The sequence below is a fragment of the Mycolicibacterium aichiense genome, assembly GCF_010726245.1.
GTDB lineage: Bacteria > Actinomycetota > Actinomycetes > Mycobacteriales > Mycobacteriaceae > Mycobacterium > Mycobacterium aichiense.
Genome location: NZ_AP022561.1, coordinates 3,756,576 through 3,813,288, shown reverse-complemented (window position 1 = coordinate 3,813,288; position 56,713 = coordinate 3,756,576). Strand labels below are relative to the sequence as shown.

Annotated in this window: 55 protein-coding genes and 1 tRNA gene (2 of these 56 only partly in view); 37 read left to right on the top strand and 19 right to left on the bottom strand. The window is 66.7% G+C overall.

The window, feature by feature from the left end; genetic code table 11:
* Positions 1 to 246 carry the beginning of an MmpS family transport accessory protein gene (locus tag G6N32_RS18485; protein WP_115320829.1) on the bottom strand. Its footprint begins 516 nt before the window's first position, so only the first 246 of its 762 coding nucleotides appear in the window; its start codon is at positions 244 to 246; the stop codon falls past the left edge of the window.
* A gap of 135 nt (positions 247 to 381) precedes the next feature.
* On the opposite strand from G6N32_RS18485, the gene G6N32_RS18480 reads away from it, so the two are divergent.
* The 3 genes from G6N32_RS18480 (at position 382) to G6N32_RS28475 (ending at position 2,733) form a co-directional block, all read left to right on the top strand.
* Positions 382 to 2,265: an alpha/beta hydrolase family protein gene (locus tag G6N32_RS18480; protein ID WP_115320828.1), complete on the top strand. Its 1,884-nt coding sequence runs from the start codon at positions 382 to 384 to the stop codon at positions 2,263 to 2,265.
* Positions 2,266 to 2,327: 62 nt separating this feature from the next.
* Entirely contained in the window at positions 2,328 to 2,537 is a 210-nt protein-coding gene (locus tag G6N32_RS28875; RefSeq protein ID WP_115320827.1) for a hypothetical protein, read from the top strand.
* Positions 2,538 to 2,577: 40 nt separating this feature from the next.
* A complete protein-coding gene (locus tag G6N32_RS28475) occupies positions 2,578 to 2,733 on the top strand; it encodes a DUF6131 family protein (protein WP_168214823.1) in 156 nt (51 codons plus the stop codon).
* On the opposite strand, the gene G6N32_RS18470 is transcribed toward G6N32_RS28475, so the two are convergent.
* Positions 2,730 to 3,353 carry an SACE_7040 family transcriptional regulator gene (locus G6N32_RS18470; protein ID WP_115321389.1) on the bottom strand — a complete coding sequence of 208 codons (624 nt, stop codon included), beginning with the start codon at positions 3,351 to 3,353 and terminating at the stop codon, positions 2,730 to 2,732. The two genes, G6N32_RS28475 and G6N32_RS18470, sit on opposite strands and share 4 nt — an antisense overlap.
* Before the next feature lie 98 nt (positions 3,354 to 3,451).
* Between G6N32_RS18470 and G6N32_RS18465 the strand changes: the two genes are divergently transcribed.
* From G6N32_RS18465 to G6N32_RS18430, 8 genes are read left to right on the top strand one after another with little or no spacing between them, the layout of a single operon-like run.
* Complete coding sequence (locus G6N32_RS18465; protein ID WP_115320826.1) at positions 3,452 to 4,996, top strand: carboxyl transferase domain-containing protein; 1,545 nt, start codon at positions 3,452 to 3,454, stop codon at positions 4,994 to 4,996.
* Between the two features lie 2 nt (positions 4,997 to 4,998).
* Complete coding sequence (locus tag G6N32_RS18460) at positions 4,999 to 6,972, top strand: ATP-binding protein (protein WP_115320825.1); 1,974 nt, start codon at positions 4,999 to 5,001, stop codon at positions 6,970 to 6,972.
* Positions 6,969 to 8,129, top strand: coding sequence for an acyl-CoA dehydrogenase family protein (locus tag G6N32_RS18455; protein WP_115320824.1), 1,161 nt, complete (start codon positions 6,969 to 6,971; stop codon positions 8,127 to 8,129). The genes G6N32_RS18460 and G6N32_RS18455 overlap by 4 nt, the downstream gene beginning before the upstream one ends.
* Positions 8,129 to 8,617, top strand: a complete 489-nt coding sequence (locus tag G6N32_RS18450) for a MaoC family dehydratase (RefSeq protein WP_115320823.1) — start codon at positions 8,129 to 8,131, stop codon at positions 8,615 to 8,617. Before G6N32_RS18455 ends, G6N32_RS18450 begins: the two co-directional genes overlap by 1 nt.
* Positions 8,617 to 9,435 (top strand): HpcH/HpaI aldolase/citrate lyase family protein, encoded by an 819-nt coding sequence (locus tag G6N32_RS18445; protein WP_115320822.1) that lies wholly within the window; start codon positions 8,617 to 8,619, stop codon positions 9,433 to 9,435. The genes G6N32_RS18450 and G6N32_RS18445 overlap by 1 nt, the downstream gene beginning before the upstream one ends.
* 59 nt (positions 9,436 to 9,494) lie before the next feature.
* Positions 9,495 to 10,556 carry a pyruvate dehydrogenase (acetyl-transferring) E1 component subunit alpha gene (gene pdhA, locus G6N32_RS18440; RefSeq protein WP_115320821.1) on the top strand — a complete coding sequence of 354 codons (1,062 nt, stop codon included), beginning with the start codon at positions 9,495 to 9,497 and terminating at the stop codon, positions 10,554 to 10,556.
* A complete protein-coding gene (locus G6N32_RS18435; protein WP_115320820.1) occupies positions 10,553 to 11,605 on the top strand; it encodes an alpha-ketoacid dehydrogenase subunit beta in 1,053 nt (350 codons plus the stop codon). Before pdhA ends, G6N32_RS18435 begins: the two co-directional genes overlap by 4 nt.
* Complete coding sequence (locus G6N32_RS18430; RefSeq protein WP_115320819.1) at positions 11,602 to 12,702, top strand: dihydrolipoamide acetyltransferase family protein; 1,101 nt, start codon at positions 11,602 to 11,604, stop codon at positions 12,700 to 12,702. Before G6N32_RS18435 ends, G6N32_RS18430 begins: the two co-directional genes overlap by 4 nt.
* 9 nt (positions 12,703 to 12,711) lie before the next feature.
* Here the strand turns inward: G6N32_RS18430 and G6N32_RS18425 are convergent, their stop codons facing one another.
* Both G6N32_RS18425 and G6N32_RS18420 read right to left on the bottom strand, forming a co-directional pair.
* The gene (locus tag G6N32_RS18425) at positions 12,712 to 13,491 is read right to left on the bottom strand and encodes an ArsR/SmtB family transcription factor (RefSeq protein WP_115320818.1); all 780 of its coding nucleotides are present in this window, start codon (positions 13,489 to 13,491) and stop codon (positions 12,712 to 12,714) included.
* 45 nt (positions 13,492 to 13,536) lie between these two features.
* The gene (locus G6N32_RS18420) at positions 13,537 to 14,283 is read right to left on the bottom strand and encodes an enoyl-CoA hydratase (RefSeq protein ID WP_115320817.1); all 747 of its coding nucleotides are present in this window, start codon (positions 14,281 to 14,283) and stop codon (positions 13,537 to 13,539) included.
* 115 nt (positions 14,284 to 14,398) lie between these two features.
* Between G6N32_RS18420 and G6N32_RS18415 the strand changes: the two genes are divergently transcribed.
* A complete protein-coding gene (locus tag G6N32_RS18415; RefSeq protein ID WP_232077162.1) occupies positions 14,399 to 17,656 on the top strand; it encodes an ATP-binding protein in 3,258 nt (1,085 codons plus the stop codon).
* Here the strand turns inward: G6N32_RS18415 and G6N32_RS18410 are convergent.
* The gene (locus G6N32_RS18410; protein ID WP_115320815.1) at positions 17,646 to 18,335 is read right to left on the bottom strand and encodes a hemerythrin domain-containing protein; all 690 of its coding nucleotides are present in this window, start codon (positions 18,333 to 18,335) and stop codon (positions 17,646 to 17,648) included. The two genes, G6N32_RS18415 and G6N32_RS18410, sit on opposite strands and share 11 nt — an antisense overlap.
* Positions 18,336 to 18,502: 167 nt before the next feature.
* On the opposite strand from G6N32_RS18410, the gene G6N32_RS18405 reads away from it, so the two are divergent.
* The 6 genes from G6N32_RS18405 to G6N32_RS18380 all read left to right on the top strand — a co-directional run bounded on the left by G6N32_RS18405 (position 18,503) and on the right by G6N32_RS18380 (position 24,672).
* Positions 18,503 to 19,162, top strand: coding sequence for a cysteine hydrolase family protein (locus G6N32_RS18405; protein ID WP_115321388.1), 660 nt, complete (start codon positions 18,503 to 18,505; stop codon positions 19,160 to 19,162).
* A 3-nt stretch (positions 19,163 to 19,165) separates the two neighbouring features.
* Complete coding sequence (gene fdrA / locus G6N32_RS18400) at positions 19,166 to 20,722, top strand: acyl-CoA synthetase FdrA (protein ID WP_115320814.1); 1,557 nt, start codon at positions 19,166 to 19,168, stop codon at positions 20,720 to 20,722.
* Entirely contained in the window at positions 20,719 to 22,137 is a 1,419-nt protein-coding gene (locus G6N32_RS18395; protein ID WP_115320813.1) for a YlbE family protein, read from the top strand. Before fdrA ends, G6N32_RS18395 begins: the two co-directional genes overlap by 4 nt.
* Positions 22,134 to 23,099, top strand: coding sequence for a carbamate kinase (locus G6N32_RS18390; protein ID WP_115320812.1), 966 nt, complete (start codon positions 22,134 to 22,136; stop codon positions 23,097 to 23,099). Before G6N32_RS18395 ends, G6N32_RS18390 begins: the two co-directional genes overlap by 4 nt.
* Positions 23,092 to 23,496 (top strand): allophanate hydrolase-related protein, encoded by a 405-nt coding sequence (locus G6N32_RS18385; RefSeq protein ID WP_115320811.1) that lies wholly within the window; start codon positions 23,092 to 23,094, stop codon positions 23,494 to 23,496. Before G6N32_RS18390 ends, G6N32_RS18385 begins: the two co-directional genes overlap by 8 nt.
* Positions 23,497 to 23,574: 78 nt before the next feature.
* A complete protein-coding gene (locus tag G6N32_RS18380; protein ID WP_115320810.1) occupies positions 23,575 to 24,672 on the top strand; it encodes a GGDEF domain-containing protein in 1,098 nt (365 codons plus the stop codon).
* Here G6N32_RS18380 and G6N32_RS18375 read toward each other — a convergent pair.
* Positions 24,669 to 25,517, bottom strand: coding sequence for a sigma factor (locus tag G6N32_RS18375; protein WP_115321387.1), 849 nt, complete (start codon positions 25,515 to 25,517; stop codon positions 24,669 to 24,671). The two genes, G6N32_RS18380 and G6N32_RS18375, sit on opposite strands and share 4 nt — an antisense overlap.
* A 95-nt stretch (positions 25,518 to 25,612) precedes the next feature.
* Here G6N32_RS18375 and G6N32_RS18370 point away from each other — a divergent pair, with 95 nt between their 5' ends.
* Positions 25,613 to 25,840, top strand: coding sequence for a hypothetical protein (locus G6N32_RS18370; protein ID WP_232077799.1), 228 nt, complete (start codon positions 25,613 to 25,615; stop codon positions 25,838 to 25,840).
* A 15-nt stretch (positions 25,841 to 25,855) separates the two neighbouring features.
* On the opposite strand, the gene G6N32_RS18365 is transcribed toward G6N32_RS18370, so the two are convergent.
* A complete protein-coding gene (locus tag G6N32_RS18365; RefSeq protein ID WP_115320808.1) occupies positions 25,856 to 26,434 on the bottom strand; it encodes a hypothetical protein in 579 nt (192 codons plus the stop codon).
* A gap of 149 nt (positions 26,435 to 26,583) precedes the next feature.
* On the opposite strand from G6N32_RS18365, the gene G6N32_RS18360 reads away from it, so the two are divergent.
* Positions 26,584 to 27,366, top strand: a complete 783-nt coding sequence (locus G6N32_RS18360) for an energy-coupling factor ABC transporter permease (protein WP_232077160.1) — start codon at positions 26,584 to 26,586, stop codon at positions 27,364 to 27,366.
* A gap of 93 nt (positions 27,367 to 27,459) precedes the next feature.
* Positions 27,460 to 27,948: a hypothetical protein gene (locus G6N32_RS18355; RefSeq protein WP_115320806.1), complete on the top strand. Its 489-nt coding sequence runs from the start codon at positions 27,460 to 27,462 to the stop codon at positions 27,946 to 27,948.
* Positions 27,949 to 27,970: 22 nt separating this feature from the next.
* On the opposite strand, the gene G6N32_RS18350 is transcribed toward G6N32_RS18355, so the two are convergent.
* Positions 27,971 to 28,831 (bottom strand): cyclopropane mycolic acid synthase family methyltransferase, encoded by an 861-nt coding sequence (locus G6N32_RS18350; RefSeq protein ID WP_264028873.1) that lies wholly within the window; start codon positions 28,829 to 28,831, stop codon positions 27,971 to 27,973.
* Positions 28,832 to 29,520: 689 nt separating this feature from the next.
* On the bottom strand, positions 29,521 to 29,856 hold the full coding sequence (locus G6N32_RS18345) for a hypothetical protein (protein ID WP_147292050.1): 336 nt from the start codon (positions 29,854 to 29,856) through the stop codon (positions 29,521 to 29,523).
* On the opposite strand from G6N32_RS18345, the gene G6N32_RS18340 reads away from it, so the two are divergent.
* Positions 29,825 to 30,394: a hypothetical protein gene (locus tag G6N32_RS18340; protein WP_147292049.1), complete on the top strand. Its 570-nt coding sequence runs from the start codon at positions 29,825 to 29,827 to the stop codon at positions 30,392 to 30,394. The two genes, G6N32_RS18345 and G6N32_RS18340, sit on opposite strands and share 32 nt — an antisense overlap.
* 598 nt (positions 30,395 to 30,992) lie before the next feature.
* Here the strand turns inward: G6N32_RS18340 and G6N32_RS18335 are convergent.
* From G6N32_RS18335 to G6N32_RS18325, 3 genes are all read right to left on the bottom strand, one after another.
* Positions 30,993 to 32,180, bottom strand: coding sequence for an IS481 family transposase (locus G6N32_RS18335; protein WP_115320647.1), 1,188 nt, complete (start codon positions 32,178 to 32,180; stop codon positions 30,993 to 30,995).
* A gap of 114 nt (positions 32,181 to 32,294) precedes the next feature.
* A tRNA-Arg gene (locus G6N32_RS18330) sits at positions 32,295 to 32,368 on the bottom strand.
* A gap of 95 nt (positions 32,369 to 32,463) precedes the next feature.
* Positions 32,464 to 32,646 carry a hypothetical protein gene (locus G6N32_RS18325; protein ID WP_115320802.1) on the bottom strand — a complete coding sequence of 61 codons (183 nt, stop codon included), beginning with the start codon at positions 32,644 to 32,646 and terminating at the stop codon, positions 32,464 to 32,466.
* 422 nt (positions 32,647 to 33,068) lie between these two features.
* Here G6N32_RS18325 and G6N32_RS18320 point away from each other — a divergent pair, with 422 nt between their 5' ends.
* The gene (locus tag G6N32_RS18320; RefSeq protein ID WP_115320801.1) at positions 33,069 to 34,274 is read left to right on the top strand and encodes an alpha/beta hydrolase; all 1,206 of its coding nucleotides are present in this window, start codon (positions 33,069 to 33,071) and stop codon (positions 34,272 to 34,274) included.
* A gap of 2 nt (positions 34,275 to 34,276) precedes the next feature.
* Here G6N32_RS18320 and G6N32_RS18315 read toward each other — a convergent pair whose 3' ends face one another.
* The 3 genes from G6N32_RS18315 to G6N32_RS18305 all read right to left on the bottom strand — a co-directional run bounded on the left by G6N32_RS18315 (position 34,277) and on the right by G6N32_RS18305 (position 35,572).
* On the bottom strand, positions 34,277 to 34,951 hold the full coding sequence (locus G6N32_RS18315) for an SDR family oxidoreductase (protein WP_115320800.1): 675 nt from the start codon (positions 34,949 to 34,951) through the stop codon (positions 34,277 to 34,279).
* A 97-nt stretch (positions 34,952 to 35,048) separates the two neighbouring features.
* Positions 35,049 to 35,351: a hypothetical protein gene (locus G6N32_RS18310; RefSeq protein WP_115320799.1), complete on the bottom strand. Its 303-nt coding sequence runs from the start codon at positions 35,349 to 35,351 to the stop codon at positions 35,049 to 35,051.
* A complete protein-coding gene (locus G6N32_RS18305; RefSeq protein ID WP_115320798.1) occupies positions 35,348 to 35,572 on the bottom strand; it encodes a hypothetical protein in 225 nt (74 codons plus the stop codon). Before G6N32_RS18305 ends, G6N32_RS18310 begins: the two co-directional genes overlap by 4 nt.
* A gap of 100 nt (positions 35,573 to 35,672) precedes the next feature.
* Here G6N32_RS18305 and G6N32_RS18300 point away from each other — a divergent pair, with 100 nt between their 5' ends.
* From G6N32_RS18300 to G6N32_RS18250, 11 genes are all read left to right on the top strand, one after another.
* The gene (locus G6N32_RS18300) at positions 35,673 to 35,933 is read left to right on the top strand and encodes a hypothetical protein (RefSeq protein WP_410432623.1); all 261 of its coding nucleotides are present in this window, start codon (positions 35,673 to 35,675) and stop codon (positions 35,931 to 35,933) included.
* Positions 35,934 to 36,081: 148 nt separating this feature from the next.
* Positions 36,082 to 37,566 carry a wax ester/triacylglycerol synthase family O-acyltransferase gene (locus G6N32_RS18295; protein WP_115320797.1) on the top strand — a complete coding sequence of 495 codons (1,485 nt, stop codon included), beginning with the start codon at positions 36,082 to 36,084 and terminating at the stop codon, positions 37,564 to 37,566.
* On the top strand, positions 37,566 to 39,179 hold the full coding sequence (locus G6N32_RS18290; RefSeq protein WP_115320796.1) for an HAD-IB family hydrolase/lysophospholipid acyltransferase family protein: 1,614 nt from the start codon (positions 37,566 to 37,568) through the stop codon (positions 39,177 to 39,179). The genes G6N32_RS18295 and G6N32_RS18290 overlap by 1 nt, the downstream gene beginning before the upstream one ends.
* Entirely contained in the window at positions 39,176 to 41,503 is a 2,328-nt protein-coding gene (locus G6N32_RS18285) for a glycerol-3-phosphate 1-O-acyltransferase (RefSeq protein ID WP_115320795.1), read from the top strand. Before G6N32_RS18290 ends, G6N32_RS18285 begins: the two co-directional genes overlap by 4 nt.
* 15 nt (positions 41,504 to 41,518) lie before the next feature.
* Entirely contained in the window at positions 41,519 to 43,516 is a 1,998-nt protein-coding gene (locus tag G6N32_RS18280; protein WP_115320794.1) for a bifunctional copper resistance protein CopD/cytochrome c oxidase assembly protein, read from the top strand.
* Positions 43,517 to 43,727: 211 nt separating this feature from the next.
* Positions 43,728 to 44,183 carry a single-stranded DNA-binding protein gene (locus G6N32_RS18275; protein WP_115320793.1) on the top strand — a complete coding sequence of 152 codons (456 nt, stop codon included), beginning with the start codon at positions 43,728 to 43,730 and terminating at the stop codon, positions 44,181 to 44,183.
* A gap of 113 nt (positions 44,184 to 44,296) precedes the next feature.
* Entirely contained in the window at positions 44,297 to 45,970 is a 1,674-nt protein-coding gene (gene ettA / locus G6N32_RS18270) for an energy-dependent translational throttle protein EttA (RefSeq protein ID WP_115321385.1), read from the top strand.
* A 53-nt stretch (positions 45,971 to 46,023) separates the two neighbouring features.
* Positions 46,024 to 50,844, top strand: coding sequence for an NAD-glutamate dehydrogenase (locus tag G6N32_RS18265; RefSeq protein ID WP_115320792.1), 4,821 nt, complete (start codon positions 46,024 to 46,026; stop codon positions 50,842 to 50,844).
* Complete coding sequence (locus tag G6N32_RS18260) at positions 50,837 to 51,250, top strand: acyl-CoA thioesterase (RefSeq protein ID WP_115320791.1); 414 nt, start codon at positions 50,837 to 50,839, stop codon at positions 51,248 to 51,250. Before G6N32_RS18265 ends, G6N32_RS18260 begins: the two co-directional genes overlap by 8 nt.
* Entirely contained in the window at positions 51,247 to 51,882 is a 636-nt protein-coding gene (locus G6N32_RS18255) for a DUF8185 domain-containing protein (protein WP_115320790.1), read from the top strand. The genes G6N32_RS18260 and G6N32_RS18255 overlap by 4 nt, the downstream gene beginning before the upstream one ends.
* A gap of 9 nt (positions 51,883 to 51,891) precedes the next feature.
* The gene (locus tag G6N32_RS18250) at positions 51,892 to 52,566 is read left to right on the top strand and encodes a DUF1345 domain-containing protein (RefSeq protein ID WP_115320789.1); all 675 of its coding nucleotides are present in this window, start codon (positions 51,892 to 51,894) and stop codon (positions 52,564 to 52,566) included.
* On the opposite strand, the gene G6N32_RS18245 is transcribed toward G6N32_RS18250, so the two are convergent.
* On the bottom strand, positions 52,563 to 54,155 hold the full coding sequence (locus G6N32_RS18245; RefSeq protein WP_115320788.1) for a glycoside hydrolase family 13 protein: 1,593 nt from the start codon (positions 54,153 to 54,155) through the stop codon (positions 52,563 to 52,565). The two genes, G6N32_RS18250 and G6N32_RS18245, sit on opposite strands and share 4 nt — an antisense overlap.
* A 9-nt stretch (positions 54,156 to 54,164) precedes the next feature.
* Positions 54,165 to 54,575 (bottom strand): globin, encoded by a 411-nt coding sequence (locus tag G6N32_RS18240; protein WP_115321383.1) that lies wholly within the window; start codon positions 54,573 to 54,575, stop codon positions 54,165 to 54,167.
* 131 nt (positions 54,576 to 54,706) lie between these two features.
* Between G6N32_RS18240 and G6N32_RS18235 the strand changes: the two genes are divergently transcribed.
* Genes G6N32_RS18235 through G6N32_RS18225 form a run of 3 tightly spaced genes read left to right on the top strand, consistent with a single transcriptional unit; the run spans position 54,707 to position 56,062 of the window.
* Complete coding sequence (locus tag G6N32_RS18235; protein ID WP_115320787.1) at positions 54,707 to 55,339, top strand: HNH endonuclease; 633 nt, start codon at positions 54,707 to 54,709, stop codon at positions 55,337 to 55,339.
* A 17-nt stretch (positions 55,340 to 55,356) separates the two neighbouring features.
* On the top strand, positions 55,357 to 55,596 hold the full coding sequence (gene ctaJ, locus G6N32_RS18230) for an aa3-type cytochrome oxidase subunit CtaJ (protein ID WP_102805722.1): 240 nt from the start codon (positions 55,357 to 55,359) through the stop codon (positions 55,594 to 55,596).
* The gene (locus tag G6N32_RS18225; RefSeq protein ID WP_115320786.1) at positions 55,583 to 56,062 is read left to right on the top strand and encodes a DUF5130 domain-containing protein; all 480 of its coding nucleotides are present in this window, start codon (positions 55,583 to 55,585) and stop codon (positions 56,060 to 56,062) included. The genes ctaJ and G6N32_RS18225 overlap by 14 nt, the downstream gene beginning before the upstream one ends.
* A 104-nt stretch (positions 56,063 to 56,166) precedes the next feature.
* Here the strand turns inward: G6N32_RS18225 and G6N32_RS18220 are convergent, their stop codons facing one another.
* A complete protein-coding gene (locus G6N32_RS18220) occupies positions 56,167 to 56,523 on the bottom strand; it encodes an HNH endonuclease (protein ID WP_115320785.1) in 357 nt (118 codons plus the stop codon).
* A 23-nt stretch (positions 56,524 to 56,546) separates the two neighbouring features.
* Positions 56,547 to 56,713 carry the 3' portion of an aminopeptidase N gene (gene pepN / locus G6N32_RS18215; protein WP_115320784.1) on the bottom strand. It continues 2,395 nt past the right edge of the window, so only the last 167 of its 2,562 coding nucleotides appear in the window; the start codon falls outside the window, past its right edge; it ends in the stop codon at positions 56,547 to 56,549.

Below are 56,713 nucleotides of genomic sequence, written 5' to 3'. Positions count from 1 at the left end.
CGACTTGGGTGGGCCCGGGGGCGGCTCGGGTGGCTCGCTGGGCGGATACCCGCCGCCTTGATGCCAGTAGGACGGCAGCTGTTCGGTGGGCTGCATCGTCGGCGGCACACCGCCCTGACCGTAGCCGGGGCCGCCGTAGCCGGGTCCGTAATACTGACCGGAGTAGGCGGGATCGGTGCTCGGCGGATAACCATTGCCGGCCGACTGCGTCGGGTCAGACCACCCTGGTCGACGCGGATCGTTCATTCCCACCTCATGCTTGCAGGCTACCTGCGAGTGGCAGCGCGGGGTTGATGCCTGTTACTCAGCACCGTGTTTACCACCGGCGGCCGACGTGGAACGTGTTACTGGAGTAAGAGGAACCAAAGAAAGTGAGGTGGCGTGGAACTCGACGTGCGCGCGACGTATGGCGCATCACTGTCGCCCGACGCGACGGCATTCGCCCATATCGTCGACGACGGCGGATATCCGCGCGCCGTTCAACGTTTCCTGCGGGGCTGGCGGGCAAGCTCGTCCCGCGATGTGGAATTACCGGTGGAGGGGCCGGTGACCCGGGTCATCCATTCGGCCGACGGGCACTGGTTGGCCTGCCAGGTCGCCCCCGAGGGCAGTACCCGTAGCCAGATCTGGGTGGTCACCACCGACCCCGACGACCGGATGGCCCGCCGCATCGACGGCATGGGTTTCGGCGGGATGGCCGGCACCGCCGAGCTGATCGCCTGGGACGGCACCCGGGTGTGCGCGATCCTCACCGGGGAGGACGGTGTCGGTCAGTCAAGCCTGATCGACCCGGCCGACGGCAGCGTGACGGTGCTGGATCGGCGCTCCGGTGGCCGGCTGGTGGACGCCTGGGCCGGGTCGGCGCTGATCCGAGTCGGCCCCCGCGGCTATCGCGAGCTGATCATGTTGACCGGCGCGACCGAAATCGCTTTGCTGCCTTCAGATCCCGGCTCTTCGACGGACATGGGAGTGATCTTGGACGATCACCATCCGCGGCGGCTGCGCTCCGGTCCGGACGGTGAGCACACCACGCTTTATCACCCGGCCTACACCTACGGGCCCGATTTCGTCGACGGTTACGTACGCGCGTTGATCCGCAGCGACAACGGCTCGGACAACAGTCGTCTGCTGGAGGTCACGGTCACCCCCGACGGCGTCGCCTATCACGTGGTGGCCGAGCGCCGAGGCCACGATCTCGACGAGTTCGTCGTCAGTGACGACTTGTCGACTGTCGCGCTGCTGTGGAACATCAACGGCTGCAGCGAATTACAGGTCCTCGAGTACGTTGACTACACGGTGTCCGAGCCGATCCCACTGCCGAACCTGGTTGCGAGCGAACTGTCCATCAGTGCGGGCGGATCGATGGTTGCGATGACGATCCAGGGCGCGGACCTGCCGCGCACCGTCGAACTTGTCGATCCCCGGTCGCGGGAATGGGAGCGCATCGATCGCAAGCCCAGCGTCGGTCCGGTGTCCGACCGGCCCAGGCTGCATTTCGTCACCGCACGGGACGGTCGTTCGCTGACGGGCTGGTTGTATTGCCCGCCACCTGGTGTCGAGCAGACCGGCATGATGATCTATCTCCACGGCGGACCGGAAGGCCAGGCCCGCCCATCGCACAGCGAAATCTTCCCGGGACTGCTCGACGAAGGTATCGCGGTGTTCACGCCCAATGTCCGGGGTTCGGGTGGGCAGGGCCGGGAATTCGTGCACGCCGACGACAAGGACAAGCGGTTCGCCGCGATCGACGACGTGGCCGACTGTGCGCGCTACCTTGCCGAGCGTGGCCTGGCCGATCCCGCGCGAATCGCTTGCGCGGGTTGGTCTTACGGTGGCTACCTCACGATGGCGGCCTTGGCGTTCCATCCTGATCTGTTCGTCGCCGGCGTCAGCATTTGCGGAATGAGTGACCTGGCGACGTTCTACCGCACCACCGAACCGTGGATCGCGGCGGCGTCCTATGCCGAATACGGGCACCCCATCGCCGATCGGGACCTCCTCGACGAGCTCTCCCCGCTGCAGCGGGTAGATGAGTTGACCGCGCCGTTGCTGTTGGTGCACGGCGGCACCGACACCAACGTTCCGGTCAGTGAATCGGAGCAAATGGTCGAAGCACTGCGTGCACGGGGGCGCACCGTGAGGTATCTGCTCTTCGCTGACGACGGCCACGAGATCGTCAAACGCGAGAACCACGCCGCGTTGGCCCGAGCGGTCGCGGACTGGCTGGCCATGGCGTTCGAGCGCAGCGAAATTCGAAAGGTTTAGGAAACTTTCGGGCGGGTAAAACCTTGTCCGCCAAGTACTGCGAACCATCAAGGAGGCCAACCATGCGAGGCCGCGGAATCATAGGCGTGATCGTTATCGTGTGGCTGCTGATCGGAGTTTTCGCTACCTGGCAGCGCGGCTACTTCTCCAACAGTCAAGCCAATTGCGCTACTGCAGGGTCTATCGCTCTGACGGTGGTTGCGGGACCGCTCAATTACGCGGGAGTCAATCCCAAGGTTGCCAGCTGCAACCTGCCGCAACCCAGTCAATAGTGGCGAAAACAGTTCAGCAAGCAAGCATTTGGAGGAATCAATGATCATTCTCGGAGCAATCCTGCTCATCTTGGGATTCGTCCTGAAGATCCAGATCCTGTGGACGATCGGGGTAATCCTGCTCGTCATCGGCGCGGTGCTGTGGCTGCTCGGCGCAGTCGGCCGCCCGGTCGGCGGCAGACGTTCTTGGTATTAGCCGGTGCTGCGAGCGTGACGGTCGGCCGAGGATAACGCCGCCACCGTCATAGCCCGGAGTACATCGCGTGAACGCCCCTGGTCGGCTCCTCGTGCCGCCAGGGGCTTCATGCTGTGTGGGGTCGAGTTGAGCAGACCGAACACCGCATGTGCCATCAACCGGGCGTCTGCCTCCGCGGTGTCGGGATGCACCTGGCGCAACACCTCGACCCAGACCTCGACATAGCTGCGCTGCGCCCGGCGCACCTGCCGCTGGGCGGAGGCCGGCAGGTGGGCGAGATCGCGATCCTGGATGCGGATCAGGTCCGACTCGCCGAGTGCGAAGTCGAGGTGGAATTCGATCAGACCGGCGAGCGCAGCTTCCGGCTCGGCAGCGGCGTCGACGACGCTGCGCGCGCCGGCCAGAAGTCGCGTGCTGATGCCGACCAGGAGTTCGACCAGGAGGGCTTCCTTATTGGGGAAGTGCCGGTAGACGGCCGGTCCGCTGACTCCGGCGGCGGCGCCGATGTCCTCGATCCGCACGGTCTGAAAGCCCTTCTCCGCTATCAACCGCTCCGCGGCCGTCAGCAGGGCAGACCGGCGATCCGATTTCTGCCTGCTTCGACGGGTCGACGTGTCGATGGGGACCCTCCCGGAATGGCTCTGGACGTTTCGGTTAATCTTCACTAACGTTACATCAGTTAGTCGTCATTAACTCAATTCGGGACGGGGCATCGACGATGGCATCGCCCAACCGTGAGGCGCATCTGCAGCTTGTCGAGCAGTTGCGCGACAAGCTGGCCGCCGCGGCGCTCGGTGGACCCGAACGCGCCCGGGAACGACACGTCACCCGGGGCAAGCTGCTGCCGCGTGACCGGGTCGACGGGCTGCTGGATCCCGGCAGTGCACTTCTCGAGGTTGCGCCGCTGGCCGCCGACGGCATGTATGACGACGAATGCCCCGCGGCCGGGATCATCACCGGTATCGGCCGGGTGTCTGGGCGCGAGTGCATGGTCGTCGCCAACGACGCGACGGTCAAAGGCGGCACCTACTATCCGGTGACGGTCAAAAAGCACCTGCGCGCGCAGGAGATCGCGCTGCAGAACCGCCTGCCATGCATCTACCTCGTGGATTCCGGCGGTGCGTTCCTACCCCGCCAGGACGAAGTGTTCCCCGACCGCGACCACTTCGGCCGGATCTTCTTCAACCAGGCCACCATGAGCGCGGCCGGCATCCCGCAGATCGCCGCCGTCCTCGGCAGCTGCACCGCAGGCGGCGCCTACGTCCCCGCAATGAGTGACGAGGCGGTGATCGTCCGCAACCAGGGCACGATCTTCCTCGGCGGCCCGCCGCTGGTGAAGGCCGCCACCGGTGAGGTGGTCACCGCCGAAGAACTCGGCGGCGGCGACCTGCACTCCAAGACCTCCGGGGTGACCGACCACCTCGCCCACGACGATCGGGACGCCCTGCGCATCGTCCGTCGCATCATCGGCACCCTCGGCCCGCGCGAGCGGCGACCATGGGATGTACGTCCGCCCGTCGAACCGATCGCCGACCAGCACGAGCTCTACGACGTCGTCCCCGTCGACGCGCGGGTGCCCTACGACGTGCACGAGGTGATCACCCGCATCGTCGACGGCGGCGAATTCAGCGAGTTCAAAGCCGAATACGGCACCACGCTGGTCACCGGATTCGCGCACATCCACGGCCATCCGGTCGGCATCGTCGCCAACAACGGTGTGCTGTTCGGTGAATCCGCGCTCAAGGGAGCACATTTCATCGAACTGTGCGACAAGCGGATGGTGCCGCTGCTGTTCCTGCAGAACATCACCGGCTTCATGGTCGGGCGCGACTACGAGGCAAGCGGGATCGCCAAGCACGGCGCGAAGATGGTGACGGCGGTGGCCTGCGCCCGAGTGCCGAAGCTGACCGTCGTGATCGGCGGGTCCTACGGGGCGGGCAACTACTCGATGTGCGGTCGCGCCTATTCGCCGCGGTTCCTCTGGATGTGGCCCAACGCCCGGATTTCGGTGATGGGCGGCGAACAGGCCGCCTCGGTGCTGGCCACGGTGCGCGGTGACATGACGCCGGAGGAATCCGAGGCCTTCAAGGCGCCGATCCGCGAACAGTACGAACATCAGGGCAACCCGTACTACTCGACCGCACGGCTGTGGGACGACGGCGTCATCGATCCTGCTGATACCAGAACTGTTCTGGGACTGGCACTCTCGGTGACCGCCAACGCTCCCGTCGAAGCCGTCTCCTACGGCGTCTTCAGGATGTGACAATGTTTACCACTGTGCTGGTCGCCAACCGTGGCGAGATCGCCGTGCGGGTCATCCGCACCTGCAGGGCGATGGGCATCCGGTCGGTGGCCGTCTACAGCGACGCCGACGCCGGGGCCCGCCACGTCATTGAGGCCGACACCGCCGTCCGCATCGGGCCACCGCCGGCGAGGCAGAGCTACCTCGACATCCAGGCGGTCGTCGATGCGGCGCTGCGTACCGGCGCCCAGGCCGTCCATCCCGGATACGGCTTCCTCTCGGAGAACTCCGAATTCGCGGCGGCGCTGGAACAGGCGGGGCTGGCGTTCATCGGACCGCCGTCGGGTGCGATCCGCACCATGGGCGACAAGATCGCCGCCAAGGCGACGGTGTCGAAGTTCGGGGTCCCGGTGGTGCCGGGTATCGCCCGGCCCGGCCTGACCGACGCCGAACTCATCCACGCCGCCGGAGACATCGGCTTCCCGATCCTGGTCAAGCCGTCCGCCGGCGGTGGCGGCAAAGGCATGCGACGAGTCGACGACGCGGCCGACCTGCCGGCTGCGCTGGCCGCCGCGCGGCGGGAATCCGCGGCGGCTTTCGGCGACGACACCCTGTTTTTGGAGCGGTTCGTGTTGCGGCCCCGGCACATCGAAGTCCAGGTGCTCGCCGACTGTTTCGGCAATGTCGTGCACTTCGGTGAGCGTGAGTGCAGCCTGCAACGCCGTCATCAGAAGGTCATCGAGGAGGCGCCGTCGCCGCTGCTGGACCCGCAGACCCGCGCGCGGATCGGCGCGGCGGCCTGCGACACCGCTCGCAGCGTCGACTATGTCGGCGCGGGCACCGTCGAGTTCATCGTGTCCGCCGACAAGCCCGACGAGTTCTTCTTCATGGAGATGAACACCCGGCTGCAGGTGGAGCATCCGGTCACCGAAATGGTCACCGGATACGACCTCGTCGAGTGGCAGGTCCGCGTAGCGGCAGGGGAGAAGCTGCCCTTCACCTCTGACGACATCACGCTGACCGGGCACGCCATCGAAGCACGCGTGTACGCCGAAGACCCGGGGGCGGGCTTCCTGCCGACCGGTGGTCCGGTGCTGGGATTACTGGAGCCGGACGGCGTCCGGGTGGATTCCGGTTTGGCCCAAGGGATGACGATCGGCAGCGACTACGACCCAATGCTGTCGAAGGTCATCGCCCACGGCGCCGACCGCGCTGCCGCGCTGCGCACTCTCGACCGGGCGCTGTCCCAGACCGCCGTACTCGGTGTGGGAACCAACATCGAGTTCCTGCGTTTCCTGCTGGCCGACGATGACGTGGCCGCGGGCCGGCTCGACACCGGCCTGATCGACCGGACCCGCTTTGTGCCCGAACCGGCCGGCGATGACGCGTTCATCGCCGCCGCGGCCTACCGCTGGCTGAAGCGCTGGCCGTCGGTGCCGGCGGATCCGTGGGACGTGCCGTCGGGCTGGCGGATCGGCGCACCCGCACCCACCGGCATCCGGCTCCGATCCGGCGACCGCACCGACCACGTCCACATCACCGGAGTTCCTGCCGGTGCAGTCGTTCGGATCGAGGATGGCGAAAGCCGTTCGCTGTCTGCCGAATTGGACGGTGACCAGCTTGCCGTCACCGTCGACGGCATCCGCAGCCGGTACACCGTGGCGGTCGACGGCGACCAGATCTGGCTGGCCGGCGGCGGCCGCTCACTGGTGCTCGAGGAAGTGCGGGAGGCACCGGTCCGCCCGGACGACCAGCACAGTGGCGACGCTGAGCTCGTCAGCCCAATGCCCGGATCGGTGGTGGCGGTGGGCGTTGACAATGGTGATGACGTCGCTGCAGGCACGGTGGTGGTCGCCGTCGAGGCGATGAAGATGGAGCACTCGCTCACCGCTCCGATCGACGGAGTTGTCGAACTCCATGTCGCCGTCGGCGATCAGGTCAAAGTGGGGCAGCTGCTGGCCAAGGTCACAGCGAGAGAAGAGAAAGCACAATCATGACTGACTTCCTGTCCACGGGAACACTTCCCGACGAATACGCACAGCTCGCCAAGACGGTGCGCGACTTCGCCCAGACGGTCGTGGCCCCGGTCGCGGCCGAACACGATGCCCAGCACACATTCCCGTATGAAGTCGTGGCCGGGATGGCCGAGATGGGGCTGTTCGGCCTGCCGTTCCCCGAGGAGTACGGCGGCATGGGCGGTGACTATTTCGCTCTCTGCCTGGCCTTGGAAGAGCTCGGCAAGGTCGACCAGAGCGTGGCGATCACGCTGGAGGCCGGAGTCTCGCTGGGCGCCATGCCGGTCTACCGGTTCGGCAACGAGGCGCAGAAGCAGGAGTGGCTGCCCAAGCTGACCAGCGGCCAGGCCCTTGGCGCGTTCGGGCTGACCGAGGCCGGCGGTGGCACCGACGCCGGAGCCACCAAGACCACCGCGAGATTGGACGACGGACACTGGGTGATCAATGGCACCAAGCAGTTCATCACCAACTCCGGCACCGACATCACCCGACTGGTGACCGTCACCGCGGTCACCGGCGGCTCCGGTGACAACCGCGAGATCTCGTCGATCCTGGTGCCGGTGCCCACCCCGGGATTCACCGCCGAGCCGGCCTACGACAAGGTCGGCTGGAATGCCTCTGACACTCATCCACTGACGTTCGACGATGTTCGGGTGCCGGAAGAGAACCTGCTCGGTGAACGAGGCCGCGGGTATGCCAACTTCCTGCGGATCCTCGACGAGGGCCGGATCGCGATCGCCGCGTTGTCGGTCGGCGCGGCGCAGGGGTGCGTCGACGAAAGCGTGAAGTACGCCGCCGAGCGGGCCGCCTTCGGCCAGCCGATCGGGAAGTATCAGGCCATCGAGTTCAAGATCGCCCGGATGGAGGCCCGCGCGCACGCGGCCCGCGCCGCCTACTACGACGCGGCGGCGCTGATGCTGGCCGGTAAGCCGTTCAAGAAGGAGGCGGCGATCGCCAAGCTGGTCGCCAGCGAGGCGGCCATGGACAACGCCCGAGACGCCACCCAGATCCACGGTGGCTACGGTTTCATGAACGAATACCCGGTCGCCCGGCACTACCGGGACAGCAAGATCCTCGAGATCGGGGAAGGGACAACCGAAGTGCAGCTGATGGTCATCGCCCGGCAGATGGGAATGTAGTGAGCGAGTCGCCCGAGGAGAAGGTCGTCGTTCAGCGCGGCCTGTGGTACGAGGAGTTCGAAATCGGGGTGCGCTACGTGCACGCTCCCGGGCGCACCATCACCGAGGCCGACAACGTCCTGTTCACCACGCTGACGATGAACACCCAGGCGTTGCATCTGGATGCGGCGTTCGCCGATGCTCTGCCGCCGTTCAACCAGCGGCTGGTGAACTCGATGTTCACGCTGTCCACGTTGGTCGGTCTGTCGGTCACGCAGCTGACGCAGGGCACCATCGTCGGCAACCTCGGCTTCTCCGACATCGCTTTCCCGAAGCCGCTTTTCCACGGCGACACGATGTACGCCGAGACCGTCGTCACCGACAAGCGGGAGTCCAAGAGCCGTCCCGGAGAAGGCATCGTCACGTTCGCGCACACCGCGCGCAACCAGCACGGTGACGTTGTCGCCACAGCCAGCCGTAAAACGATGGTCCGAAAGAAGCCCGACTGATGGCACTTGACAATCCAGGACCCGCCTGGCTGTTCTGCCCCGCCGACCGCCCCGAGCGGTTCGAAAAGGCCGCCGCCACAGCCGATGTCGTGATCCTAGATCTCGAAGACGGGGTTGCGGCCAGGGACCGCGAGGCTGCGCGTGAAGCGCTGGTGTCCACCCAGCTCGACCCCGGCCGCACCGTAGTCCGGGTCAATCCCTCGACCACGTCGGATCATCCGCTCGATCTCGAGGCGCTGGCCCGCACGCCGTACACCACGGTGATGCTGGCCAAGACCGAGTTCGCCGAGCAGGTCGCCGCTCTGGCGCCGCTGGATGTCGTGGCGCTGATCGAAACCCCGCTGGGTGCGCTCAATGTCGTCGAGTCCAGCCGGCCCGACAATGCGTTCGCCGTCATGTGGGGTGCCGAGGACTTGTTTGCCGTCCTCGGTGGCACCGCCAACCGCTATCCCGACGGCTCGTACCGCGAAGTCGCACGGCATGTGCGGTCGCAGAGCTTGCTGGCGGCCAAGGCATACGGCCGCCTCGCGCTCGACTCGGTGTACCTCGACATCAAGGATCTCGACGGCCTCGGGGCCGAGGTGGATGACGCTGTGGCTGTCGGTTTCGACGCAAAAGTGGCCATCCATCCTAGCCAGATCGCGGTGATCAGGAAGGGCTACCTTCCCAGCGCTGAGCAGGTAGCTTGGGCGCGACACGTGCTCGAGGCGGCCCGCGATGAACGCGGTGTCTTCCAATTCGAGGGCATAATGGTGGATGCCCCGGTGCTTCGGCGAGCAGAGCGCATAGTCCAGCTGGCGCCCGACCCCGGCCGCTAGCTGGAGCCTGCTACAACAGGTTTGCTCCGACCGCCTCCGCACCGGTAGAGGAGGCGGTTATGGATCAGCCGGTTCAACTCATCGGGCCCGACGGAACAGCGACGGCCGAAAGCCGATATCGCCGTGATCTGGCGCCGGAAACCCTAGCGTGGCTCTACGAGAATCTCGTTGTCGCGCGCGATCTCGACGTCGAGTTCGTCAATCTGCAGCGCCAGGGCGAATTGGCGCTGTACGCGTCGTGCCGCGGCCAGGAGGCCGCACAGATCGGCGCGGCAGCAGCACTACGCAAGACCGATTGGCTATTCCCGCAATTCCGCGAACTCGGTGTCTTCCTGGTTCGCGGGATCCCGCCCGCGAACGTGGCCGCGCTGTGGCGGGGCGCCTGGCACGGCGGGCTGGATTTCACGAGCAAGTGCTGCGCACCTGTCGCCATTCCCATTGCCACCCACACCGTGCACGCCGTCGGTGCAGCGATGGCTGCCCAACGGCTGGGCGAGGATTCCGTGACGGTGGCATTCCTCGGCGACGGCGCCACCAGTGAAGGTGACACGCACGAGGCGATGAACCTCGCTGCCGTCGAGAAAGCACCGTGCATCTTCTACATTCAGAACAACCAGTGGGCCATCTCGGTTCCGGCGAGCCGCCAATACGCGGTGCCCACCCTCGCCCAGCGCGCGGCCGGTTACGGAATGCCGGGAATCCGGGTGGACGGCAACGACATCCTGGCCTGCTTCGCGGTGATGAGTGAGGCCGCCGACCGGGCAAGGGGCGGGGGCGGGCCCACTCTCATCGAAGCGGTCACCTACCGGATGGAACCCCACACCACCTCCGACGACGCCACCCGATACCGCAGCGCCGAGGAGATCGCCTACTGGTCGGACCGGGACCCGATCGCCCGGTACCGCACGTATCTCCAGGCGACCGGCGTCCTCACCGAGCGGATCGAGCAGCGGGTGCAAGCGCGGTCAGCGCGGCTTCGGACCGCACTCCGCGAGGCTGTGGTGGGGTCCCCGGATCCGGGCGTGGACGAGCTGTTCGACCACGTCTACGCCGAGATCACGCCCGAATTGTCCGCGCAGCGTGAACAATTGCGCACCGAGCTGGCGGGAGGACTGCGATGACTCAGATCATCGAGCGACCGCCGATGCGTGGCGACGACTCACCGGAACCCGTCGGCCCGCTGCTGACCGACCTGCCCACCGTCACCACCTTGACCATGGCGCAGGCGATCAACCGAGCCCTACACGACGCGATGGCGGGCGATGACCGGGTGCTGGTATTCGGCGAGGACGTCGCCGACCTGGGCGGGGTCTTCCGGATCACCGAGGGCTTGGCCGAGACCTTCGGAACCCAAAGGTGTTTCGATACTCCGCTGGCCGAGTCGGCGATCATCGGTGTCGCTATCGGCCTGGCGATCCGCGGCTTCGTGCCCGTCCCGGAGATCCAGTTCGACGGGTTCTCCTATCCGGCCTTCGACCAGATCGTCAGCCACCTCGCGAAGTACCGTAACCGCACCCGCGGCCAGGTCGACATGCCGGTCACGATCCGAATCCCGTCCTTCGGTGGTATCGGCGCCGTCGAGCACCATTCGGAATCCACCGAAACCTACTGGGCGCACACAGCCGGGCTGAAAGTCGTTGTGCCGTCGACGCCGTCGGACGCGTACTGGCTGCTACGTCATGCCATCGCTGCCCGCGATCCCGTCATTTACCTGGAACCCAAACGGCGGTACTGGGGCCGGGAGGCCGTCGACCTCGCTGTGCCGGAGCCACCGATAGGCAAGGCTGTCATCCGGCGGCCCGGCGACGACGTCACTGTGCTCACCTATGGCGGCCTGGTCGGCACCGCAGTGAACGCCGCCGAGATCGCCGATTGCAGCGTCGAAGTGATCGATCTACGCTCGCTGAGCCCGCTGGACTTCGACACGGTGGCCGCGTCGGTTCGCAAGACCGGCCGCGCAATCGTCATGCACGAGGGACCCCGCACACTGGGCTTCGGAGCGGAGCTGGCCGCGCGGATCTCCGAGGAGCTGTTCTACGACTTGGAGTCACCGGTCCTGCGGGCCACCGGATTTGACACTCCGTACCCGCCGGCGCGGTTGGAAAAGCTCTGGCTGCCGGGTGTGGACCGGTTGCTGGACTGCATCGAGAAAGCGATGCGACGGCCATGAGCGACTTCCTGGTACCCGACCTGGGGGAGGGTCTCGAGGACGCGACGATCACCAGTTGGGCGGTCGCCGTCGGGGATGTCGTCGAACTCAACCAGACTCTGTGCACGGTCGAGACCAACAAAGCCGAAGTCGAGATCCCCAGCCCGTATGCGGGGCGGGTCGAGGCGCTCGGCGGCGCCGAAGGGGAAACCCTCGCGGTCGGAACGCTGTTGGTGAGTATCGAGACGTCCGCGCGCACACCGGTTCTGGTTGGTTACGGCATCGACGACGGCATGGACCGCAGCCGGCGGGCGCGTGCGGCGCCGAAAACGCGTAAGTTGGCCGCCGACCTCGCGGTGGACCTCAACGGACTGCGACCGGGTTCAGGGGCAGACGGCGTGATCACCCGCGACGACGTTCTGGACGCGGCCGGTTCCGCCCCGACGTCACAGAGCATTCCGGTGCGCGGTGTGCAGGCCCGGATGGCCGCTCACATGTCGTTGTCCCGCAGCCGGATTCCCGATGCGCACGCCAGCGTTCAGGTGGATGGCACGGCGCTGCTGCGGCTCCGGGATCAGCTCGGCGTGACGCCGTTCGTCCTGACGCTGAGGTTGCTGGTGATCGCGCTGGGCCGCCATCCCGTACTCAATGCCACCTGGGTGGACGCCGAAGCGGGGCCGGAGATCCGGTTGCACCCCGACGTCCGGCTCGGTGTCGCGGTGGCCACTGAGCGTGGCCTGGTGGTTCCGGTCGTCGACACCCGTGGACGTTCTACCCGGCACCTGGCCGCCGCCGTCGACGACGTGATCGAGCGGGCCAGGGCAGGCACCTTGGCGCCCACTCAGCTGAGCGGCTCGACGTTCACCGTGTCGAACTTCGGTGCGCTGGGCCTCGACGACGGGGTTCCGGTGATCAACTACCCGGAGGCGGCGATCCTCGGGATGGGCTCGCTGAAGCCGCGGGCGGTGGTCGTCGACGGCGCCGTCGTGGCGCGCCCGACGATGACACTCACCTGCGCATTCGACCACCGCATCGCCGATGGGGCACAGACCGCGGCGTTCCTCACGGATCTGCGGGGACTCATCGAATCGCCGGACACCGCATTACTCGATCTCTGAGCCTCGACGTCAGACGTGGGCATGGAACTCCCACGGCGCGGTGGGCAGTACGTCGCCGGTCTCCAGCAGCGTCTTGAGATTGGCGAACACCGTCGGCCAGCCCTGACCAACCGACTCCCGGTCCGCAGGGGACTGGAAATTCGTATGAGTCACAGTCAATTTGACGATGTCGCGGAAGGGTTCGATGTCGAACGTGACGACGGTTTCCTCAGCGGTCGGATCATCGCTGGGCTCACCGAATCCGAAGACGAGTCGCCGCGGCGGGTCGACCTCCAGGACAGTGCCTGCGACATCGACGATGCCCGACCCGTCGGACCGGACATGCTCGACGCGGCCGCCGACCTGCCACTCCGAGACTTGCGCATGACCCCAGAACTTCGCGGTCAGCTCGGCATCGGTGAGGGCATGCCACACCTGTTCGGCGCTGGCATGGATGTAGGTGGTGTAGACGTAATCGGGGATGGTCTCAGACATTGCGCTCTCCTCCGCGTGCTGCTTGATCGTGGCCAGGGCCGCCAGCCGAGGCTCCTCGAACTTCCAGATCCAGCGGGTCTGGAGTTGGTGGATCGGTACCGCATTCAGGTAATGGAGCTTGCGGCGGCCATCGCGCACTGAGGTCACGAGGTTGGCGCTCTCGAGAATCTCGAGGTGCTGGCTGACCGACTGCCTGCGCATGTCGAGCCCCTCGCAGAGCTCGCCGAGTGTCAGCCCGGCACGCTCGTGAAGCATGTCGAGCAGCCGTCGCCTGCCGGGGTCGGCCAACGCTTTGAAGACCGCGTCCGCGTCCACGGGAGAATTATGCAGGCAATCGCCTGCCTATTGCAACAGGCCAGCTCAGCGCTGCTGCGCGGCCGCCAGCCGGGCCTTGAACTCCGGCGACTCGATCGAGGCCGCCTGCGGACCCAGCTCGATGTCCTTGGCCGACTCGTGGTGGTCGGTGTCGAGGAACCCGGGGATGGCAGTCGCGCGCATCGACGCCTTGGTGGACAGCACGACCTCGCGTGGTGCGGCCGCAGGTCCGGCGGCCAGCTCGAGCGCAGCAGCGACGGGATCCTCGGCGACGGTCAGCGCGAGACCATGCCGCACCGCGGCGTCGGCGTCGAAGCGCATGCCGAACAGCAGCGCCGCGCGAGCGACCTGCGGGCCGACCGCACGCTGCAACATCCACGTGGCCCCGCCGCCGGGGTGGATGCCGAGCTTCTGGAACCGCGGATCGAACAACGCGTGCGGGCCCGCGATGCGGACGTCGGCGGCCAGAGCCAGGTTCAGCCCGGCACCCACGGCCGCGCCGTTGACCGCAGCGATGGTGGGCAGTGTGCATCGGCCGACGGCCATGAAGCCGGCGTAGATGCGCTCGAGCCCTTCCTTGGCGGCCGCGCCGAGGGCGGACAGGTCTGCGCCCGCACAGAACGCCTTGCCCGCACCGGTGATCACAACGGCGTGGGCCTCGGCTTCTGCCGCTTCGACGGCGTCGCGCAGCTGCTGGGACATCGCGTCGGTGACGGCGTTGCGCCGATCGGGATCGTTGACGGTAATCAGCGCGACGCGATCGATGACCTCATAAATGACCAGGTCAGACATTGCGAGTCTCCATCTTGGGGAGGCTAGCAGTTAGGGTCGGATCATCATGGCGGCACCGCATCAGCAACCTGTCCAAGTAGCCGTCTTGGGTTCGGTCCGGGCTTGGCATGATTCGATGCCGGTCGACGTGGGCGGACCACGCCAGCGTTCCCTGCTCGCGCGACTTGCGCTGGCCAAGGGCCAGGTGGTGTCGGTCGACCGGCTCATCGAGGATCTTTGGCACGGCGAACCCCCGCCCAAAGCGCTGTCCGCCCTCCAGGCTTACGTCTCGCATCTGCGGCGCGTACTCGAACCGGACCGCGCGCGGCGGGCCCCGGCCGAGATCATCGTCAGTGCAGCACCGGGTTATCGGCTGGCATTGCCCGCCGATTCCGTCGATGCGTGGTGGTTCGACGAGCGGGTGCGGACAGCCGAGGCTGAACCTGACCCCGCTCGGCGGGTCGAACTCCTCACCGCGGCCCTCGATCAATGGGCCGGTGAACCTTACGCCGAGGTGTCCGATGCCGCGTGGGCCATCGCGGAGATCGCCCGCCTAACGGAATTACAGCTCGCTGCAATCGAATTGCGGGCATCGGCCCAGCTGACACTGGGACACCACAGTGCCGTGATCGACGCGCTGGAGCGGGTGGTCCTCGAGCACCCGACCAGAGAGGGCGCAGCCGCCATCCTGGCCACCGCGCTGTACCGGGCTGGTCGGCAGGCCGCCGCGTTGGAGGTGTTGCGCAGTACGCGCGATCATCTCGCCGACGAGCTGGGACTCGAACCGGGACGGGCGCTGCGCGATCTCGAACGCGACATCCTGCGCCACGCCGCGCATCTCGACGACGATCAACCGGCGGCTCTGCCGCTTCCTGCGACGCCGGCTCACGCGCCGAATATCGCCGAACCCTCAGCGCCCCATGGGCGTTCCCGTGAGCTGGCGGCGATCGACGCTGCCGCTCACGACGCCCGCCTCGGCGGCAGCCGCCTGGTGTGGGTCGGCGGCGAGGCGGGCGCCGGAAAGACCACTGTCACCGGTGCTGCCGCAGCTCGGTTGCGCGCCGCCGGCTGGACGGTTGCGGCCGGACGGTGCCCTGAGGTCGACGGCGCTCCGCCGGGCTGGGCCTGGACGGAGGTGCTGCGGCACTTCAGCGATTCCTTCGCCGCTGCCGATCAACAGCACATCCGAGCCCTCGCGCCACTATTGCACGAGGGCGACGTTGACGACCAAAGTACTTTCTGGACAGCACATGCCGTCGCGGATGTGATCGGGCGCTGCGCCACCGTCCAACCGGTCGCGGTGCTCCTGGACGATCTGCACCGAACGGACGGCCTCACCCTGGAACTGTTGCGGTTGGTCGTCCACGAACTGCAGGACCGGCCGGTCCTCGTCGTCGCCACCTACCGGCCGTCGGAGTCGGAAACCGAATTGGCGGCGGCACGCGCGGCGCTCGCGGTACGCACCGTCGCGCATCTCACCATCGGCGGTCTGGGGGCCGAGGCGACGACGGCGCTCGCCGCCGACTGCGGCTTGACCGATCTCACCGAGAACGAGTCGCGGCTGCTGCACGACCGCACCGGCGGAAACCCGCTCTTCGTCAGGGAACTCGCACGTCTGATGATGTCGGAGGGTCTCCATACCGCGCGGGTCGCGGTGCCGACCGGGGTGGGGGATGTGCTGCGGCGCAGACTCGTTCGCCTCCCTGGTGCGACGGTGACCGCTCTCCGTCAGGCCGCGGTGCTCGGCCGGGACATCGACGTCGACCTGCTCGCCGAACTCGCGCAGCGCGATCCCGACGACGTACTCGAGGCGCTGGAACCCGCGGTGCTGGTCGGTCTGCTGGAGGAGCCCGGCCCCGGCCAGGTCAGGTTCGCCCACGCCTTGGTGCGCGACACACTCTACGAAGACACGTCCCTGCTGCGAAGGTCCCGGCTGCACGCGGCCGTGCTGGACCTGCTGCTGGCCCGGTCGACGGATCCGGCGGCGCTGGCCTATCACGCCGTCGCGGCCGCGACACCGGCCAGTGCGGCGGCCGCCGCCGAGCTGGCGATGGCCGCGGGCCGTGACGCGGACCGGGTCGGTGCCCCTGCCGAGGCGGCCAGGCAATGGCAGGCCGCAGTCCGCATGCTGGAACTGGCGAACCGCGCCGAGTCCGGCCCGCCAGACGTCGAGCGAACGATCGATGCCTACTGCGGATGGGTGGCCGCGTCGGCGCGGGTCGGTGATGTGGTCGCCGCCCGTGATGCCCTGAAAGAGGCTCTGCCGCTTGCTGATGGCTCCGACGAGCGCATCGCCCGGGTGTTGATGGCGTGGGACGCGCCGTTGATCTGGCGGGTGCGGATCGATGACCACGCCGACGCCGACGTCGTCGGCCCGCTGCAACGAGTACTCCGCGGCGAGCTGTTACCGGAGGTCCGGGTGCGGCTGCTCACCACCCTGTTCGCCGAGTTGGAGGGCGCCGACCATGATGCCGCGCTGGCGGCGAGCGCCGAGGCGCTCACGTTGGCCCGCGCGTTGTACGAACGAGATCCCCAGGCGAACGGTCGGCTGCTGTGCGCGGCGCTCAATGCTCGGGCCTATGCCGCGCTGGGTCCGGACCTGGCTCCCGAACGCGAACGGCTGACCGACGAATTCCTTTCCGTCGCAGAGGCGTCCGCTGCCGTCGACTATCAGGCCGTCGCGCACTGGTTGGCGTTCCTCGCCGCGGCCGGCCGTTCCGATCTGGTTGCCGCCCTTGACCATGTCGACCTTGCGGTGGCCCGAGCCGGCACCGGGCAGCTGGCACCGCTGCTGACCGTGCTGGAGGTGTTCACCGCTCAGCTGAACGTGCTGGCGGGCCGGATCGACGATGGCGAGCGCCGCTACATCGCGGCCGGGCGGCAGTTGGCCGAGCAGGGCACGGCCAACGGCGCGCAGATGGGTCTGGTCGGCCGGTTCACCGCTAGTCTGGCCCGTGGCGATCTGGCACCCCTGGCCGACGACCTGCTGGCCGTGCACATGTACGTCTCGACATCCATCGCCGACGGCGCGGTCCTGGCGCTGATGAGCGCCGGCCGCGAGGCCGAGGCCCGGCAGATCTGGGCGAACCAACAGCCGGTCGAGCGCTCTTACTACTGGCTGGCCATGATGACGCTGCGGGCGCACGCCGCCGTCGCGCTCGGCGACGCCGACGCCGCGACCCGGTGTGCTGAGGAACTGCAACCGTTTTCGGGCCGGATGGCCGGGTTGGACAACGGCAGCCTGCTGACCGGCCCGGTCGATGACGCGCTGGCCGCGATCGCCGAGCTGCTGGGTGACGACGCCGAGGCGCGACGGTACCGGGCCGCCGCCGCCGCGCTGAGGACTCAGCTGGCGGCGGAGGCGGCCCGGCTCGTCGACCGAGTCAGCCGCTGAACACCTCGTTCTCGAATTTCCGGTGCCGCCGACTCAACACGGTCAACAGCAGACGGAGAACGGGACTGACTGCCTTGGCCAGTGCGGCCCGTTCGTCCTCGGTGGCCGCGCCCACCGTGCGTGGCCCGTCGAACGTCAGCCGACCCGTCCGCTGAGCGGTCTTCTCCACGACCTGCCAATCGGCGACCGACACATGCCGGCGGATCACCGGGAAGATGTCGCGCTCCTCTTCGGCGATGTGCTCGGTGAGCAGGTTGCGCAGATCGGCCAGCTCGGCGCCCAGCAACGCGGCGGTGCGGCGATCGCCACCGGCCACCCGGAATGCGTTCGCCCGATGCGCGATGATCTCCAGGCGCGGATCCAGCGCGGCGTGGTCGTCGGTGAGCTCGGTCAGGTCGACGATGTCTTTCGCGCAGGCGTCGATCACCGGCCACAGCACGGTGTCCTCGACGGTGTGGTGGTGGTGGATGGATTCGCAGAGCAGGTCGGTGTAGCGGGCGATCGCCTGGGCGCGCCGGGTCGAGCAGCGCTGCCGGCCCTCGCCGATGTCGGTCACCGCGGCGGCCAGGCGCCCGACGTCGGTGAGCATCGCCCGGTGCGCCAGCGTGATGCCGATCAGGTCGGGCTCCGGGTCGTGCGGCCGGCGGGGGGTGACAGTGACGGGCTGTGGTGTGTTCATGCGACGACCATCGCTGGCCGCACTTGCAACACACTTGCGATCGACTTGCGGTCCGTCGAAGGAGATCGAGGGAGATTGTTTACACCGCCGAAATGTTCACCCGCGCGATCGGCTGCCGGTTACGTTTCAATGAATCCGCCAGACCGCGCGGCAGAAGGGAACCACAGGTGGCAACGATCAACGCGGAACCCTTCCCGCTCGATATCGACGTCGCGAGCACCGCGCTGGTGATCATCGACATGCAGCGCGACTTCGTGCTGCCCGGCGGATTCGGTGAGGCGCTCGGCAACGACACCTCGCTGCTGCTGGCCGCCGTCGAACCGATCGAGCGGGTGCTGGCCCAGGCTCGCAAGATCGGCATGCTCGTCATCCACACCCGGGAGGGACACCGCCCCGACCTGACCGATTGCCCGCCGGCCAAGCTGCACCGCGGCGGCAAGACGTTCATCGGCGAGCCGGGCCCCATGGGCCGCATCCTGGTTCGCGGCGAGCAGGGCCACGACATCATCGACCAGCTGTATCCCATCGACGGCGAGCCGGTGATCGACAAACCCGGCAAGGGCAGCTTTCACGCCACCGACCTCGGCCAGATCCTGGCTGACCGCGGCATCAAGACGCTCGTGGTCTGCGGGGTGACCACCGAGGTCTGCGTCCACACCACCGTTCGCGAAGCCAACGACCGCGGCTATGAATGCCTGGTGCTCAGCGACTGCGTGGCGTCGTATTTTCCGGAGTTCCAGCGGGTAGCGCTCGAGATGATCAAGGCCCAGGGCGCCATCTTCGGGTGGGTGGCCGACGCCGACGAGTTCATCGCGGCGACATCCTGACGCATGGCCATCAGTTCGCGGTCGTATCCCAACCTCTACAAGGACTCGGTGTCCTTGATGACGGTGTCGGCGCGGGTGACCTCGATACCCGGCATCGAGGCCGCGTCGGTGGTGATGGCGTCGGCCACCAACGTCGACAACCTCGCCCAAGCCGGCTTGGGCGCATTCGAGATAAGGCCCAACGATCTGATCGTCGCAGTGTCGGGTAGCGACCAAGCCTGCGACGAAGCGCTCGCCGTGGCCGACACGCTGTTGTCGGCGTCGCCTCCCGATAGCGGCGAACAGCAATCGGCGATACCGACCACCAGCATTCAGATGGCCGTCGCCGCCGATCCCGCACTCAACCTGGCGCTGATCTCGGTGCCCGGCGATTACGCTGCCGCCGAGGCGATGAAGGCGCTGCGGCTGGGCTTGGACGTGATGGTGTTCAGCGACAACGTCACCGCGGACGCCGAGTTGGCGCTCAAGGACTACGCCCAGGCCCACGATCTGATGGTGATGGGCCCGGACTGCGGCACTGCGATCATCAACGGCATCCCGCTGGGTTTCGCCAACGTGGTGCGACGCGGCCCGATCGGGGTGGTCGGCGCATCAGGCACCGGCACCCAGGAAGTGACCGTCCGGATCCATCAGAACGGTTCCGGGGTCTCGCACGCGCTCGGCACCGGTGGACACGACCTGGCTGAGGCGATCGGCGGCATCTCGATGCTGCACGGCTTGGCCGCCCTCGACGCCGACCCTGCCACCTCGGTGATCGTGCTGGTGTCCAAGCCTCCGTCGCCAGCGGTGGCGGCCAAAGTGCTTGCCGCAGCCCAGGACAGCGCCAAGCCGGTCGTCGTCAACTTCCTCGGTGCCGACCCCGCGTCCATCACCCGCGACGGTGTCTACGGCGCGGCGTCGCTCGCGCAGGCCGCGGACATGGCCGTCGAACTGGCCGGCGGCGGGCAGCCGACCGCCACCGAGATCGCGATCTCAGCTGAGATGAGCCGAATACTCGGCGATCTCGCGGATGCCATGGCGCCCGGCCAGCGATACGTCCGGGGCATCTTCTCCGGTGGCACCTTCTGCTACGAGGCGCAGCTGATACACCGCGCCCACGGCATAACCGCCCAGTCGAACACCCCGGTGGCCGGCAACTCCGCACTGGCCGACCTCCGCACGAGTCAGGGGCACACCATCCTCGACATGGGTGACGATGAGTTCACCCGCGGCAAGCCACACCCCATGATCGACCCGTCGCAGAAGGACGCCCGCATCCGCGCCGAGATCGCCGACCCCGCCACGGCAGTCGTGCTGTTCGACGTGGTGCTGGGCTACGGCTCGGCTGATGACCCGACGGCAGAACTGGTTTCGATCATCGAGACCAGTTCGGCGGCGGCCCGTGCCGAGGGGCGGACCGTTGCCTTCGTTGGCTACGTCTGCGGTACCGACCTGGATCCGCAGGACCGGACCAAGGCCGTCGCCGCTCTGCAGTCGGCCGGGGTGCTGGTCGCGTCGAGCAACGCGGAGGCGGCCCTGTGGTCGGCGACACTGGCTACCGCCCGTGGAGGCGATCGATGAAAGAGCTTCTCCAGCAAGATCTCGACGTCGTCAACGTCGGATTACAGAGTTTCGCTTCGAACATCACCGCGGCCGGCGGCCGGGCCACCTCGGTGACCTGGGCTCCGCCGGCGGGCGCAGACCCGGCCCTGGGCTGGACGCTGGCCACTTTGATCGGTGACCCGCGCGTCGAGGCCGCCAATGCCGTCGCCTTCGAGCGGTACCGGGGCGCGCAACCGCGGCTGGTCGACCTGGTTCGCGCGGGGGAGGTGATGGCTGGGCTCGGTCCCGGGGAACGCCGCATCCTGCATGCCGGGCCGCCGATCGACTGGGCCGACATGTGCGGACCGCAACGCGGCGCCATTGCCGGGGCGATCCTCTACGAAGGCTGGGCCGATGACCTCGACGGCGCTGAGAAGCTCGCGGGCAGTGGGGAAGTGGCGCTCGAGCCGTGCCACGAGCACGGCGCGGTCGGCCCGATGGCCGGCATCATCAGCCCGTCGATGCCGGTGTGGGTGGTGGAGAACACCGCCGCCGGGAACCGGGCTTACAGCAACCTCAACGAGGGCCTGGGCAAGGTACTGCGGTTCGGCGCCAACTCGCCCGACGTGCTCGACAGACTGCGCTGGCTGGGCAGTGACTTCTTCACCACCATGCAGGTCGCGGTGCGCGGGCTTGCCGATCCCGACCTCAAACCACTGATGGCACAAGCGCTGCACATGGGCGACGAACTGCACAACCGCAACGCTGCCGCGTCCGGCTTGCTGTTCAAACGGCTGACACTGGCCCTGCTGGGATCTGAGCTCGCCTCCGACGCGGTCCGGCGGGCACTGGAATTCGTCGCAGGCAACGATCACTTCTTCCTCAACATCTCGATGGCCGCAGCCAAATCGATGTCGGATGCCGCTGCTGACGTGCCGGGCAGCAGCATGGTCACGGTGATGGCCCGCAACGGGGTCAACTTCGGTATCAAGTTATCCGGCACCGGGGACCAATGGTTTCAGGCGCCCGCCAATCCTGTTGACGGACTGTACTTCCCGGGGTATACGGTCGACGACGCGGCCGCGGACCTCGGCGACTCGGCGATCACCGAGACCAACGGTCTGGGTGGCTTCGCGATGGCCGCCTCACCGGCGATCGTCCAGTTCGTCGGCGGCACTCCGGCCGACGCGACTGCCAACAGCCGCCGGATGCTGTCCATCACACTGGGCACCAACCCCGCATTCACCCTGCCGCCGTTGAACTTCGGCGGCACACCGGCCGGAATCGACGCCCGCCTGGTGGCCGACTCCGGCATCTTGCCCATCATCAACACCGGGATCGCCCACCGGCAGGCGGGTGTCGGGCAGATCGGCGCGGGCATCACCACGGCGCCGATGGACTGCTTCACCGCCGCCCTGGCCGCGCTGGCGTCGAACCTCGACGGGGTCGCATGAGCACCGCTATCGTCGCGTTCGGCGGCAATGCGTTGGTCACCGACGCCGAACACGACTCCATTCCCCAGCAGTACGACACGGTAAGCCGCACCGTGGGTCCACTGATCGACATGGTGGAACAAGGCTGGAAACTCGTTGTCTCCCATGGAAACGGCCCGCAGGTCGGGTTCATCCTGCGGCGCTCGGAGCTCGCCCAGGGCGAGGTCGATCCCGTTCCGGTGGACTACGCCGTGGCAGACACCCAGGGTGCGATCGGCTACATGTTCGTCAAAGCTCTGCGCAACGAGCTGGCCCGCCGGGGGTTGTCGCGACCGGTGGTGGCTCTGGTCACCCACTCGGTGGTCAGCGTCGACGACCCTGCGTTCACGAACCCGACCAAACCGGTCGGGTCGTTCCTGACCGAGGACCGGGCCAGGGCCCTGGCGAACAGTCTGTGCTGGACGATCGCGGAGGACGCCGGCCGCGGCTGGCGGCGTACGGTGGCCTCGCCGCGTCCGACCACCATCCTGGAGACCGACGTGATCCGCCAATTGCTCGACGGCGGTGCGATCGTCGTCGCGGTCGGCGGCGGCGGTATCCCGGTGGCGCTCGAACCGGACGGCACCGTGGTCGGCGTGGAAGCCGTCGTCGATAAGGACATCGCATCGGGTCTGCTGGCTCACGAGTTGGGTGCCGAGCTGCTGCTGATTCCCACCGGGGTGGCGCGGGTGGCCATCGGGTTCGGCACACCCGCCGAGACCTGGCTGGACACCATCACCGTGGATCAGGCCCGGGACTACATCGCGTCCGGCCAGTTCGGTAAGGGGTCGATGGAACCCAAAGTGGAAGCGGTTGCCGATTTTGTCGCCACCACGCCCGGTTCTGTCGGTGTGATCGGTGCAGCCGAGGAGATTCCGGCCATCCTGGCCGGCACGTCGGGCACCCGGATCGTCGGCGACGCACCGGGTCCGACAAATGAATGAGAAGGGGAGTGATGCAGTGCTGTTGGCGGTCAACGGAACACTGATGCGGGGGCTGAAACTGTCGCCGAACATGGCCGCCGCCGGAGCCACATTCCTGCGGGAGGCCACCACGGAGCCGGTATACCGGCTGTGGACGATCAACGACGAGCATCCGGCGATGATTCGCGTCACCGACGGTTCGGGCGTCGGTGTGGCCGTCGAGGTGTGGGAGGTGCCTGCCGCGGGTTTGGCCGGAATCCTGCTCAAGGAGCCACCCGGCCTGTCGATCGGCAAGGTGAACCTCGATGACGGAACGACAGTGCTCGGCGTCATCGGGGAGCCTGCTCTGGTCGAGGGACAGCGCGAGATCAGTGAGTTCGGCGGGTGGCGGGCGTATACGGCCGCCGTGGATGTGTGACCATTCGGCCATAGCCACCGTCAGTAGTGACCGATAGCATCCGCCACACATACTGACCACTACGTCAAAGGCCTTCGCATGGGTGAGCGCGAGTTCGCCATCGCTACCGCGGTTCTGCGCGCGACCGGCTATTTGAATGCAATTCGCATCTTCATCGGGGTGGCGTCCATCTCGCTGGGACTACTCAGCGGGCTGGAGCAGATTCAATCCATCCAGCCGCTGGGACCGCACGGCCTGTTCGCTCGCACCGTTCACCTCCTGCTCCTGGTGTCGGCGCTGCTGGTGGGTGGGTTGTGGCTGTCCAGCCCGTGGCCGGGGTATCGGCGAGCGGTGGCGTTCGCTGTATGGGGCGATGTTGCACTTGCGGTATCCGGTGCGACGCTCGCCGCGCCTGAGGCGCGGTTGGCGGCCACCGTCTACATGTGCCTGATCGGCGTCTTCGCCGCCGTATTGCTGGGCTATCGGGTGCTCTTCCTGCATTGCGGTTTCGCGACCGCGACGATCCTCGCCTTCACCTGGATGGGTGTGCAGTTCGACGGGGCGCAGCTGGCGGAGCTCTCGCTGTATTTCCTGCCCGCCCTGACGACGGTGGTGGTGATGCCGGCAATCGCCGCGATGGTCATCGAAGGCACGCGCCGTAGCCTCAGCACGACTGCGTATGCGGCAAACCGTGATTCGTTGACGGGTCTGCTGAACCGGCGCGGTCTCTACGCCGAAACCGGGACGACGTGGGCTCGGAGTCCGCGCGGTGCGGTGCTCGCCGTCGTGGTCATCGACCTCGACGGGTTCAAACGGCTCAACGACGACCACGGGCACGGCACCGGTGATGCGACGTTGCGGGTGGTGGCCGAGCAGTTGACGAAGCTGATCCGGACTCGCGACATCGCCGCGCGGATCGGCGGCGACGAATTCGTACTCGTGGCAAGCCTTTTGGACGAGGACGACCTGGACAGTTTCGTCAGGCGGGTGCAGGCGCTGAGGTTGCGTGATCCCAAAGGATTGTTTCTCCGGTTCAGCGTCGGGATCACCTGGGAGCATGTCGAGGGCGTACACGTCGATCTCGACTCGATCCTGCATCGCGCCGACGACGCGATGTACCAGGCGAAGCGGGTCGGCGGCGGCACGGTCGTGGTGGCCGAACCGCCGCGCGCCGGCGAGGAGCAGGCCGCGGTCTAACCCCGCGGCGCGGCGCCCTCGCGCCGTCGCACCCCGGATAGCACATCGGGCTCGGCACGGAACTGGAGACAGCGCACCTGCCCATCCTCGATGGTGAAGTCGAACGCGACCTTGACTTCGCCACGGTGGATCCAGGCCGACCCCGGCCGGTCCTCGACGAACACCGGAAACGCCGCCGCGGCAGCGCCGTTGAAGAATGTCGCCACCTCGTCGCGGCCCTCCATGCGGGCCGGTGTGCCGAGAGCGGCAGCGGCAGCGTCGGCGGAGACCGTCACGTCGGGTGCGAGGAGTTGGAACAGACGGGTGAAGTCACCTTCGCGCGCCGCGGTCATGAAGGCGTCGACGACCTCCCAGTCGGCGAGGGCGTCCTCGGGTGATGCCGGGCGCACCTTGGCCCGGGCCCGCGACGCCAGCTTGCGGGCAGCGACCGTGGTGGTGTCGAGCATCGACGCGATCAACTCGAAGTCCACTCCGAAGCTGTCGTGCAGCACGAAGGACACCCGTTCGGCGGGCGTCAGCCGGTCGAGCACCACCTGCAGGGCGATCCCTACGGTGTCGGCCAGCACCACGTCGTCGGCGGGGTCGGGTGCGGTCTCCTCGACCTCGATCGACTCAGTCGGCACCGGTGTCCGTGCCCGAAGACGGTCGAGGCACAGCCGAGACGTCACGGTGGTGAGCCAGCCCGCCAGGTTGTCGATGGGTTCGTCGGTGCCGTGCAACCGCAGCCACGCCTGTTGCACCGCGTCCTGCGCCGCGTCGGCGTCGCCCAGAATCCGCCCGGCGATACGCTGCAGGCGCGGGCGCTCGGCCTCGAAGCCGTCGCGGAGCTGATCATCACTCACCATGGCGGTCACACTTTCGTCGTTGGGTGCGTCAACATCTTGACGCGCCCGGACGGCCGGGTGTGACACCGACAGGAGGAGTTAGCCCCGTGAAGACCATGACCTGCCAAGACCTGGGTGGCCCATGCGATCTCGTGCACCGCGGTGACACCGCTGACGACATCATCAAGGCGCAGGATCAGCACCTCAAAGATGCGGTCTTCGGTGGCGACGACGCCCACGTGCCTGCGCGCGAGGACATGAAGGGCCGCTGGCGCCACCCCATCAAGTCGATGGGGTGGTACAACGACGTCAAGAAGCGGTTCGCTGAGCTGCCGGAGAACTGAGCAGGCGGTAGACCCCTAGAACCACAGGGGCGAGTTGACGAGCCGCACGAAAAGGTAGAACGCCAAGGGGATTTCGACGGGAAGCGCCACGATGAACACGACCGCGATGACGGCGCTGCCGATGCCGCCGGCCACCGTCTCGATGGCGCCTGCAACGGTGTTGAACCCGCTTCGGATGGCACCTGTGACGGCGTGCTCGGCGTTGTGGACCGCCCGAACGACATTGAAGTGCTGGATGTCGCTGCCCAGCATGACGATGCGTCCGAGCAGGTCAGTGATGTTCGGGACCGCAGTTGTGTGAGTGGTAGGCGGGGCGCTGCTGGTCGTGGTGTGTCGATTGACCGCTGCTGTCACCGGCTTGGGCTTGGGGTCGGCGACGCCTGTCACGGCGCTTGCGGCCAACAGCGTCGCTGACGTCTTCGGCCGCGGCGAATTGTGGGCGGCGGGGCGGGTTGAATGACTCGCCGAGACATTGTGCCGCGCTGATGAGCCCGTGCCTGCGTCGGCGTTGGCTGCACCAGAACCCGCCAGTGCGGCCGCGCCGATACCGATCGTCAGCGCTCCCACGCCCAGCCACGCCGAGTAACCCACCACAGCAACCCCCCGATGTGCCGAACCCGCCTCGATGTGCAGTCTACGAGGATGGGGCGATCTACATCAGCAAAATTGCGTGCGGGTCGAGGTGTGTCGAGTGGACGCACGAGAGTCGCTCATTAGTCGCATGCGGTGAATGCCTGGTTCCCGTGATTTTGATCCTGCGGGAACCAAGCGCCGACAGAAGACCATTTTGGGAATTCGTGTTTAACTCTATTGCGAGCCAACGCTTTAGGAGAGAGGTCGGGTCCGGCGTGCACATCGAACCAGGAATTGTCGAAGGCCCCAAACTCGTCTTGAGTTACGTCACTGCCGGGGGAGCGGGTGCGTACGCGCTGTACCTCGCCTCGAATGCGGTCAAGGATCGGGGACTGGGATCGTTGCTGTCCCGGACCCTGGCCACGACGGCTCTGGTGTTCGTCTTTTTTCAGGTCTTCCCGCACTATCCGGTCGGGATCTCCGAGGTGCACCTCATCTTGGGGTCGACGCTGTTCCTCGTCTTCGGCGCCGCACCCGCGGCCTTGGGCTTGGCGGGTGGACTTTTGTTGCAGGGGATGTTCTTCGCACCGTTCGATCTGCCGCAATACGGAATGAACGTCACCACGCTGCTCGTGCCGCTCTTCGCGCTCCAGTTCGTTTCCCACCGGGTGATCGCGCGGGAAACTCCCTACGTGGACCTGAAATACCGTCAGGCACTGGCGCTTTCAACCACGTATCAGGCAGGCATTGTCTCTTGGGTGGCGTTCTGGGCGCTGTACGGCGAGGGTTTCGCGGGTCAGACCATCAGCGACATCGTGACGTTCGGTGCGGCCTATATGACGGTCGTCATCATCGAACCGCTTGCCGATCTCGGTGTGCTGGCGGCAGCCAAAGGTCTGCGTCAAATCCGAGACACCCCGCTCGTCGAACGGCGGTTGTTCAACCCGGCCTAGATTCGCGCCGGAGACATCGCGGGAACCACCGGCCCCTCACTTCCGACTATGGGGTTTGCAGTGCCGGTGGTTCGCGCGGTGGATGGGAATCGAGTGAAAGACATTCAGCAAGAGTCGATCCGACACGAGCTTGCAGCACTGGAACGCCGGGTGTTGGACGAGGTGTGGATCGGTGGGGCTCGCTGGGCCGGCTACGTCGTCCTGGTGATTCTCGTCTTCGTCTCTGCCGCGGCCTGGAGTATCGACGTGGTCGGCGCGGTATCGGGACCCGGGTCCAACCGGGTGCCGGTGATCGCTGCGTTGGCGCTCGTCGCCGCGGCAGCACTATCAGCTTTCGCCCTGATAGTGCGCCGATTCCGGGAATGCTGCGCCGCGGCGTATGTCTGTGGCCTGTCCGCGGTCATCGGCATTGGGGCCCTGTGGTGGTTGCGCACGGGAAGACCCGATGCGCCGATGGCATGGTTGGTGGTTGCCGACATGGCTGCGGTGCTGCTGACCATCGGATGGCTGTCGGTCGTGGTGAAGCCTCTTGAGCACTCGCAGCCGGAGATGCGCGCCGCCTACCGGGAGGTTGACAGCTGAACCAGCTGCGGTTGCCTCAGAGTCACTTTTCGAGAGTGAACTGGTTGATGTCGATCGATCCGTTGCGGAACAGGTCGGCGCAGCCGGTGAGGTATTTCATGAATCGGTCGTACACCTCCTGCGACTGCACCTCGATGGCCCTGTCGCGGTTGGCCGCCAAGTTGGCCGCCCACGCTTCCAGCGTCAGGACATAGTGCGGCTGCAGGGAATGGGTGCGGGTCAGGGCGAAGCCGGTCTTGGCCACGTGTTCTTCGATCAGCGCGGCCGACGGCAACTGGCCACCGGGGAAGATCTCGGTGACGATGAACTTGATGAACCGGCACATCTCGAAGGTGAGCGGCAGGCCTCGACGGTGCATCTCGTACGGGTGGAAGCCGCAGATGGTGTGCAGCAACATGACACCGTCGGCGGGCAGCGCGTCGTGGGTCTTCTCGAAAAAGGCGTCGTATTTCCGGTGGCCGTAGTGCTCCATGGATCCGATGGAGATGATGCGGTCGACCTTCTCGTCGAAGTCTTCCCACCCTTGCAGTCGTACGTCGAAATCGCGTCGGGTCGGGATGCGGGCGAGCCTGGCCTCCGCGGCGTCACGCTGTGTCTTGCTCAGCGTGAGACCGATGACGTTGACGTCGTAGCGTTCGATGGCCCGTTGCATGCCGGCCCCCCAACCGCAGCCCACGTCGAGCAGGGTCATGCCGGGCTCCAGTCGCAGCTTGGACAGCGCGAGGTCGAACTTCGCGATCTGCGCCTCGTCGGTCGTCATGCCGTCGCGCTCGTAGTACCCGCAGGTGTAGCCCATGGTGGGGCCGAGGAAGAGGGCGTAGAACTCGTCGGAGATGTCGTAGATCGACTGCATCAGGTCGAACTCGGTTTCAAGCGCAGTCACGGCGACACCCCCCTGGCAGTGTTTGCTGGCACGTTTGCCATCCAGCGTAGATGAAAGCCTTCCCGCACGCTGCGTCATAGGGCGGGCGGGCGTTCGTGTTGACCGTAGCTAGGCTGCCGACTTAGCCAGAATCCGGTAGGCGGTTGCTCGGCTCACGGTGCGGCCGAGGTGGTTGACGTCCACGAATGCGCCGAGCAAACCGCAGCCGCCGCGCCGCTCGATAGGGTCCGTTCCCTGACAGCCGCGGCTGGGACGATCCGACACCGCAGTGGAGCCGGGCAGATCCCTAGGGTCGACGAGCAGGTGCATGACTGCGCTGTCGCGGAATACCAAGACATCACATCAGCGGCAATCAATACCGCGACCGCGGAAACCGACTGGCCTTCTGATCTGAAGTCGCCGCAGCATCTCGGGTCGAGATGAAAAGATTCTTTGCTGCGTTCGAGGGCGCGCGCCAAGCGGCAAACTAGGTAGGTAACGACAAACACGCCCTCGGCACGGCTGAGCAGGGTATTGTTGCCGATGTCGGCTACCACGTGAACGTCCAGAACCGGTCGCCGTACGAGGCCGCTATTCGCCCAATCATCAACTAGCGCAACGCAACACGAGGGATCAAATATGCCGACGGCAACCGGGGATGGCTACCTCGGTAGGCGTCGTGCCGCGGACCTGTCCGTGCGTCGGTGGCTTCAGCTCGGTGTCGCGTCCGCCGGCATGGGTGCGGCGTTGGTCGGCTGGTCCCTGGTCGGGTCGGAGGTCGGAACAGCGAGCGCAGACAGCGGCGCCGGGTCGTCCTCAGCCGGGCCTGCCTCCGGTTCGTCCCAACGCGCCGATGCCGGCGCTCGGTCGACGACACCCCGGAAGGCGAACCGGACGGTGGCCGACGGCGCGGATCGGCCATCGCCGGTCGCGTCCCGCTCGAATCGCGTTATGGCAGCCGGAAGCTCCTCGGTCGCAGACCGGCTGGCCAACGCAACCAACAGGAATTCGCGGGTGACTTCGCGCGCCGCCAGTCCGAACAGCAAGCCGTTCACCGCGTCGCAGAACGCAGTCACGCCTGTGGTTGTTTCGGCGAGCAGGGCCGACCCTCTGGGTGCGCTCGGGAGATTCGTCACCGGCACGATCAAAGAACTTCTCAACCGGAAAACGACGCTGAACCCGTTGCAAAAGTTGGACGATTTGAGTCCGAAGCAGAAGAGCTTATTGGACTTGATCCCAAGTCCGAAAGTCACTGTGCCCAAAGAACACTCGCTGTGGTATCGAGAAGTGCAGGCGCGTGAGGCGGAAAGGCGACAGCGGGCTGACGCAAATCAGCAGCGGATCGCCGAAATCATGCAGAAAGGCGTGAAGTTCACTGCTCGAGACGGTACGCCGGTGTACTCGATCGACGGAAAAGTCTTCGTCCGCTACACGGTGGTGTCGATCATCAACGGTAAGAACGCCCCGCCGGTACCCACACTGTTCACCCTGTCCGACAAAAGCTCGGAGAGGAACAGGGACGCTCACATCAGAAACTACTTGAAGCTCGATCCAGCGCAGGTGCGAAGTCTGCGCGGCAAATAACGGCATTCCAGCGTCATTGCCGTCCTCGACCACCTGGCGGTGCCTGGCCGATGATCGCTCCTGGATCGACCTGAGTGAATTCGCGTCCGTACATGCTTCCGTCGAAACCGGCCCCACGCATGACCGCAAGTTCACCGCCCTCAATTGATGGCGTCGCCTCTGCAATAGCAGCGGTGCTTGGCCGTGCCGCCCGGCTCCACAACCGGTCGTTCCACCATCCCGAGAATTCCATTGCCGCGAGCCATCTCTAACGCTGAGGTCATCGATGTACATGTAGTGGCCCCATGCAGTGGACCAAAGCTCCCGAAATCCGGCCGCTGCATCCGCCGGGTGCGCGGGCTCCTGAATAGCGCCCACGAGCCGGTACCGCCAATGGACCGTGACCGTGACCCGTGCATGTTGTTCGCCGACCCGAGACATCAGTTCGGACAGGTGAGCTTTCGTCTCGGCGAGCGAGCGGATCTCAGCCATAGTCACAAGTACGACCAGAAACAGCGATGTGTCCGAGTCTGCTGCGAAGCCCTTAAGCGCCCCTGTTCATAGTCGGTTGATTCTTGACGGATCTAGTTCGGTTGATCCTTGACACTCTTGTTGTGTTTTAGGTCTGGCCGCTGGAGCGGCAGGCCTTCTTGTTTCGTACCTCGCCGGTGCTGCGGCGGGCGGCGGTTTTGACCAGATCGTCGCCGATGAAGAACCGCAGCAGCTCGCCATCGACGTGGACATCGCAGCGAGCTCCGGCGTAGTGGCGGCCGATACTGACCTGTTGCCACGACACACAGACCACCCCGTTGGTGGTCACCGTTCGGCTGATCCAGTCGCTGCTGCTGCGATCGGGGCTGTGCTGTCGTGGTGTGGTCGAGCGGGTCGTGGTGGTGCCGGCGGTGAAGCGCTCAGCAGGGGTGGCCATCTTCAACGACTGATGCGGCCGGGTGGTGTTGTAGTCATCGACCCACTCATCGAGGGCTCTTTGGGCCGTCTTCAGATTAGTGAATGGTGCTGCGTTGCTGAGGAATTCAACACGCAGACTCCGGTGGAACCGCTCAATCTTGCCGGTCGTGGTCGGAGACCGCGGCTGGGTCAGCAGGTGCTCGATGCCGTGCTCGCGGCAGATCGCATCGAAAAGCACCTCCACCGGCGGATGGTTGAACCGGCCGGTGAACACCTTGCCGTTATCGGTCAGGATCTGCTCGGGAGCACCATAAGTGGCCAGCGCGGCGCGTAACCCGTCACAGACCGCCCGAGTGCGTTCACGCACCATCAACTGCGCGCACACGCACATCCGGGAATGATCATCGATCCCGGTCAACGCCTTAGCGCTGGTGCCATCGGCCAGCGGGAAACCGCCCACGACATCCATCTGCCATAGCTCCATAGGCGCACCGCGTTCCCACCGTTTCCACTTACGCGAGCGCCGATCCCGCAGGTGCGGATCGATCATCTGCGCCCGGACCAAAGCGCGGTAGACCGCCGACTCCGAGGGCAGCGGAACCACACCACGCTTGGACAGTTCGAACACCAACCGACGAGGTCCCCAATACGGTCGCGAGCGGCGCAGCTCCAACACCACCGCCTCCACCTGCGCCGGCATCTGATGCGGACACGACACCGGCCGATGCGACCGGTCGATCAACCCTTCCAAGCCCTGCGCCTCATAGCGGGCCAACCACGCATGCAACGTCTGGCGCGACACCCCAACCTTCGATGCCACCTGCGAAATCGACAACCCATCGCTGATCACCGCCAACACAGCCTGATACCGCTGCTCAGCCACGCTCAACTCCCTCATCTAGGGAGTGTCAAGGATCAACCGAAGTAGGTGTAAAGCATCAGCCGAAACACTGTCGCCCATCACCCGAAGACAAAACGTCAACAATCAACCGAGGTCACACAAGCCCTTAAGCGCCCCCGGCAGGAATCGAACCTGCGACCTAGGGATTAGAAGGCCCTTGCTCTATCCGACTGAGCTACGGAGGCAGCGCGTCGACAGTCTAGCGGGGCAGATTTGCCGGAAGGGGCGCGTGTAGCCCTGTGTGAATTGAAATCTGGCTGAGCAAAGATCCTCCGAACCCTCAGTCGGTGCCGAATCGAGCCAGCAGCGCCTCCTGTAACCGGCGCACCTCCTTGAGTTTCTCCCGCAGGCGCAGCACCGGCTCGGGGGTCCGGGCGGCGCCCCAGCCGGCATCGCAGCGACTGGTCCAGCGGTGCTGTGCGACCGCGATCAACTCCTCGAGCTCGTCGATTTCATCCTGCATCAGCTGGCCAAAGCGCCTAGCTTGAGCTGCATCGTTGGGATGAAACGGCCGCGTCGGCGCGGGACGTGGAAACGGCCGTCGCAGCGGCACGGGTGAACTCGCAGAGAACGCGGACTCGACGCGGGCGGTCAGTCCACCGGCGAAGCTGGGGGCGGGGTCCTCGAGAAGCATTCACAAATCGTCCTGTGAATTGCTCGACGTTTCCTGTCAGGCAAGTTCGCAGCCAACGCCGGGTCACCGTCCGTTCACTTTGCCGGCCCGGTTTCGCGGGGGACCAAGGGTCTAAAGACCTCAGTTCCTGAGAATTCCTCAGGTTCGGCCGAAGTTGGGTTATGGTGTGACGACTGGCACACGCAGACCCCTCCGCATCCGCGGTTGGCAAACGCGTTAGGCGGGCTAAGGACAAGGGGGTCTGGCAGCTCATGAGCAGTCCAATCGAGCAGGTCGCCGCGCGTTGCACGCAGGCGTTCAATACCGGGTCGCTGTTGCTGCGCGGCTCACCGGCCGCCGCCGGATGGGTGCTGGGGTGGCTCAACGCCGAGTTCGCGCCACAGGTCCTCACGGGTCACGCACTCGCGACCGTTTCACCGCTGCAACGGGTCGCCTGCGCCCTGGCCGTCCAGAAGGCCGACAAGGTGCTCGACGCGGCGCTCGAGGAGACCTTCGGCAAGGACTACACCTCCCAGGTGCGGCATCCGCTCGACGAAGAGCCGGGGCACCGGCCCAACGTCGCGGCCGTCCTCGACGCCATGCATCATCGGCGCCGGTACGCGGCCACCACCCGGAACATCTCCTACGGCCCCCGAGGCCGCAACAACACCCTCGACATCTGGCGCCGCCCCGATCTGCCCGAGGGGTATAGCGCGCCGGTTCTCATTCAGGTCCCCGGCGGTGCATGGTCGGTGAACGACAAACGCGGCCAGGCCTATCCGCTGATGGCCAGGATGTCCGAGCTCGGCTGGATCTGCGTCACCATCAACTACAGCCGCAGCCCGCGCAACGCCTTCCCGTCGCACATCATCGACGTCAAGCGGGCCATCGCCTGGGTGAAGGCCAACATCGCCGAATACGGCGGAGACCCGGACTTCGTTGCGATCACCGGGGGATCGGCCGGCGGTCACCTGAGCTCACTGGCGGCGCTGAGCGCGGGGGATGAGACCCTGCAGCCCGGCTTCGAGAACGCGGACACCAGCGTGCAGGCCGTCGCGCCCTACTACGGCGTATACGACCTGACCACCACCGACAAGATGCATCCGCTGATGATGCCGCTGCTCGAGCATGTCGTCGTCCAGCGCAGGCTGGAAGACAATCCCCAGATCTACCGTGACGCGTCACCGCTGCACCGCATCCATCGTGACGCCCCGCCGTTCTTCGTACTGCACGGGGAGAGCGACGCCGTCATCCCGAGTGCGCAGGCCCGCGATTTCGTTGCGGCACTTCGCTATTCAGGACCCGCGACGGTGGCCTATGCCGAGCTGCCCAAGGCGCACCACGCCTTCGACACGATTGCGACCCTGCGCTGCCAACTGGCGGCAGAAGCCGTCGCGAGCTTCATGGGCATCGTTTATGGCCGCCACGTCGCGGCACGCAACGGTACGCAGAGAGTCGCGGTCGGCTCAGCGAGCTGAGATCAGGCGACCGTCATCAGGTAGTCCGCGGCGCCGGCGTAGACGATCGTCGACAGGCTCGGGGTGACCGCGGCGTTGACGATCTTGGTCGCGAACCCTTCGACCGTCGGCAGCGCTCCCATGGTCCCGTCGCCGGAGACCACCGTGAGGTGGATGCCGGCATGGTCCAGCTCGGAACGCATTGCGTAGAGCGCGGTTTCGCCGGCCCGCTTGCTGGCGGCCACTCGCCCATATCCCTTCGCCACCGCCTTGTGCGGATAGAAGTGGGCCTGGTGGCTGGTGACGAACACGATCCGCGAGCCGGCCGGCATCAGCGGCATGGCCAGCAGTGCAAGGCGGCGCTGAGCGTCGCGGTTCAGCCGCATCGCGTATCCCGGGTCCGCGCCGCTGTCCAGACCGCCGGAGGCGTTGAGGATCAAGGCATCGAGCCTGCCGAAGTGGACGGTGACGTACTGCATCATCGCTTCGACCTCGACGGCGTCGGTGATGTCGGCAGCCAACGCCGTGGCGCTGCCACCCGAACTCCGGATGGCGTCGACGACTGCGTTGGCCCGCTCGGCGTTCTCTCGGTAATGCACGATCGCGTGGGTGTCGGGTGCGGTGAGCTGACGTGCGACTTCGGCTCCGATTCCTCGGGATGCACCAGTGATCAGCACGACGCGGGCGAGTGGCTGCATTGCGGGTTCCTTCCGTTGCGGCACCACTCACCGTACACCGACTCTAAGAAAAATAAGGTAAAAATAAGATAACGCTGAGGCTACGGACGGCGGGTCGTTAGCGCGCCGCGGTGGTCTCCTGTGGCCGCAGCAGTGGCGCCACCAACACGATCACGATCGTCCAGGCCAATGCCGCCACCGGGATTGCCCACCCCCGCCGCATCGCCAGCGCGTGCTGGCATTGGTCGGCTTTGCCTGCGAACGTCGCCTGAACCAGGTCGGCGCTAAAACCGCTGCCGCACTTGATTTGTACGCCCCATGGATCGAAATCCGGGAGATACACCGGCCACCGCAGCGCGAGCAGGCCAAGTGTCAGCAGCGCCACTGCGACGACGGCTGCCACGATCTGCCGAACGGTCACGTCATGCAGACATTGGCGACCAGCAGCACCGGCCACGACACGATGGACCCCAGGAACGACACCACGAGGTCGGCGCCGTGCATCGAGTGCAGATGGTCGGTGTGGGTTGAGGACCACACCAGACCCACAGCGAGATAAGGGATCCCGATCAACAGTGCTATCCCGAGCAGTTCGGCGATCGTCAGTTTGTAGTTCAGCACCGACCGAATTTTCGTCAGCATGATGTCCTCCCACCCCGGGTGAGCCCAATGCTAATGAGTACGGCCTCCGGGGAGAACCATTTGTGAGAAACTGTGTTCTCAGATTTGGGGGGGAGGGGCCGTGGACCAGTTGATGACCAGATTGCGCCGACTGCTCAGCTACGAGGTCACCGTCGCGGCGGTGATCGAAGTCGCGATGTGGCTTGCCATTCCCTATCTGGTGATCGGACTCGTTTGGGGTTTCTTCCACGCCGATGCGGTGCAGCAGCTCGAGGTCCAGCTTGGGCGAGTGCTGCCCGCCGGAGCCGAGGTCGGTGCCTACGGATTGGCCGCGCTGCTGTGGCCGGTGCTGCTTCTGCTGCCGCCGCTCTGCCTGGCGTGAGGCGGTAACCGACTCGCAATCGAGACCCGCCACCCCCGTGCGCCGACTAGCGTGGTTGAGGGCGCGCAGGCGAGCGAAGCGAGGCAAGCCATGGGCGCCGTGCGCGTCCGCGGAACGGGAGGATGTTGGTGTCGATGAGGTGGGATCGATGAGCGGGACCGTCGACGTCAACGGTCTGCCGGACGAACTCGGCCCCCTTGACATGCTGCTGCATCGTGGCGAGGCCAATCCGCGGACCCGGTCGGGCATCATGGCGCTGGAAATCCTGGACAGCACGCCGGACTGGACTCGGTTCAGGAACGCGTTCGAGAACGCATCGCGCAAAGTGCTCCGGCTACGCCAGCGGGTCGTCGTACCGACATTGCCGACGGCCGCACCGCGCTGGGTGGTCGACCCCGACTTCAACCTCGACTTCCACGTCCGCCGGGTCCGCGTCCCTGAGCCCGGCACTCTGCGTGAGGTGCTCGACCTCGCTGAGGTGAGCCTGCAGTCGCCGCTGGACATCTCGCGGCCGCTGTGGACGGCCACCCTCGTCGAAGGACTCGAAGGCGGCAAGGCCGCCACCCTGTTGCACCTCAGTCACGCCGTCACCGACGGCGTCGGCGCCACCGCGATGTTCGCCGAGATCTACGACCTCGAACGCGAGCCGGCACCGCGGCCAGCTCCGCCACTGCCGGTGCCGCAGGACCTCACGCCCAATGACCTGATGCGCGAAGGGATCAACCAACTGCCCGGCGCCATCGTCGGCGGGCTGCTCGGCGCTGTCGCCGGCGGCCTGGGCGTGGTTGGCCGTGTGGTGCGCAATCCCGGCACCGCCGTGTGGGACGTCGTCGACTACGCCCGCTCGGGCCGTCGGGTGGTGGCCCGCGCTGCCGACCCGTCGCCGCTGCTGCGCAGGCGCAGTCTGTCGTCGCGCAGTGAGGCGATCGAAATGCGGCTGTCCGATCTGCGCGCGGCCGCGCACGCCGCGGGCGGCTCGATCAACGACGCCTACCTCGCCGGGTTGTGCGGGGCGCTGCGGCGCTACCACGAAGCGCTCGGCGTGCCGGTGAACAGCCTGCCGATGGCGGTGCCGGTGAGCCTGCGGGCCGAGGCGGACCCGGCCGGCGGCAACCGGTTCGCCGGGGTCAACCTTGCCGCACCGATCGCCGTGGTGGATCCTGCGGTGCGGATCCAGAAGATCCGCAAACAGATGACCTCTCGGCGGGAGGAGGCGGCCATCGATCTGATGGGCGCTATCGCGCCGGTCGTCGGGCTGCTGCCCGACGCGGTCCTCGAGGCGATGAGCGGTGCGGTCATCGCCTCCGACGTCCAGGCCAGCAATGTGCCGGTCTACGCCGGCGACACCTATATCGCCGGAGCGAAAGTGCTGCGGCAGTACGGGATTGGGCCGTTGCCCGGGGTGGCCATGATGGTGGTGCTGGTCTCTCGCGGCGGCTTCGCGACGGTCACCGCGCGCTACGACCGCGCCTCGATCACCGACGAGGACTTGTTCGCGCAATGTCTGCGCGACGGTTTCGACGAGGTGCTGTCGCTGGCCGGCGACCCGCCGCCGCGGGTCGTGCCCGCGTCGTTCCCCGATGCCGTCGACGACCCCGCCCAACCTAGCCCGAACGGATCGGTGGCTTACTGATGAGCGATACGGAGATGCGCCTGCCCGGCTCGGTCGCCGAGGTGATGGCAAGCCCCGAGGGACCGCAGATCGGGGCCTTCTTCGATCTGGACGGCACGCTGGTGGCCGGGTTCACCGCCGTCATCCTGACTCGAGAGCGGTTCCGCAGCCGTGACATGGGCATCGGGGAGCTCATCACGATGATCGCCGCGGGCCTGAACCATCAGCTCGGCCGGCTGGAATTCGAAGAGCTGATCACCAAAGCGTCGCAAGCCCTTCGCGGACGCGCACTGAGCGATCTGCACGAGATCGGCGACCGGATGTTCGTGCAGCAGATCGAAAAGCGGATCTATCCGGAGATGCGCGAACTGGTGCACGCGCACATGGAGCGCGGCCACACCGTCGTGCTCAGTTCCTCGGCGCTGACCCTTCAGGTCGAGCCGGTGGCCCGCTTCCTCGGCATCGAGAGCACGCTGACCAACCGATTCGAGGTCGACGAGAACGACGTGTTGACCGGCGAGGTGGTGCGGCCCATCCTGTGGGGCCCCGGCAAGGCCAACGCCGTCCAGAAGTTCGCCGCCGACAACGACATTGACCTCAAACAGTCCTACTTCTACGCCGACGGCGACGAGGACGTCGCGCTGATGTATCTGGTCGGCAACCCGCGGCCCACCAACCCCGAAGGCAAGATGGCCGCGGTGGCCCGCCGGCGCGGCTGGCCGATCCTGCGGTTTTCCAGCCGGGGCAGCGGTGGCCTGATGGGCCAGGTGCGCACGCTGCTCGGCGTCGGTGCGCTGGTGCCCGCCGCGACCGGCGCGATCTGGTGGGGGACGCTGACCCGCAGCAGACGGCGTGGCCTGAACTTCTTCACCACCGCGTTCCCAAACCTCCTGCTGGCCGTCAACGGTGTGAAGCTCAACGTCCTTGGTGAAGAGAACCTCCGGAAGCAGCGGCCCGCGGTGTTCATCTTCAACCACCGCAACAACGCCGACCCCGTCATCGCGGCGTCGCTGTTGCGGGACAACTGGACCGGAGTCGGCAAGAAGGAACTGAAGGACGATCCCGTCGTCGGAACGCTGGGCAAGCTGGTCGACACCGTCTTCATCGACCGGGACGACCCGAAGGCCGCGCTGGAAACCATGCACGAGGTCGAGAATCTGGTGGCCAAAGGCTTGTCGATCATGATCGCGCCCGAAGGCACCCGGCTGGACACCCGCACGGTCGGCCCGTTCAAGAAGGGTCCGTTCCGGCTCGCCATGGCCGCGGGCGTTCCGGTGGTGCCGATCGTGATCCGCAACGCCGAGGTGATCGCATCCCGCGACTCCTCGACCATGAATCCTGGCGAGGTGGATATCGTTGTCTATCCGCCTCTTTCGGTGGCGGACTGGACGTTGGACGACCTGTCGGAGCGGATCGAAGGGGTTCGTCAGCTGTATCTGGACACGCTGAAGAACTGGCCGACCGGCGAGGTGCCGGTGCACGACATCTACAAGAAGGCGCCGGCCAAGAAGGCCGCCACCGCCGCCACCAAGGCCACCAAGAAAGCGCCCGCCAAGAAGGCTGCAGCGAAGAAGACACCGGCCAAGAAGGCCGCCACCAAGTCGCAGTCGCCGAACGCCAAGGGCCGCCGATGACCCACACCGACCACCTGGCCGACTTCAGCACCACCGATGACGCGCTGGTGCTGGCATCGGTGTCGTCGAAGGCGGAGTTCGAGCTGCTCAACGACTGGCTGCACGCGCAGCGGCGCGCACACCCGGACACCAAGGTCGAGGTGCTGCGCCTGCCTGCCGGCGATCCGCCGCCCGGTGTGGTGGCCCAGCTCGTCGAGGAACTGGGGGTTGGGGAGGACCGGCTGGTCGTCCCGGTGCGGGTGTTCTGGGTGCCCGGTGGACTACCGACCCGGGTCAAGATCGTCGGCCTGATCTCTGGGCGGGACACCTACCGGCCGCCAGAAGTGCTGCAGCGCAGAATCCTTCGCCGCGATCCGTCCCGAGCGCGCATCGTCGCCGGTGAACCGGCGAAGGTCTCCGAACTGCGCCAGCAGTGGAACGAAAACACCGTCGGCGACAGCCCCCGTGACTTCGCGCGCTTTGTGCTGCGCCGCGCCCGGCTGGCGATCGAGCGGATGGAACTGCGGCTGCTGGGTCCGGAATACAAGTCGCCGCAACTGATCACCGACGAACTGATGTCCTCGACGCGATTCATGGAGGGCCTGCAGAAGATCCCCGATGCCGAGCCCGCCAAGGCCGAGGAGATGCTCAACGAGCTCGCCACGGGCTGGAGCAGGTTCTCGGTCGACCTGATCCCCAACCTCGGGCGGGCGATCTTCAGCCGGGGCTTCGATCCCCGAATCGACTACGACAGCATGGAAATCGAGTCGATGCGGCGCGGCCTGGAAGACCATCCGGCCGTCTTGCTGTGGTCGCACCGGTCCTACCTCGACGGCGTCATCGTCCCGGTGGCGATGCAGGAGAACCGGCTTCCTCCCGCGCACACGTTCGCCGGGATCAACCTCTCGTTCGGATTCATGGGTCCGCTGATGCGCCGCTCCGGCGTGATCTTCCTGCGCCGTAAGCTCGACGACCCGGTGTACAAGTACGTGCTGCGGCAGTTCGTCGGTTACATCGTCGAGAAGCGATTCAACCTCAGCTGGTCGATCGAGGGCACCCGGTCGCGCACCGGAAAGATGTTGCCGCCCAAGCTCGGACTGCTGGCTTACGTCGCCGACGCGTATCTCGACGGCCGCAGCGAGGACATCCTGCTGCAACCGGTGTCGATCAGCTTCGACCAGCTGCACGAGACCACCGAATACGCGGCCTACGCCCGTGGCGGCGAGAAGACGCCGGAGAGCGCCGAATGGCTGTACAAGTTCATCAAGGCTCAAGGCGAACGCAACTACGGCAAGATCTACGTCCGGTTCCCCGAGGCGGTGTCGATGCGCCAATACCTCGGCGAACCGGGCGGCCCGATCGCCTCGGACGAGGCCGCCAAACGGCTGGCCATGCAGAAGATGGCCTTCGAGGTGGCCTGGCGGATTCTGCGGGTGACACCGATCAACGCCAGCGGCTTGGTGTCGGCGCTGCTGCTCACCACCCGCGGCCGGGCGCTGACTCTCAACCAGCTGCATCACACCCTGCAGGACTCGCTGGATTACCTTGAGCGCAAACAGAATCCGGTGACCAACAGTGCCCTTCGGCTGCGTACACCGGACGGCGTGCGGGCCGCGGTCGACGCGTTGTCCAACGGTCATCCGGTGACCCGGGTCGACGGCGGTCACGAGCCGGTCTGGCGGATCGCGCCGGAGCACGAGCATGAGGCGGCCTTCTACCGGAACACCCTGATCCACGCGTTCCTGGAGACTTCGATCGCCGAACTCGCGCTGGCCCACGCCGGTCGGGCGCCCGACGGCGATCGGGTGGAGGTGTTCTGGGATCAGGCGATGCGGCTGCGTGACTTGCTGAAGTTCGACTTCTACTTCGCCGATTCCGCAGCCTTCCGCGAGCACCTCGCCGAAGAGATGTCGTGGCAACGCGATTGGGAGATTCAGGTCGCTGCGGGCGGTGACGCGGTGGACAGCCTGCTGCGCGACAAGAAGCCCTTGATGGCGCACGCCATGTTGCGACCGTTCATCGAGGCCTACACGATCGTCGCCGACGTACTGTGTGATGCACCGGCCGACGTCGAGGAGAAGGAACTCACCAAGATGGCCCTGGGCGTGGGCGCCCAGTACGCCGCTCAGGGACGGATCCGTAGCAACGAGTCGGTGTCGGCGTTGTTGTTCACGACGGCGCGGCAAGTCGCCGCGGACCAGAACCTGCTGCAGGCCGGCCCGGATCTGCGGGAACGGCGACATGCCTTCCTGCACGAACTCCGCAGCATCCTGACCGACATGGACCGCATCCACGAGATGTCCAGCGCCCAGTTCTATGCCCGTGAGCTCAGGCTGCGCGAGTAGCCATACGCTGAAACGATGACCGCACCCGCCGCCCGCCGCACCGCGGTGTGGCCGGTGCTGTCGATGGTGGCCCTGCTGGCCGGCATCACCGCCGCCGGCATCGGTGCGCTGTCGTTGGCCGACGCGCTGACGGCGACCGGGCTGCCCGATCCCGGGCCCGTCACCACGGTGGGCCTGCCGTTCGTGCAGGCCGCAGGTCAGATCGCGGCGGTTCTGGCAGTGGGCTCGTTGATGTTCGCGACGTTTTTCGTACCACCGCAGGACAGCGGCGTGCTCGACGTCGACGGCTACCGCGCGCTGCGGATCGGGGTCGCCGCATCCGCGGCGTGGGCGGTCTGCGCGGCGCTGCTCGTCCCACTGACCGTTTCCGACGTCTCGGGTCAGCCGTTGCGCGAGCACCTCAACCCGGTGCAGCTGTGGTCGGTGGCGAGCCTGGTCGACACCGCCGGCGCCTGGCGCTGGACGGCGTTTTTGGCACTGGCCGTCGCCCTCGCAGGCCGGGCGGTGTTGCGTTGGTCGTGGACGCCGTTGCTGCTGGCCGGTTCGCTGATCACGTTGGTGCCGCTCGGCTTGACCGGGCACTCGTCGGCCGGCGGATCCCACGACGTCGGCACCAACAGCCTGATGATCCACCTGCTGGCAGGCGCCCTGTGGGCCGGCGGATTGCTGGCTCTGCTGGTGCACGCGCTGCGCGGCGGGGAGCACGCCGACCTGGCTGCGCGGCGATTCTCTGCGGTGGCGTTCTGGTGCTTCGTGGCGATGGGCCTGTCCGGAGTGATCAACGCCTTCGTTCGGATCCGGCTCGGCGACCTGTTCGCCACGGACTACGGCTGGCTGGTGGTGGCCAAGATCGTCGCGCTGTGCGTGTTGGGTGCGATCGGGTGGCGGCAACGCCGCGGCCCGGTGGCCGCGCTGCAGGCCGACCCGCAGGCCCGCGGTGTGCTGGTCCGGTTGGCGTCGGTGGAGGCCCTGATCTTCGGCCTCACGTTCGGCATCGCGGTGGGACTGGGACGCACCCCGCCGCCACCCCCCCTGGTGGCCAACCCCTCGCCGGCCGAAGTCGGGATTGGCTACGACCTGGCCGGACCGCCGACCGTCGCGCGGATTCTGCTGGACTGGCGCTTCGACCTGGTGTTCGGCACTGCGGCGATCGTATTCGCTGCGGTGTACCTGGCCGGCGTGATCCGGTTACGTCGCCGCGGTGACTCGTGGCCACCCGGCCGGACTTTCGCCTGGCTGCTGGGCTGCGCGACGCTGCTGTTCACGACGTCATCGGGTGTGGGCCGCTACATGCCGGCCATGTTCAGCGTGCACATGACCGCGCACATGCTGCTGTCGATGTTGATCCCAGTCCTGCTGGTGCTCGGCGCACCGGTGACGCTAGCGCTGCGGGCGCTGCCAGCCGCGGGTAAGGGCAACCCGCCCGGGCCACGCGAATGGCTGCTCGACGGTCTGCACAGCAAGTGGTCGCGGTTCTTCACCCACCCGGTGGTGGCCACGATCGTGTTCGTCGCGGGGTTCTACGGCCTCTACTTCGGCGGCATCTTCGATGCGGCGGCCGGCCTGCACGGCGCGCACGTGCTGATGAACCTGCACTTCTTGATCAGCGGCTACCTCTTCTACTGGGTGGTCATCGGCGTCGACCCCACCCCACGCCCGCTGCCGGCGGTAGCCAAGATCGCGATGGTGTTCGCCTCGCTGCCGCTGCACGCTTTCTTCGGTGTGGTGATGATGGGCATGGATCAGGTGCTGGGGGAGAGCTTCTACCGTTCGCTGAAGCTGAGCTGGCATACCGACCTGCTCGCCGATCAGCATCTCGGCGGCGGAATCGCTTGGGCGGCAGGTGAAATCCCGCTCGTGGTGGTGATGATCGCGCTGTTGGTCCAGTGGAGCCGAAGCGACCGGCGCGCCGCCAAGCGGCTCGATCGTGCTGCCGAGCGCGACGATGATGCCGATCTCGCCGCCTACAACGCGATGCTGGCCGAGATGGCTCGCCGAGAAAACGGAAGCTGACGACCGCGTCGGTCGCCGACCGTAACGCCACGGCGGCGAAATCGCCGATCTGACGCCCTGGCGTTACGTTCGCGGCCGGGATCGGCGAGATGTATCCCCAGTTCCACATTCATCCACAGCCAAGCCCCGGCGGGGCCCCACCGAGAACGCGGCTGTCGGGGTCCGGCGGCTCACTGGAGGCGCAACCACGCGAACCGAAAGGACCCAAGCCATGTTCGAGACCCATCTGACCGTCGTCGGCCGCATCGTCACCGATCTCCGCCGCCGCGTCGTCGGCGACCAGGAACTGATCAGCTTCCGGGTGGCCAGCAACTCCCGGCGCCGCACCGGCGACGGCACCTGGGAGCCCGGCAACTCCCTGTTCATCACCGTCAACTGCTGGGGCAAGCTGGTCACCGGCGTCGGCGCCGGGCTGTACAAGGGCGCCCCGGTGATCGTCGTCGGCGACGTGTTCACCAGCGAGTACGACGACAAGGAAGGCGTCCGGCGGTCCTCGCTGGAGATGCGCGCCACGGCGGTCGGCCCCGACCTGTCGCGGGCGATCATCCGCTTCGAGCAGCCCCAGTCCAAGCCGGCCGAACCGGTCGACGCCGAGCCGATCATCGGGCACGAGCCCGACGTTGCCGAGGATGTCGAGGAGACCGCCGATCTGGCCTTCTCGGCGTAGCGGAGGCGGTGGCCGCGCTGGCGTCGTCCAGCGCGGCCGCGAGGCCTGGCCGTGGCGCGCCTAGGATGGTCGGCGAGCATTTCACGACAAAGACGGAAGGCACCCCCGCGGCAATGGCCGAATACATCTACACGATGCGCAAGGTCCGCAAGGCACACGGCGACAAGGTCATCCTTGATGACGTCACGCTCGCCTTCCTGCCCGGAGCCAAGATCGGCGTCGTCGGCCCCAACGGTGCGGGTAAGTCCAGCGTGCTGAAGATCATGGCCGGCCTGGATCAGGCCAACAACGGCGACGCGATGCTGGCGCCCGGAGCGACGGTCGGCATCCTCATGCAGGAGCCGCAGCTCGACGAGACCAAGACCGTCCGGGAGAACGTCGAAGAGGGCGTGGCGATCAAAGCCAAGCTCAACCGGTACAACGAAGTGGCCGAGCTGATGGCCACCGACTACACCGACGAGCTCATGGACGAGATGGGCAAGCTCCAGGAGGAACTCGACGCCGAGGACGCCTGGGACATCGATTCGCAGCTCGAGCAGGCGATGGACGCGTTGCGCTGCCCGCCGCCGGACGAGCCGGTGACGCATCTGTCCGGAGGTGAGAAGCGCCGCGTGGCGCTCTGCAAGCTGCTGCTGAGCAAGCCCGACCTGCTGCTGCTTGACGAGCCGACCAACCACCTCGACGCCGAGAGCGTGCTCTGGCTCGAACAGCACCTGGCCGCCTACAAGGGCGCCATCCTGGCCGTCACCCACGACCGGTACTTCCTGGACAACGTCGCCGAGTGGATCCTCGAACTCGACCGCGGCCGTGCCTACCCCTACGAGGGCAACTACTCGACCTATCTGGAGAAGAAGGCCGAGCGACTCGAGGTACAGGGCAAGAAGGACCAGAAACTGCAGAAGCGCCTCAAGGAGGAACTCGCCTGGGTGCGCTCCGGCGCCAAGGCCCGGCAGGCCAAGAACAAGGCCCGTCTCGGCCGCTACGAGGAGATGGTCGCCGAGGCGGAGAAGACCCGCAAGCTCGACTTCGAGGAAATCCAGATCCCGGCTCCGCCGCGACTGGGCAGCGTGGTGGTCGAGGTTGAGCACCTCGACAAGGGGTTCGAGGGCCGCACCCTGATCAAGGACCTCTCGTTCACGTTGCCCCGCAACGGCATCGTCGGCGTCATCGGACCCAACGGTGTCGGTAAGACGACGCTGTTCAAGACCATCGTCGGACTCGAACAACCCGACAGCGGAACCGTGCGGGTCGGCGACACCGTCAAGCTGAGCTATGTCGACCAGAGCCGCGCCGGCATCGACCCCAAAAAGACGGTCTGGCAGGTGGTTTCGGACGGTCTCGACTACATCGAGGTCGGCCAGAACGAGATCCCGTCGCGGGCCTATGTGTCGGCGTTCGGCTTCAAGGGGCCCGATCAGCAGAAGCCGGCCGGCGTGCTCTCCGGTGGTGAGCGCAACCGGCTCAACCTGGCGCTGACCCTCAAGGAGGGCGGCAACCTGATCCTGCTCGACGAGCCCACCAACGACCTCGACGTCGAAACGCTGTCCTCGCTGGAGAACGCGCTGGAGAACTTCCCGGGCTGCGCGGTGGTGATCAGCCACGACCGCTGGTTCCTGGACCGCACCTGCACGCACATCCTGGCGTGGGAGGGCGACGACGACAACGAGGCCAAGTGGTTCTGGTTCGAAGGCAACTTCGGTGCCTACGAGGAGAACAAGATCGAGAGAATGGGAGCCGACGCGGCTCGTCCGCACAGGGTCACCCACCGCAGGCTCACACGCGACTAATGTTGGCGGCTGCGGACCAGCGTCGGTTCGCACGCTGATCAGGAGTCGCAGGTATGACGGTTGACCCCAAAGCTGCCGAGTCACTGGGTGAGGCCTACCTCGCCACCTATCGCGGCCCGCACGGCGGGGCCCCCGACGTGGACGCCACCGACACCGGCCCGCTGGTCGCGGCGGCTGCCGAGCACGCGGTGCCCGGCGAGCTGATCGCCGCGCAGGAGCGGCTGGCTCGCGTCCGGGCTGTCGGCGAGACACTGGTCGCGGTCTATCCCGGCGACGATCCCGGCGGGTTCGGGCCCGCGTTGCAGATCGTCGCCGACCAGGCCACCATGCTGCTCGACTCGGTCACTGTGCTGCTGCATCGGCTCGGCGTCAGCTACGTCGCGCTGATGAACCCGGTGTTCCGGGTGCGGCGCAGCGCAACCGGCGAACTGCTGGACGTACGCCCTTCGTCGAACGATGATCCGGCGGCCGGCGAGTCCGACGGGATCGACGAATCCTGGATCCACGTCCAACTCGCGCCGTCGGTCAACCGCAAGGCGCTGGCCGAGGCGGAGCGGATGCTGCCGATGGCGGTGGCCGACGCCCGTCAAGTGGCGCTCGACTCGACGGCGCTGTCCGCCGCGCTGCACGACCTCGCCCGCGAAATCGACAACGATCCGGGAACTCGATTCGTCGGCGCGGACCGCGGCGACGTCGCCGACCTGTTGCGGTGGCTGTCCGACGGCCACTTCATCCTGCTGGGCTGCCAGGACTGCACGGTGCACGACGGGGTCGCCAGCGTAGTCGAGTCCAGCAGGCTCGGGGTGGCGCGGCTGCGTACCGAGGTGCTGCCGGAGCTCACCAACCCCGGCGACGTGCTGGTGCTGGCACAGGCCACCATGCCCAGCTTCCTGCGGTACGGGGCGTACCCGTACATCGTGGTGATCCGGGAACGTGCCGGTGAGCAGGACATCGAACACCGGTTCGTCGGGCTGTTCACGGCGGCGGCGATGAGCGCCAACGTCCTTGACATTCCGCTGATTTCGCGGCGGGTGCGCGACGTGCTGGCGATGTCGCAGAGCGACCCCAGCCACCCCGGGCAGCTGATGCTCGACATCATCCAGACCATCCCGCGTTCCGAGCTGTTCTCGCTGACCGCCGAGCAGCTGCTCGCGATGGCGACCGCCGTCGTCGACCTCGGCTCGCGCCGGCGGGCCTTGCTGTTCCTGCGCGCCGCCCAGCTCGGCCACTTCGTGTCCGCCCTGGTTTATCTGCCCCGCGACCGCTACACCACAGTGGTGCGGCTGGCGATGCAGGACATTCTGGTGCGTGAGTTCGGCGGCCTGAGTATCGACTACACCGCACGGGTCAGTGAATCACCCTGGGCAGTAGTCCATTTCACTGTCCGGCTGCCGGACAGCTCCACCCGTGAGTCGATCGACGACAGCGAGCAGAACCGTACCCGGGTGCAGGGCCTGCTCACCGAGGCGCTGCGCACCTGGGGTGATCGGCTGATCGGTTCGGCGCGGACCGGCAAGATCGACCAGGCGATCGCCGAGCACTACGCCGAAGCTCTACCCGAGTCCTTCAAGCAGGCCGTCACCTCGACCGAGGCGATCACCGACATCGGTTTCATCGAAGCGCTGCAAGAGGATTCGGTCAAACTGCAGTTCGAGGAAGGTGACGAGGGCAACGAGGCCTTCCTCACCTGGTACCTCGGCGGATCGACCGCGTCCCTGAGTCACCTGCTGCCGATGCTGCAGTGCATGGGGGTGCTGGTGCTCGAGGAGCGCCCGTTCACCGTGGTGCGCCCGGACGGGCTGAAGGTGTGGATCTACCAGTTCAAGATCCGTCCGGATGCGTCCATGCCGGTGGCCGCCAGCCAGGAGGAGTGGGACGCCACCGCGCAGCGGTTCGCCGATGCCGTCACCGCCATCTGGCAGGGACGCGCCGAGATCGACCGATTCAACGAACTGGTGCTGCGCGCCGGGCTCACCTGGCAGCAGGTCGCGGTGCTGCGCGCCTACGCGAAGTACTTGCGGCAGGCAGCTTTTCCCTACAGCCAGTCACACATCGAGTCGGTGCTCAACGGCAACCCGGGCACCGCGCGTTCACTGGTCGCCCTCTTCGAGGCGATGTTCGATCCGGACTCCGCCGACAAGGGCCTGGACGCGCTCGCCGCGGCCGACGCGGTGGCCGCCGACATCGATGCCCTGGTCAGCCTCGACACCGACCGGGTGCTGCGGGCGTTCGCGACGATGATCCAAGCGACGCTGCGGACCAACTACTTCGTCACCAGCGCCGACTCGGCGCATGCGCAGAACGTGCTGTCGCTGAAGCTCGATCCGCAACTGATCGACGAATTACCGCTGCCCCGACCGAAATTCGAAATCTTCGTGTACTCACCTCGGGTCGAGGGCGTGCATCTGCGGTTCGGTCACGTGGCGCGCGGTGGCCTGCGCTGGTCGGATCGCCGGGAGGACTTCCGCACCGAGATCCTCGGCCTGGTCAAAGCCCAGGCCGTCAAGAACGCGGTGATCGTGCCGGTCGGCGCCAAGGGCGGATTCGTCGTCAAGAAGCCACCCGCGCCGCTCGGCGACGCTGCCGCGGACCGGGATGCCTTCCGTCACGAGGGAATTGCCTGCTACCGGCTGTTCATCGCGGGGCTGCTCGATGTCACCGACAATGTCGATCGGTCGACCGGACAGGTCATCACCCCGCCCCGGGTGGTCCGCCGCGACGGCGACGACGCCTACCTCGTCGTCGCCGCCGACAAGGGCACCGCCACCTTCTCCGATATCGCCAACGACGTAGCCCAGTCGTACGGCTTCTGGCTGGGTGACGCGTTCGCATCCGGCGGTTCGGTCGGCTACGACCACAAAGCCATGGGCATCACCGCCAAAGGCGCCTGGGAGTCGGTCAAACGGCACTTCCGGGAAATGGGCGTGGACACCCAAACCCAGGACTTCACCGTCGTCGGGGTGGGCGACATGAGCGGCGACGTCTTCGGCAACGGAATGCTGCTGTCACATCACATCCGGCTGATCGCCGCTTTCGACCACCGGCACATCTTCATCGATCCCGACCCGGACGCGGAGCGGTCGTGGCAGGAGCGGCGTCGGTTGTTCGAACTGCCCCGGTCGAGCTGGGAGGACTACGACGCCAGCCTGATCAGTGCGGGCGGCGGTGTGTTCAGCCGCCAGCAGAAGTCGATACCGGTCAGCCCGCAGATGCGTGCGGCGCTCGGCCTGCAGAGCGACGCCGACGAGGTCACCCCGCCCGCTCTGATGAAGGCGATCATGCAAGCCCCGGTGGATCTGTGGTTCAACGGCGGCATCGGCACCTACATCAAGGCCGAATCCGAATCCGATGCCGAAGTCGGCGACCGCGCCAACGACACCATCCGGGTGAACGGAAATCAGGTGCGCGCCAAGGTGATCGGCGAAGGCGGCAACCTCGGGGTCACCTCACTGGGCCGGGTCGAATTCGATCTGTGCGGTGGCCGCATCAACACCGACGCCATGGACAACTCCGCCGGCGTCGACTGCAGCGACCACGAGGTCAACATCAAGATCCTGGTCGACTCGCTGGTCACCGCGGGCAAGGTGAGCGCCGACGAGCGCACCGAACTGCTGGCCTCGATGACCGACGAAGTGTCGCGCCTGGTCCTCACCGACAACGTCGACCAGAACGATCTGATGGGCACGAGCCGGGCCAACGCCGCGACCCTGCTCAACGTGCATGCCCGCCAGATCGTCGAGCTCGAGCAGCGGCGCGGGCTCAACCGTGGGCTGGAAGCGTTGCCGTCGAACAAGGAGATCCGCCGCCGCCAAGAGGTGGGCATCGGGCTGACCTCCCCGGAACTGGCCACCCTGATGGCGCACGTGAAGCTGGCCCTCAAGGACGACGTGCTGGCCAGCGAGCTGCCCGACCAGGAGGTGTTCGCCGCACGTCTGCCGCAATACTTCCCGAGCCAGCTGAGTGACCACTTCGCAGGTGAGATCCGCGGCCACCAGCTGCGCCGGGAGATCACCACGACGATGTTGGTCAACAACGTGGTCGACACCGGCGGCATCACCTTTGCCTACCGGGTCACCGAGGACACCGGTGTGGGATACGTCGACGCGGTCCGCACGTTCGTGGCCACCGACGCGATCTTCGGGATCACCAAGGTCTGGCAGCGCATCCTCGACGCGTCTCGGGCGGGCTTGCCGATCAACGTCTCCGACCGGATGACCCTGGATCTGCGTCGCCTGCTCGACCGGGCGTCGCGCTGGCTGCTGAACTACCGGCCGCAGCCGCTGGCGGTCGGCGCCGAGATCAACCGGTTCGCCGCGACGCTGGCCGAGCTGACACCGCGGATGTCGGAATGGCTGCGTGGTGACGACAAGGCGATCGTGGCCAAGGAGGCCGGCGAGTTCCAGGCGCACGGCGCCCCGGCGGATCTGGCCTACACCGTGGCCACCGGCCTGTACCAGTACAGCCTGCTCGACGTGATCGACATCGCCGACATCGTCGACCGGGACCCCGCCGAGGTCGCCGACACCTACTTCGCCCTGATTGATCACCTGAGCACCGACGGCCTGCTGACCGCGGTGTCCGGACTCCCTCGTGACGACCGTTGGCACTCATTGGCGCGCTTGGCCATTCGCGACGACATCTACGGGTCGTTGCGGGCTCTGTGCTTCGACGTGCTGGCGGTCGGCGAACCCGAGGAGACCGGGGAGGAGAAGATCGCAGAGTGGGAGCACACCAACGGATCACGGGTCGAGCGGGCACGTCGCACGCTGGCCGAGATCTACGCCGACGACGAACGTGACCTGGCCACACTGTCGGTGGCGGCACGCCAGATCCGCAGCATGACCAGGACGAGTGGAACAGGGTCAAGTGGTTAATGGATTCACCACCGGCGTGCACGTGCGCTGGTCGGACATCGACATGTATCAGCACATCAACCACGCCACGATGGTGACGATCCTGGAGGAGGCACGGGTCGACTTCCTCGCCGAACCATTCGCCGAGGACATCACCACCATCGGGCTGCTCATCCACGAGGTCCAGGTGCTCTACAAGGGCCAACTGCGGTTGGAAGACTCGCCGCTGCAGGTGACGATGTGGACCAAGCGGCTGCGCGCAGTGGACTTCACCCTCGGCTATGAGGTGCGATCGCTCAACGCCACACCGGACTCGCGGCCCTCGGTGATCGCCGAGACACAGCTGGCCGCCGTGCACATCAAAGAGCAACGGCTGGTGCGGCTTTCGCCCAAGCATCGGGAGTACCTGCAGCGCTGGCAGCGATGACGCTCACCATTCCCGACGCTGTGATGCGCAGCGATCTGGCGGTGTTCGTCGAACACGCGCTGCGCCTCGACGAAGCCGCGGTGGTCCGGCTGCGCGCCCGAGCTGACGGCGTGGTGACGGCCTGGGTCGCCACCGGGTTCGATGTGCTCGCCGTACGCGCGGTTGCCGGTGAGGTCAACCCTGCCGACTTGTCCTGCGGGGCAGACGAATTGGCCCGCGGCCTGCGTAACCCCGAGGTGTCCGGCCGGGTGGATCCCGGCTTCCCGATGGATTCCGCGTGGCGCGGCGCACTGCCGCCGGACACCGGTTTCACCCACCTCGACGATGTGCCGGCCGCCGTGCTGATCGACCTGGCCCAGCGGGGTGCTGACCTGGCCAAGGAGCACAGCGGCGCGCACGGACCACCGGCGTCGCTGCTGGATCAGGACGTGCTGCGGGTGAGTTCGGGCGACACCGAGGCCGGCGTGCCGATGCGGTGTGTGTTCGCCTTGACCGCAATGGGATTCATGCCGGAACCGCCGGGTGAAGACGAGATCGTCCGGGTACGGCTGTCGCCGACCTGGTTGCGGATCGACGCGCGGTTCGGATCGGTGTATCGCCGACGCGGCGATCCAGCGCTGGTGCTGCGTTAGTATCCGCGCGTGGCTGACAACGTCCACGGCACCCTGCCGTTCTGGAGCCGCCCGGCCGCCCGGGTGACGGTCGGGGGTGCGGTCGGCGCGGTCGTGACCGCCGTGCTGTGGCGCCAGAACGGCATGCTGTCGCTGCTTGGCGGGTGGACAGCGCTCGCGCTGATCTTCACCGGCTGGACATGGCTGGCGCTGTGGGGCTTCGATCACGAAGAAACCGAGCAGCACGCCAGTCAGGAGCAGCCGCTGCCGTGGGTCGTCACGGCTTTGGTGCTCGGTGGCGCGGCCGCCAGCCTGGTCGGGGTCTGGGTCCTGTTGGGCCGCAGCCAGGATGCCGCGGGCGGGGTCCGCCACGATTCGGGTGCGGGCTGGATGGCCGTCGGCAGCGTCGTGCTGTCCTGGCTGACCATCCACACGCTGTACGCGATCATTTACGCCAAGCACTATTTCGACTCGACGCAGCCCGGCGGCATCGATTTCAACAGCCCGCCCGGCCACAAAGACCAACCCTGCTTCAAAGACTTCTTCTACGTCGGCTTCGCCGTGGGGATGAGCTTCGCGATCTCCGACACGAACCTGACCTCGACGCGGATGCGAGCCACCGCGCTGGGCCATGGACTGCTGTCGTTCGTGTTCGGCTCGATCATCGTGGCGTCGGTGGTGAACCTGCTGGCCGCGGGCGTCTAGCCCGTCACGATCCACGCCGCCGAATCCGGCGGCAACTGCCCTTCGAGCAACGGCGCACTGGCGGCGAGCAATTCGCCGGCCGGTAGCTCGAGCGGAGTGCGGCCGGTGTTCAGCACGCACAACACTCCGGCCGACACGAACGCCAGAGCGTCATCGCGCAGCTGCAGCCACTCCACGTCGAACTCGGTGAAGTGAAAGTGGCTGTGCCGCAGTCGCAGGATCGTCCGGAAGAAGTGCAGCGTCGAATCAGGGTCGGCCAGTTGGCGTTCGACGGTCAGCGCGGACCACTCCGGCGGCATCGGTAACCAGGTATCCGGGTTCGACGAGAAGCCGAAAGGCGGTGCGGCGCCCGACCACGGCATCGGCACCCGGCAGCCGTCACGGCCGCGTTCGGTGTGCTTGGACCGTTCCCACACCGGATCCTGCAGCGCATCGTCGGGCAGGTCGACATTGGGCAGCCCCAGCTCTTCCCCGTTGTAGAGGAACACCGCTCCGGGCAGCGCCAGCATGACCATCGCCATCGCGCGGGCCCGGGCCAGCCCGGTGGCCCCGTCGCCGTAGCGGGAGACCTCGCGCTCCACGTCGTGGTTGGACAGCGTCCAGGTCGGGCTCGCATCTGCCAGCCCCGCGGCGGCCAACGCGTTCTCCACCGCGCCGCGGATATCGGCCGGGTCGAATTCGGCTCGCACCAAACGGAAATTGAAGCCCATGTGCAGTTCGTCGGGCCGCAGATATTTCGCGAAGTCCGCGTTGTCGAACACCCAGATCTCGCCGATCGTCACCGCGTGCGGATAGTCGTCGAGCACCGAACGGATGCCGCGGTGGATGTCATGCACGCCCTCGTGGTTGAACCGGGGATCGTGGTCGTCGAGCGTGAGCATCTCGACGTCCGGGTTCGACATGTCCGGCAGGCCGGGCGGTTTGGCCATGCCGTGCGCGACATCGATACGGAAGCCGTCGACCCCGCGGTCCAGCCAGAATCGCAGGGTCTTCTCCAGGTCGGAGAACACTTCGGGGTTGTCCCAGTTGAGGTCTGGCTGTTCGGCGTCGAACAGATGCAGGTACCACTGACCATCCGCGACCCGTGTCCAGGCCGGTCCGCCGAACACCGACACCCAGTTGTTGGGCGGCGTCCCACCCAAATCATTTCCCGGGTCGCTGCGCTCCTGCCCTCCGCTCGGCCCCCGGCCGTCGCGGAAGATATAGCGTTCGCGTTCAACACTTCCCGGCGCCGCGGTCAACGCGGCCTGGAACCAGCTGTGCGCCGAGCTGGTGTGGTTGGGCACCAGATCCATCGTGATGCGGATGCCGCGGGCATGCGCCTCGGTGATGAGCCGCTCCAGCGCGCCGAGCCCGCCGAAAAGCGGGTCGACGTCGCGGGGGTCGGCCACGTCGTAGCCGTGATCGGCCATGGGGGAGACCATCACCGGGTTGAGCCAGATCGCGTCGACGCCCAGCTCGCTCACGTGATCGAGGTGCGCGGTGACGCCCTCGAGATCGCCGACACCGTCACCGTTGCTGTCGGCGAAGGACCGGGGATAAATCTGATAGAAGATCGCGTTCGTCCACCACGGGACGGCTTCGCTCATCGGTGTCCTCTAGAACGGGGAGTTGACCATCGCCTGCGCGGCCATCTCGAGGTAAGCCAGCAGCTCCCGCCGGTGCGCGTCATCGAGCGTCTGGGAGTCGATTGAGGCTACCGCGGTGTGCATGCACCGCAGCCACGCGTCGCGCTCGATGAAACCGATCTTGAACGGCACATGGCGCATCCGGAGCCGGGGATGGCCGCGAAGGTCTGAATAGGTCCGCGGGCCGCCCCAATACTGCTCGAGGAACATGCGCAGCCGGACCTCGGCGTCGTCGAGCTCGTCGGGGGGATACAGCGGAAGCAGCACCTCGTCCTGGCGAACCTGCTCGTAGAAACGGGACACGATCGTCCGGAACGTGTCATGGCCGCCCACGGCGTCATAGAAGGTCTGCCCATCCCCGTCGGCCTGAGTCTCTGTCACCCCACCATTGTGTACATCCACCCCAGCAGGGGGCTCACGTCACCCGATGTTCACGGATTTGACCTGCGAACACGGGACAAATAGTCGTGCGGACGCGGCGGATCCGTGGTGCACTGGTTGGCGGAGGACGCATGTCGCAGCGCAAACGGAACCGCGGTCACCGCGCCGCGGGGGGCCCGATCGGGTCCGTGGCCGGTTCCAGCCTGCACGCCGACCCTCACATACCCAGCCCGGCCGACGGATCAGTGTGGGGACGTCGCCGGGTGCTGTTGCTGAATTCAACCTACGAACCGCTGACGGCACTCCCCATGCGCCGGGCGGTGATCATGCTGCTGTGCGGCAAGGCCGACGTGGTGCACGACGATCCGACCGGGCCGGTGATCCACTCGGCGACGCGGGCGATCGTGGTGCCGTCGGTGATCCGGCTGCGCAGCTTCGTCCGGGTCCCGTACCGGGCGCGCATCCCGATGACCCGGGCCGCGTTGATGCACCGGGATCGGTTCCGCTGCGCATATTGCGGGGCCAAGGCCGACACCGTCGACCACGTGGTGCCGCGCAGCCGGGGCGGTGAGCACTCCTGGGAGAACTGCGTGGCCGCCTGCGGGACGTGCAACCACCGCAAGGCCGACAAATTGCTGAGCGAGCTGGGCTGGACACTGCGGCTGGTGCCGATGCCGCCGAAGGGCCAGCACTGGCGGTTGTTGTGCACCATCAAAGAACTCGACCCCGCTTGGGTGCGCTACCTGGGTGAGGGCGCGGCCTGACTGCTACGGTTTGCAACGTGAATGCTGCCGTCATCCACGGTCTATTCGTGGGCATCCCGTTTGGGCTCGCCGCTGTGCTGGCCTTGCTGTTCATCCCCGGCAAGAGCAAGCACCCCAAGACCTACAAATTGTCCGAACCTTGGACGCACGCGCCGATCCTGTGGGCGGCCGTCGACGAGGTGGTTCCCGGCGGTGGCCATCACGGTCACGGCTCGGCCGAGGTGAACGTGGGAGGTGGAGCAAGTGGCAAGTGGTGACCACGGCACCGCGGTAGCGACCGTCGACCCGGCCAACCTGCCCTACGGCTGGGCGGTGACCACCAGCGGACGCCTGTCCGGGGTGACCGAGCCGGGCGAGTTGTCGGTGCACTACCCGTTCCCGATCAGCCAGCTGGTCGAACTGGACGATGCGCTGAAGTACGGCAGCCGGCAGTCCAAGGCCCGCTTCGCCGTGTACATCGGCGACTTGGGCAGCGACACCGCTGCCCGCGCCCGGGAGATCCTGGCCGACGTGCCGACCCCGAACAACGCCGTGCTGCTGGCCGTGTCCCCGGACCAGAAGGCCATCGAGGTGGTCTACGGCGCGGATGTGCGCGGCCGTGGTGCCGAGTCGGCTGCCCCGCTCGGGGTGTCGGCGGCCGCGTCGGCGTTCAAAGAGGGCAATCTGATCGACGGCTTGGTCAGCGCCGTGCGGGTGATGTCAGCGGCCATCTCCAGGCCGTAAACAGCTGTGCCCGACTTCCTCTGCGCGAGATTGAACTCACGCAGAGGAAGTCCGAGTAGACGTCTGCGTGAGTTCAATCTCGCGGGTTGGTCAGGCGGGCGCGACTAGACGGCTTGGGCCGCAGCGAGCAGTTCGGCGCGGATGCGCACATACCGCTCGAGGAACAGGCGTTCGTCGAGCCGCTTGCGGCGCAGCCAGCCGGTGACCTCGTCATTGCACTTGCTGGCGTTGCACGCCCCGCAAGCCGGCACGACATTGTCGATCGTGTAGCGGCCGCCCCGCGATATGGCCATGACGCAGTCCCGCTGCAGCGGCTTACCCGTGGCCCCGCAGTACGCGCAGCCGTTCCAGGCGAGCTTCAGCGTCGCCCACTGCTCGTCGGTCAGGTCGTTGACCACAGCTTTCACCCGTCGGGTACGCCTACGCGCCGCGCGTGCTCGTCGGGTGTTCCTGGCTGCCATGGCGTGATTTTGGCAGCGCGAGGTCACTGCGCGTCGAAGGCGCGCGCTTTCAGTGAGCGTTCGATACCAGCGCGGCCTTCCAGCACGAGCCTGCGCAACGCCGTCGGCAGCTCGCCTGCCAGAAAGCTGTCCGCGGCAAGCAGGGCTTCGGAGCTGATGTCCCATGACGGGTACAGGCCGATCACCACGG

Excerpts from the sequence above, each read along its gene's own strand:
- G6N32_RS28875 (WP_115320827.1), top strand. The coding sequence starts at position 2,328 with ATGCGAGGCCGCGGAATCATAGGCGTGATCGTTATCGTGTGGCTGCTG.
- G6N32_RS28475 (WP_168214823.1), top strand. The coding sequence starts at position 2,578 with ATGATCATTCTCGGAGCAATCCTGCTCATCTTGGGATTCGTCCTGAAG.
- G6N32_RS18465 (WP_115320826.1), top strand. The coding sequence starts at position 3,452 with ATGGCATCGCCCAACCGTGAGGCGCATCTGCAGCTTGTCGAGCAGTTG.
- G6N32_RS18460 (WP_115320825.1), top strand. The coding sequence starts at position 4,999 with ATGTTTACCACTGTGCTGGTCGCCAACCGTGGCGAGATCGCCGTGCGG.
- G6N32_RS18455 (WP_115320824.1), top strand. The coding sequence starts at position 6,969 with ATGACTGACTTCCTGTCCACGGGAACACTTCCCGACGAATACGCACAG.
- G6N32_RS18445 (WP_115320822.1), top strand. The coding sequence starts at position 8,617 with ATGGCACTTGACAATCCAGGACCCGCCTGGCTGTTCTGCCCCGCCGAC.
- pdhA (WP_115320821.1), top strand. The coding sequence starts at position 9,495 with ATGGATCAGCCGGTTCAACTCATCGGGCCCGACGGAACAGCGACGGCC.
- G6N32_RS18435 (WP_115320820.1), top strand. The coding sequence starts at position 10,553 with ATGACTCAGATCATCGAGCGACCGCCGATGCGTGGCGACGACTCACCG.
- G6N32_RS18430 (WP_115320819.1), top strand. The coding sequence starts at position 11,602 with ATGAGCGACTTCCTGGTACCCGACCTGGGGGAGGGTCTCGAGGACGCG.
- G6N32_RS18420 (WP_115320817.1), bottom strand. The coding sequence starts at position 14,283 with ATGTCTGACCTGGTCATTTATGAGGTCATCGATCGCGTCGCGCTGATT.
- G6N32_RS18415 (WP_232077162.1), top strand. The coding sequence starts at position 14,399 with ATGCCGGTCGACGTGGGCGGACCACGCCAGCGTTCCCTGCTCGCGCGA.
- G6N32_RS18410 (WP_115320815.1), bottom strand. The coding sequence starts at position 18,335 with ATGAACACACCACAGCCCGTCACTGTCACCCCCCGCCGGCCGCACGAC.
- fdrA (WP_115320814.1), top strand. The coding sequence starts at position 19,166 with ATGGCCATCAGTTCGCGGTCGTATCCCAACCTCTACAAGGACTCGGTG.
- G6N32_RS18395 (WP_115320813.1), top strand. The coding sequence starts at position 20,719 with ATGAAAGAGCTTCTCCAGCAAGATCTCGACGTCGTCAACGTCGGATTA.
- G6N32_RS18390 (WP_115320812.1), top strand. The coding sequence starts at position 22,134 with ATGAGCACCGCTATCGTCGCGTTCGGCGGCAATGCGTTGGTCACCGAC.
- G6N32_RS18385 (WP_115320811.1), top strand. The coding sequence starts at position 23,092 with ATGAATGAGAAGGGGAGTGATGCAGTGCTGTTGGCGGTCAACGGAACA.
- G6N32_RS18380 (WP_115320810.1), top strand. The coding sequence starts at position 23,575 with ATGGGTGAGCGCGAGTTCGCCATCGCTACCGCGGTTCTGCGCGCGACC.
- G6N32_RS18375 (WP_115321387.1), bottom strand. The coding sequence starts at position 25,517 with ATGGTGAGTGATGATCAGCTCCGCGACGGCTTCGAGGCCGAGCGCCCG.
- G6N32_RS18370 (WP_232077799.1), top strand. The coding sequence starts at position 25,613 with ATGACCTGCCAAGACCTGGGTGGCCCATGCGATCTCGTGCACCGCGGT.
- G6N32_RS18335 (WP_115320647.1), bottom strand. The coding sequence starts at position 32,180 with ATGAGGGAGTTGAGCGTGGCTGAGCAGCGGTATCAGGCTGTGTTGGCG.
- G6N32_RS18325 (WP_115320802.1), bottom strand. The coding sequence starts at position 32,646 with ATGCAGGATGAAATCGACGAGCTCGAGGAGTTGATCGCGGTCGCACAG.
- G6N32_RS18320 (WP_115320801.1), top strand. The coding sequence starts at position 33,069 with ATGAGCAGTCCAATCGAGCAGGTCGCCGCGCGTTGCACGCAGGCGTTC.
- G6N32_RS18315 (WP_115320800.1), bottom strand. The coding sequence starts at position 34,951 with ATGCAGCCACTCGCCCGCGTCGTGCTGATCACTGGTGCATCCCGAGGA.
- G6N32_RS18305 (WP_115320798.1), bottom strand. The coding sequence starts at position 35,572 with ATGCTGACGAAAATTCGGTCGGTGCTGAACTACAAACTGACGATCGCC.
- G6N32_RS18295 (WP_115320797.1), top strand. The coding sequence starts at position 36,082 with ATGAGCGGGACCGTCGACGTCAACGGTCTGCCGGACGAACTCGGCCCC.
- G6N32_RS18290 (WP_115320796.1), top strand. The coding sequence starts at position 37,566 with ATGAGCGATACGGAGATGCGCCTGCCCGGCTCGGTCGCCGAGGTGATG.
- G6N32_RS18285 (WP_115320795.1), top strand. The coding sequence starts at position 39,176 with ATGACCCACACCGACCACCTGGCCGACTTCAGCACCACCGATGACGCG.
- G6N32_RS18280 (WP_115320794.1), top strand. The coding sequence starts at position 41,519 with ATGACCGCACCCGCCGCCCGCCGCACCGCGGTGTGGCCGGTGCTGTCG.
- G6N32_RS18275 (WP_115320793.1), top strand. The coding sequence starts at position 43,728 with ATGTTCGAGACCCATCTGACCGTCGTCGGCCGCATCGTCACCGATCTC.
- ettA (WP_115321385.1), top strand. The coding sequence starts at position 44,297 with ATGGCCGAATACATCTACACGATGCGCAAGGTCCGCAAGGCACACGGC.
- G6N32_RS18265 (WP_115320792.1), top strand. The coding sequence starts at position 46,024 with ATGACGGTTGACCCCAAAGCTGCCGAGTCACTGGGTGAGGCCTACCTC.
- G6N32_RS18255 (WP_115320790.1), top strand. The coding sequence starts at position 51,247 with ATGACGCTCACCATTCCCGACGCTGTGATGCGCAGCGATCTGGCGGTG.
- G6N32_RS18245 (WP_115320788.1), bottom strand. The coding sequence starts at position 54,155 with ATGAGCGAAGCCGTCCCGTGGTGGACGAACGCGATCTTCTATCAGATT.
- G6N32_RS18235 (WP_115320787.1), top strand. The coding sequence starts at position 54,707 with ATGTCGCAGCGCAAACGGAACCGCGGTCACCGCGCCGCGGGGGGCCCG.
- G6N32_RS18220 (WP_115320785.1), bottom strand. The coding sequence starts at position 56,523 with ATGGCAGCCAGGAACACCCGACGAGCACGCGCGGCGCGTAGGCGTACC.